This is a genomic window from Enterococcus sp. E4-223 (assembly GCF_035727065.1).
GTDB classification, from domain to species: domain Bacteria; phylum Bacillota; class Bacilli; order Lactobacillales; family Enterococcaceae; genus Enterococcus_B; species Enterococcus_B faecium.
The window spans coordinates 57672-115342 of sequence record NZ_JAPMLH010000005.1 but is presented as its reverse complement, the minus strand read 5'-3'; the positions used below and the strand labels follow the sequence as shown (position 1 = coordinate 115342).

General features: G+C 39.5%; 51 protein-coding genes and 1 riboswitch (2 of these 52 cut by a window edge). Of the genes, 35 read left to right on the top strand and 16 right to left on the bottom strand.

Features of this window, described 5'->3' with window-relative positions; genetic code table 11:
- The 3 genes in view from mutS to OS139_RS08335 are tightly spaced (at most 21 nt apart) and all read left to right on the top strand, a layout consistent with a single transcriptional unit that may run on beyond the window.
- Positions 1–2005: the 3' portion of a DNA mismatch repair protein MutS gene (gene mutS / locus OS139_RS08345; RefSeq protein ID WP_002332004.1), read on the top strand. Its footprint begins 641 nt before the window's first position; the window shows 2005 of its 2646 coding nt (coding positions 642–2646); its start codon lies beyond the left edge, outside the window; the stop codon is at positions 2003–2005.
- 17 nt (positions 2006–2022) lie between these two features.
- The gene (gene mutL, locus OS139_RS08340) at positions 2023–4131 is read left to right on the top strand and encodes a DNA mismatch repair endonuclease MutL (RefSeq protein WP_002332003.1); all 2109 of its coding nucleotides are present in this window, start codon (positions 2023–2025) and stop codon (positions 4129–4131) included.
- Positions 4132–4152: 21 nt separating this feature from the next.
- On the top strand, positions 4153–4713 hold the full coding sequence (locus OS139_RS08335; RefSeq protein WP_002332002.1) for a Maf family protein: 561 nt from the start codon (positions 4153–4155) through the stop codon (positions 4711–4713).
- Between the two features lie 83 nt (positions 4714–4796).
- Here OS139_RS08335 and treP read toward each other — a convergent pair whose 3' ends face one another.
- On the bottom strand, positions 4797–6785 hold the full coding sequence (treP, locus tag OS139_RS08330) for a PTS system trehalose-specific EIIBC component (RefSeq protein ID WP_002332001.1): 1989 nt from the start codon (positions 6783–6785) through the stop codon (positions 4797–4799).
- Positions 6786–7007: 222 nt separating this feature from the next.
- On the opposite strand from treP, the gene treR reads away from it, so the two are divergent.
- From treR to OS139_RS08295, 7 genes are all read left to right on the top strand, one after another.
- Positions 7008–7721, top strand: a complete 714-nt coding sequence (gene treR / locus OS139_RS08325) for a trehalose operon repressor (RefSeq protein ID WP_002307362.1) — start codon at positions 7008–7010, stop codon at positions 7719–7721.
- A 76-nt stretch (positions 7722–7797) separates the two neighbouring features.
- The gene (gene msrB / locus OS139_RS08320; protein ID WP_002294252.1) at positions 7798–8244 is read left to right on the top strand and encodes a peptide-methionine (R)-S-oxide reductase MsrB; all 447 of its coding nucleotides are present in this window, start codon (positions 7798–7800) and stop codon (positions 8242–8244) included.
- A 169-nt stretch (positions 8245–8413) separates the two neighbouring features.
- Entirely contained in the window at positions 8414–9016 is a 603-nt protein-coding gene (gene ruvA / locus OS139_RS08315) for a Holliday junction branch migration protein RuvA (protein WP_002290528.1), read from the top strand.
- A gap of 12 nt (positions 9017–9028) precedes the next feature.
- Positions 9029–10030 carry a Holliday junction branch migration DNA helicase RuvB gene (ruvB, locus tag OS139_RS08310; protein WP_002289812.1) on the top strand — a complete coding sequence of 334 codons (1002 nt, stop codon included), beginning with the start codon at positions 9029–9031 and terminating at the stop codon, positions 10028–10030.
- Positions 10031–10058: 28 nt separating this feature from the next.
- Entirely contained in the window at positions 10059–10637 is a 579-nt protein-coding gene (locus OS139_RS08305) for a TetR/AcrR family transcriptional regulator (protein ID WP_002289813.1), read from the top strand.
- 51 nt (positions 10638–10688) lie between these two features.
- Positions 10689–11171 carry a low molecular weight protein-tyrosine-phosphatase gene (locus OS139_RS08300; protein WP_002332000.1) on the top strand — a complete coding sequence of 161 codons (483 nt, stop codon included), beginning with the start codon at positions 10689–10691 and terminating at the stop codon, positions 11169–11171.
- A 116-nt stretch (positions 11172–11287) separates the two neighbouring features.
- A complete protein-coding gene (locus tag OS139_RS08295; RefSeq protein WP_002289815.1) occupies positions 11288–11662 on the top strand; it encodes a hypothetical protein in 375 nt (124 codons plus the stop codon).
- Between the two features lie 978 nt (positions 11663–12640).
- On the opposite strand, the gene brnQ is transcribed toward OS139_RS08295, so the two are convergent.
- Positions 12641–13993 (bottom strand): branched-chain amino acid transport system II carrier protein, encoded by a 1353-nt coding sequence (gene brnQ / locus OS139_RS08290; protein ID WP_002307366.1) that lies wholly within the window; start codon positions 13991–13993, stop codon positions 12641–12643.
- Positions 13994–14139: 146 nt separating this feature from the next.
- Between brnQ and OS139_RS08285 the strand changes: the two genes are divergently transcribed.
- Entirely contained in the window at positions 14140–14730 is a 591-nt protein-coding gene (locus OS139_RS08285) for a TMEM175 family protein (RefSeq protein ID WP_002331999.1), read from the top strand.
- Between the two features lie 127 nt (positions 14731–14857).
- On the opposite strand, the gene OS139_RS08280 is transcribed toward OS139_RS08285, so the two are convergent.
- The 4 genes from OS139_RS08280 to OS139_RS08265 all read right to left on the bottom strand — a co-directional run bounded on the left by OS139_RS08280 (position 14858) and on the right by OS139_RS08265 (position 19583).
- On the bottom strand, positions 14858–16207 hold the full coding sequence (locus tag OS139_RS08280; RefSeq protein ID WP_002294242.1) for an amino acid permease: 1350 nt from the start codon (positions 16205–16207) through the stop codon (positions 14858–14860).
- A gap of 166 nt (positions 16208–16373) precedes the next feature.
- A complete protein-coding gene (locus OS139_RS08275; protein ID WP_002294240.1) occupies positions 16374–17114 on the bottom strand; it encodes an amino acid ABC transporter ATP-binding protein in 741 nt (246 codons plus the stop codon).
- A gap of 12 nt (positions 17115–17126) precedes the next feature.
- Entirely contained in the window at positions 17127–18719 is a 1593-nt protein-coding gene (locus OS139_RS08270; protein WP_002297081.1) for an ABC transporter permease subunit, read from the bottom strand.
- Positions 18720–18856: 137 nt separating this feature from the next.
- Positions 18857–19031: riboswitch (Lysine riboswitch) on the bottom strand.
- A gap of 255 nt (positions 19032–19286) precedes the next feature.
- The gene (locus OS139_RS08265) at positions 19287–19583 is read right to left on the bottom strand and encodes a hypothetical protein (RefSeq protein ID WP_002293448.1); all 297 of its coding nucleotides are present in this window, start codon (positions 19581–19583) and stop codon (positions 19287–19289) included.
- A 175-nt stretch (positions 19584–19758) separates the two neighbouring features.
- Here OS139_RS08265 and OS139_RS08260 point away from each other — a divergent pair, with 175 nt between their 5' ends.
- The 3 genes from OS139_RS08260 to OS139_RS08250 are packed head-to-tail and all read left to right on the top strand — an operon-like array spanning position 19759 to position 21843.
- A complete protein-coding gene (locus tag OS139_RS08260; protein ID WP_002297083.1) occupies positions 19759–20484 on the top strand; it encodes an NAD-dependent protein deacylase in 726 nt (241 codons plus the stop codon).
- The gene (locus OS139_RS08255) at positions 20477–21319 is read left to right on the top strand and encodes a chorismate mutase (RefSeq protein ID WP_002294234.1); all 843 of its coding nucleotides are present in this window, start codon (positions 20477–20479) and stop codon (positions 21317–21319) included. Before OS139_RS08260 ends, OS139_RS08255 begins: the two co-directional genes overlap by 8 nt.
- 2 nt (positions 21320–21321) lie before the next feature.
- Positions 21322–21843, top strand: a complete 522-nt coding sequence (locus OS139_RS08250) for a transcription repressor NadR (protein ID WP_002294232.1) — start codon at positions 21322–21324, stop codon at positions 21841–21843.
- Between the two features lie 252 nt (positions 21844–22095).
- On the opposite strand, the gene def is transcribed toward OS139_RS08250, so the two are convergent.
- Entirely contained in the window at positions 22096–22659 is a 564-nt protein-coding gene (gene def / locus OS139_RS08245) for a peptide deformylase (protein ID WP_002289284.1), read from the bottom strand.
- Between the two features lie 250 nt (positions 22660–22909).
- Here def and rpsO point away from each other — a divergent pair, with 250 nt between their 5' ends.
- The 5 genes from rpsO to OS139_RS08220 all read left to right on the top strand — a co-directional run bounded on the left by rpsO (position 22910) and on the right by OS139_RS08220 (position 30059).
- Positions 22910–23179 (top strand): 30S ribosomal protein S15, encoded by a 270-nt coding sequence (gene rpsO / locus OS139_RS08240; protein ID WP_002289282.1) that lies wholly within the window; start codon positions 22910–22912, stop codon positions 23177–23179.
- A gap of 187 nt (positions 23180–23366) precedes the next feature.
- Positions 23367–25493 carry a polyribonucleotide nucleotidyltransferase gene (gene pnp, locus OS139_RS08235; protein WP_002307373.1) on the top strand — a complete coding sequence of 709 codons (2127 nt, stop codon included), beginning with the start codon at positions 23367–23369 and terminating at the stop codon, positions 25491–25493.
- Between the two features lie 509 nt (positions 25494–26002).
- Positions 26003–26269: a GlsB/YeaQ/YmgE family stress response membrane protein gene (locus OS139_RS08230; protein WP_002289280.1), complete on the top strand. Its 267-nt coding sequence runs from the start codon at positions 26003–26005 to the stop codon at positions 26267–26269.
- A 143-nt stretch (positions 26270–26412) separates the two neighbouring features.
- Positions 26413–28404 (top strand): KUP/HAK/KT family potassium transporter, encoded by a 1992-nt coding sequence (locus OS139_RS08225; RefSeq protein WP_002307375.1) that lies wholly within the window; start codon positions 26413–26415, stop codon positions 28402–28404.
- A gap of 353 nt (positions 28405–28757) precedes the next feature.
- Complete coding sequence (locus tag OS139_RS08220; RefSeq protein WP_002294228.1) at positions 28758–30059, top strand: hemolysin family protein; 1302 nt, start codon at positions 28758–28760, stop codon at positions 30057–30059.
- A gap of 129 nt (positions 30060–30188) precedes the next feature.
- Here the strand turns inward: OS139_RS08220 and OS139_RS08215 are convergent, their stop codons facing one another.
- From OS139_RS08215 to OS139_RS08205, 3 genes are all read right to left on the bottom strand, one after another.
- Positions 30189–31559, bottom strand: coding sequence for an MATE family efflux transporter (locus OS139_RS08215; protein WP_002289277.1), 1371 nt, complete (start codon positions 31557–31559; stop codon positions 30189–30191).
- A gap of 181 nt (positions 31560–31740) precedes the next feature.
- The gene (locus tag OS139_RS08210; protein WP_002289744.1) at positions 31741–32064 is read right to left on the bottom strand and encodes a DUF960 domain-containing protein; all 324 of its coding nucleotides are present in this window, start codon (positions 32062–32064) and stop codon (positions 31741–31743) included.
- A 326-nt stretch (positions 32065–32390) separates the two neighbouring features.
- The gene (locus OS139_RS08205; RefSeq protein WP_002299254.1) at positions 32391–32999 is read right to left on the bottom strand and encodes a 50S ribosomal protein L25/general stress protein Ctc; all 609 of its coding nucleotides are present in this window, start codon (positions 32997–32999) and stop codon (positions 32391–32393) included.
- Positions 33000–33328: 329 nt separating this feature from the next.
- Between OS139_RS08205 and OS139_RS08200 the strand changes: the two genes are divergently transcribed.
- The 7 genes from OS139_RS08200 (at position 33329) to OS139_RS08170 (ending at position 39226) form a co-directional block, all read left to right on the top strand.
- The gene (locus OS139_RS08200; protein WP_002325204.1) at positions 33329–34045 is read left to right on the top strand and encodes a 16S rRNA pseudouridine(516) synthase; all 717 of its coding nucleotides are present in this window, start codon (positions 33329–33331) and stop codon (positions 34043–34045) included.
- A gap of 12 nt (positions 34046–34057) precedes the next feature.
- On the top strand, positions 34058–34753 hold the full coding sequence (locus OS139_RS08195; protein WP_002317068.1) for a YjjG family noncanonical pyrimidine nucleotidase: 696 nt from the start codon (positions 34058–34060) through the stop codon (positions 34751–34753).
- Positions 34754–34836: 83 nt separating this feature from the next.
- Entirely contained in the window at positions 34837–35466 is a 630-nt protein-coding gene (gene udk / locus OS139_RS08190) for a uridine kinase (RefSeq protein WP_002289751.1), read from the top strand.
- A 501-nt stretch (positions 35467–35967) separates the two neighbouring features.
- The gene (locus OS139_RS08185) at positions 35968–36570 is read left to right on the top strand and encodes a TVP38/TMEM64 family protein (protein ID WP_002294220.1); all 603 of its coding nucleotides are present in this window, start codon (positions 35968–35970) and stop codon (positions 36568–36570) included.
- Positions 36571–36591: 21 nt separating this feature from the next.
- Positions 36592–37080: a GNAT family N-acetyltransferase gene (locus OS139_RS08180; protein WP_002307382.1), complete on the top strand. Its 489-nt coding sequence runs from the start codon at positions 36592–36594 to the stop codon at positions 37078–37080.
- A gap of 321 nt (positions 37081–37401) precedes the next feature.
- The gene (locus OS139_RS08175) at positions 37402–38775 is read left to right on the top strand and encodes a hypothetical protein (protein WP_002331998.1); all 1374 of its coding nucleotides are present in this window, start codon (positions 37402–37404) and stop codon (positions 38773–38775) included.
- The gene (locus OS139_RS08170) at positions 38759–39226 is read left to right on the top strand and encodes a YaiI/YqxD family protein (RefSeq protein WP_002307386.1); all 468 of its coding nucleotides are present in this window, start codon (positions 38759–38761) and stop codon (positions 39224–39226) included. The genes OS139_RS08175 and OS139_RS08170 overlap by 17 nt, the downstream gene beginning before the upstream one ends.
- Before the next feature lie 248 nt (positions 39227–39474).
- Here OS139_RS08170 and OS139_RS08165 read toward each other — a convergent pair whose 3' ends face one another.
- Positions 39475–41220 (bottom strand): ABC1 kinase family protein, encoded by a 1746-nt coding sequence (locus OS139_RS08165; RefSeq protein WP_002331997.1) that lies wholly within the window; start codon positions 41218–41220, stop codon positions 39475–39477.
- Between the two features lie 195 nt (positions 41221–41415).
- Between OS139_RS08165 and OS139_RS08160 the strand changes: the two genes are divergently transcribed.
- The 6 genes from OS139_RS08160 to OS139_RS08135 all read left to right on the top strand — a co-directional run bounded on the left by OS139_RS08160 (position 41416) and on the right by OS139_RS08135 (position 47822).
- Positions 41416–42492, top strand: coding sequence for a D-alanine--D-alanine ligase (locus tag OS139_RS08160; RefSeq protein ID WP_002307390.1), 1077 nt, complete (start codon positions 41416–41418; stop codon positions 42490–42492).
- 154 nt (positions 42493–42646) lie between these two features.
- Positions 42647–43999: a UDP-N-acetylmuramoyl-tripeptide--D-alanyl-D-alanine ligase gene (locus OS139_RS08155; RefSeq protein WP_002317074.1), complete on the top strand. Its 1353-nt coding sequence runs from the start codon at positions 42647–42649 to the stop codon at positions 43997–43999.
- A 321-nt stretch (positions 44000–44320) separates the two neighbouring features.
- Positions 44321–45832, top strand: coding sequence for a degradosome RNA helicase CshA (cshA, locus tag OS139_RS08150; protein WP_002294211.1), 1512 nt, complete (start codon positions 44321–44323; stop codon positions 45830–45832).
- Positions 45833–45961: 129 nt separating this feature from the next.
- A complete protein-coding gene (gene acpS, locus OS139_RS08145) occupies positions 45962–46312 on the top strand; it encodes a holo-ACP synthase (protein ID WP_002331996.1) in 351 nt (116 codons plus the stop codon).
- Positions 46313–46327: 15 nt separating this feature from the next.
- A complete protein-coding gene (alr, locus tag OS139_RS08140) occupies positions 46328–47449 on the top strand; it encodes an alanine racemase (RefSeq protein ID WP_002296555.1) in 1122 nt (373 codons plus the stop codon).
- A 10-nt stretch (positions 47450–47459) separates the two neighbouring features.
- Complete coding sequence (locus OS139_RS08135) at positions 47460–47822, top strand: type II toxin-antitoxin system PemK/MazF family toxin (protein ID WP_002289874.1); 363 nt, start codon at positions 47460–47462, stop codon at positions 47820–47822.
- Positions 47823–47997: 175 nt separating this feature from the next.
- Here OS139_RS08135 and rpsN read toward each other — a convergent pair whose 3' ends face one another.
- Entirely contained in the window at positions 47998–48267 is a 270-nt protein-coding gene (gene rpsN, locus OS139_RS08130) for a 30S ribosomal protein S14 (RefSeq protein ID WP_002293413.1), read from the bottom strand.
- Between the two features lie 189 nt (positions 48268–48456).
- Between rpsN and OS139_RS08125 the strand changes: the two genes are divergently transcribed.
- The 3 genes from OS139_RS08125 (at position 48457) to OS139_RS08115 (ending at position 54835) form a co-directional block, all read left to right on the top strand.
- A complete protein-coding gene (locus OS139_RS08125) occupies positions 48457–49404 on the top strand; it encodes an NADP-dependent oxidoreductase (RefSeq protein WP_002294206.1) in 948 nt (315 codons plus the stop codon).
- Between the two features lie 305 nt (positions 49405–49709).
- Positions 49710–52415 (top strand): YhgE/Pip domain-containing protein, encoded by a 2706-nt coding sequence (locus tag OS139_RS08120; RefSeq protein ID WP_002331995.1) that lies wholly within the window; start codon positions 49710–49712, stop codon positions 52413–52415.
- Positions 52416–53011: 596 nt separating this feature from the next.
- Complete coding sequence (locus OS139_RS08115) at positions 53012–54835, top strand: APC family permease (protein WP_002294202.1); 1824 nt, start codon at positions 53012–53014, stop codon at positions 54833–54835.
- Positions 54836–54931: 96 nt separating this feature from the next.
- Here OS139_RS08115 and OS139_RS08110 read toward each other — a convergent pair whose 3' ends face one another.
- The 4 genes in view from OS139_RS08110 to OS139_RS08095 are tightly spaced (at most 3 nt apart) and all read right to left on the bottom strand, a layout consistent with a single transcriptional unit that may run on beyond the window.
- Positions 54932–55609: an ABC transporter permease gene (locus tag OS139_RS08110; RefSeq protein WP_002329722.1), complete on the bottom strand. Its 678-nt coding sequence runs from the start codon at positions 55607–55609 to the stop codon at positions 54932–54934.
- Positions 55606–56523, bottom strand: coding sequence for an osmoprotectant ABC transporter substrate-binding protein (locus tag OS139_RS08105; RefSeq protein WP_002294193.1), 918 nt, complete (start codon positions 56521–56523; stop codon positions 55606–55608). Before OS139_RS08105 ends, OS139_RS08110 begins: the two co-directional genes overlap by 4 nt.
- Positions 56520–57161 carry an ABC transporter permease gene (locus OS139_RS08100; protein WP_002293405.1) on the bottom strand — a complete coding sequence of 214 codons (642 nt, stop codon included), beginning with the start codon at positions 57159–57161 and terminating at the stop codon, positions 56520–56522. Before OS139_RS08100 ends, OS139_RS08105 begins: the two co-directional genes overlap by 4 nt.
- A gap of 3 nt (positions 57162–57164) precedes the next feature.
- On the bottom strand, positions 57165–57671 hold the 3' end of the coding sequence (locus tag OS139_RS08095; RefSeq protein ID WP_002294192.1) for a betaine/proline/choline family ABC transporter ATP-binding protein. 669 nt of this gene lie beyond the right edge of the window; 507 of the gene's 1176 nt are visible here — the last part of the coding sequence; its start codon lies beyond the right edge, outside the window; its stop codon occupies positions 57165–57167.

The window sequence follows — 57671 nt, the reverse complement described above, 5'->3', positions numbered from 1 at the left end:
CGAACTAGTCGATCCGCTGGAAAAAGAAGCAACCGGCAAACTATTGACTTATTTATCGGTGACACAAAAGCGGAGTTTAGCTCATATCCAAAAAGCAGTAGAATACCAACCAGATCATTTTTTGAAAATGGATTATTATTCAAAATTCAACCTAGAATTAAGCCAATCTATTCGGACTGGGAAAAAGCAAGGCACTCTTCTATGGTTGTTAGATGAAACAAAAACAGCAATGGGTGGCCGTTTACTAAAACAATGGCTAGACCGTCCGCTTATCCAGGCAAAACAAATTAAAGCAAGACAAGAAATGGTCGCTTCTTTGCTAGACAGCTATTTTGAACGTATCGATTTGCAGTCAGCATTAACGAAAGTCTATGATCTGGAACGCCTAGCAGGTCGAGTAGCTTTCGGTAATGTCAATGGGCGAGACTTGATCCAGCTGAAAACTTCTTTAGAACAAGTGCCAATGATCAGAGGGTTGATTGAAGGAATCGATCAAGGTCAATGGCAAAGTCTGCTTTCAGAAATGCAGCCGATGGACCATCTCGTCCAATTGATCGACCAAGCTATCCAAGATGATCCGCCGTTACAAATAACGGAAGGAAACATCATCAAAGATGGATTCAATGAGCAGCTCGATATGTACCGTTCTGCTATGAGAAACGGAAAGAAATGGTTGGCAGAACTTGAAGCAAAAGAGCGTCAAGAAACAGGAATCAAGAACTTAAAAATCGGATTTAACCGCGTTTTCGGTTATTATATAGAAATTACAAAAGCAAATCTTGGAAATGCAGAATTGGAGAAGTATGAACGAAAACAAACTTTAGCAAATGCAGAGCGTTTCATCACACCAGAACTAAAAAAATTGGAGACACAAATACTCGAAGCAGAAGAAAAATCTGTTGATTTAGAATATCAGTTGTTTTTAGCTGTGAGAGAAGAAGTCAAAAAGGCTATCCAGCCGCTACAAGTACTTGCAAAAGCAATCAGTGCAGCAGATGTGCTACAAAGTTTTGCAACGATCAGCGAACGCTATCAGTATGTTCGGCCAGAACTTGTCAGTGACAAGCATCAGCTTCTGATCAAAGACGGACGACATCCTGTAGTAGAAAAAGTATTAGGACATCAGGAATATATCCCTAACAGCGTAGAAATGGCAGAAGACGAAATGATCTTGCTGATTACAGGACCGAATATGTCTGGTAAAAGTACGTATATGCGACAGTTGGCATTAACTGTTCTGATGGCGCAAATGGGCTGTTTCGTTCCGGCAAAACAAGCAGTTTTACCTATTTTTGATCGGATTTTTACCCGAATCGGTGCAAGTGACGACTTAATCGCTGGACAAAGTACTTTTATGGTAGAAATGATGGAAGCCAATCAAGCCCTACGTTATGCTACGCCAAACAGTTTGATTTTGTTTGACGAACTCGGGCGAGGAACAGCAACATATGACGGAATGGCATTGGCCCAAGCAATCATCGAGTATATCCATCGTCATGTACAAGCAAAAACACTCTTTTCTACCCATTATCATGAACTGACGGTACTTGAGAAAGAACTTCCGCAGCTTAAAAATGTCCATGTTGGAGCCGTTGAAAAAGACGGAGAAGTTGTCTTCTTGCATAAAATGATGGATGGACCTGCGGATAAAAGCTACGGCATACATGTGGCAAAGATCGCAGGATTGCCTTCCAATCTACTAGAACGAGCAGCAGATATCCTGCATACGCTAGAAAATGGCGATAACGGACACCATACTGTTCCAGCTGAAGTAGAAGAGAAAACTAAAACAGCCAAACAGGAGCAAATAAAACCACCTGCAGAAAAAGTAAATCAAGACCATATACAAGACCGTGTAAAAGAAGAAAACCAACAGCTTTCTTTATTCAGTGAATTATCCGAAAATGAAACAGAAGTCATTGAATCACTGAAGCAAATAAATTTACTAGAAATGACGCCAATGGATGCACTAAACACATTATATGAATTACAAAAACAACTGTAGGAAGAAGGCGGATATCGATGGCCAAAATCCAAGAATTATCTGAACGTTTAGCTAATCAGATCGCTGCGGGAGAAGTAGTGGAGCGACCAGCTTCCGTTGTGAAAGAATTAGTGGAAAATGCAATTGACGCCGGCAGTACTCAGATTGATATCTTAGTTGAAGAAGCGGGACTGCGGACGATCCAAGTGATTGATAACGGAGAAGGCATTTTGGCAGACGACGTAGAGAATGCCTTCAAGAGGCATGCGACAAGTAAGATCCATAATCGCGACGATCTTTTCCGCATACGAACGCTGGGCTTTCGAGGGGAAGCTTTGCCAAGTATTGCCTCGGTTTCTGAAATGACTCTGGAAACGGCAAATCAGGAAGAAAAACAAGGCACCTATCTGTCGCTGAAAGGCGGAGAAGTTATTGAGCATCGACCAGCACCACTGCGTCAAGGAACGAAGATTACCGTCAGCAATCTGTTTTTCAATACGCCAGCCCGCTTGAAATACGTGAAAACACTGCACACAGAATTAGCGAACATCGGGGACATCGTCAATCGACTGGCATTGAGTCATCCATCGATTGCTTTTCGTTTAGTACATGATGGAAACAAAATGCTGGCAACTGCTGGAAATGGCGATCTGAAACAAACAATTGCGGGAATCTACGGATTATCTACCGCAAAAAAAATGCTGAAAATCGAAGGAAAAGATCTAGATTTTGAGTTATTTGGCTATATTTCATTGCCTGAGGTGACTCGTGCCAGTAGGAACTACTTATCGACGATCATCAATGGACGTTTTATCAAGAACTTTTCCTTGAATAAAGCAATCGTTGCAGGTTATGGGTCAAAATTAATGGTCGGTCGTTTCCCTATTGCTGTATTGGAAATCAAAATGGACCCGCTTTTAGTAGATGTAAATGTTCATCCGACGAAGCAGGAAGTCCGGCTATCGAAGGAAAAAGAACTAACAGAGCTAATTAGTAACGCCATTCAAAAAGCATTGTCTCAAGAAAATCTGATTCCAAGTGCAGCGGATAATCTACGGTTTAAGAAAAAAGTACCCGATCAGCCTAAAACAGAACAAATCGAAATCGATTTGTCCTACGCTTTTGAAGAAGAAAAACCTAAAAAGCCAAGTAGTTTGAATTTTGATCGAGAGACAGGAACCTTTTTCGTAGAAGAACCAAAAAACACATTTGTTGACAGAATTGTTGATAAGTCTGTGGAAAATGTTGAAAACTATTCTGGTTTTTCTGAAGAAAACACCACTTATCCAGAAAAAACAGCGAAAACGGTGGATAAGTTTGGTGAAAATGTTGATAACTTTGTAGAAAAAACAGTGGAAAAATCTGAAAAGAAAGAATTTCCCATTGTGGATAACATGGAGAAAACAAATGAAGAACAAGCAGATAAATCCGTAGAAGAGGATGAAAAGATTTACGAGGAAGAATTGGCGCTCCATCCTGAATTTGATTTCACTCAAGGAAACGACAAAACATTAGAACAAGCGATCAAGAAACTAGAAACGGAAAAACCAGTTCAACGTTTTCCTCAATTGGAATATTTTGGACAGATGCACGGAACGTATCTTTTTGCCCAAAGTAGCGATGGGTTGTACATCATTGATCAGCATGCTGCCCAAGAGCGCATTAAGTATGAATATTTCCGGGAAAAAATTGGGGAAGTATCTGATGATCTGCAAGAATTGCTTGTTCCATTTGTGTTAGACTATCCAAACAGTGATGCTTTGAAATTAAAAGAGCAAAAACACTTGCTAGAAGATGCAGGGATTTATTTAGAAGAATTTGGTCAAAACAGCTTTATTGTACGGGCCCATCCTACTTGGTATCCCAATGGAGAAGAAGAATCGATTATTCGGGAGATGATCGATATGCTGCTGACAACTGGAAATGTGAGTGTAAAAAAATTCCGTGAAGCAACAGCAATCATGATGAGTTGCAAACGATCGATTAAAGCCAACCATTATTTGAATGAAGCACAAGCACGTGTGCTGCTGAAGGATCTGGCACGATGCGAAAATCCTTTCAATTGTCCCCATGGCCGTCCAGTATTGATTCACTTTACCAATTCGGATATGGAAAGGATGTTCAAACGAATCCAAGACCCGCATTAAGTCAAAGAGAAGAGGGAAAACATGAAGATTGTATTAGCATCCCAATCACCAAGAAGAAAAGAGTTATTGGCTCATATCGTTTCAGAATTCGAGATTGAACCTGCTGATATCGATGAAACGCCATTTCCAGACGAACAGCCCGTCGATTATGTTCGTAGAATGGCTGAAGAAAAAGCACGAACTGTCTGGGAACAAGTTGAAAAAGAAGACCATTTAGTGATTGCCAGTGACACGACTGTTGTTCTCAATCAAGAGATCATGGGTAAACCAGAAGATCTGGCTGAGGCTGAATTCATGCTGAAAAAACTAAGCGGGGAAACACATACTGTATATACAGCTGTTGTTTTAAAAACAAAGGAACGAGAAGAACGGATACTAGCAGAAGCACATGTCACTTTTTATCCTTTGACAGACGAAGAGATCAAACGCTACTTGGAGACGGGGGATTATGCGGATAAGGCAGGGGCATACGGCATCCAAAATGCTGCGAGTGTATTCGTCAAAGAAATTTATGGAGATTATTACAGTATCGTAGGATTTCCGATTGGTGCTGTCAATCAGGCACTGAAAACATTCATTTAAACAAAAAAGCGGACTATCTGATTTTCGATTGAAAATCCATGATAGCCCGTTTTTTTATTGAAAAGATTACTTATCTACTCTGACTAAGATTTTACTTCAGCTTTACCGACTGCTTCGCCCGGGCGAACAAGTCCTGATTGGTCAAGAGAAAGTCCTGCAACTTTTTCATTATTGGTCAAAGCAACAATAATGTCAGTTTTCTTGCCAGCTTGTTCTATTTCTGGCAAATCCATTTCAGCAATCAGGGTCTCTGGTGTGACAAGGTCTCCTTCTTTCACGAATACATTGAAAGGAACACCCTTTAGTTCAACAGTATCTAATCCCATGTGAACAAGTACTTCCAGCCCCTCATTAGAAAGAATACCAATGGCATGTTTTGTTTCAAAGACACTCGTCACTTTACCGTTTACTGGTGCATAGACTTTGCCGTTTGACGGTTCGACAGCATAACCGTCACCCATCATTTTTTGTGAGAAAACTGGGTCATTTACTTCAGTTATTTCCTTGATGGCCCCTGCAGCGACTGCGAATAATGTTTCTTTTGTTGCAACTGCCGTACCAGTTGCTGAAACAGGTTCGAAAGACTGTGGCGTTGCTGTTGCGCCATTTGCTGTTTGAAGTTGTACATCAGCAGCATTTTCAGGAACAGCAGGATCAATCTTATTCAAAATTCCCTGACGTCTAAAGATGATCGTCAAGCCAAATGGAATGATGACAGCAATGATCATTGCGATGATGAAAGGTACCCATGTTTCTGCTTGGATAGCTAGTATTCCTGGCAAACCACCTACTCCGATCGCGTTAGCTCGAACACCCATCAAGTTAGCAAACATGCCAGCTAATCCAGAGCCGACCATTGCAGCGACGAAAGGAAAGACGTATTTCAAATTGATTCCGAACATAGCAGGTTCAGTTACGCCTAAGTAACAAGAAATCATTGCTGGAATCGAGATTTGTTCTTCTTTTTTATTCCCACGATGTAAGAAGATGATGGCTAAGACTGCAGAGCCTTGGGCGATATTTGATAAAGCAATCATCGGCCATAAATTCGTTGATCCGAAATCTGCAATCAGCTGCATATCGATGGCATTGGTCATATGGTGGAGACCAGTAATCACTAAAGGAGCATACAGGAATCCGAATACGGCACTAAACAACCAGCTGATAGAAGACGTCAATCCAGTATTTACGATATTTGAGATCCAGCTTCCGACTGTCCAGCCGATAGGACCTAAAATAACGTGTGCAGCTAAAACAGTTGGTAACAATGAAAACAATGGAACAAAAATCATCGAGATCGACTGAGGGATATATTTGCGGAAGAAGATTTCTAGATACGCTAACATAAACCCTGCCAGCATGGCTGGAATAACTTGCGCTTGATAACCAATCATCTGGACTTGAGCAAAACCAAAATCCCAAAATGGAATATCTGCTGCGGCTGTGGAAGCTACACTATAAGCATTTAATAATTGCGGAGAAACTAACGTAATTCCTAAAACGATTCCTAATATTTGTGTAGTACCCATCTTTTTTGCAATACTCCAAGTGATACCTACTGGAAGAAAATGGAAAATTGCTTCACCCGGTAACCACAAAAAGGCATTGACACCATTCCAAAACTTCGAGTGTTCAACGATTGTTCCACCAAGACTTTCAAACTGGATACCTTCAAGTACATTTCTGAATCCAAGGATCAATCCACCGACAATGATTGCAGGAATCAGTGGTGTAAAGATTTCTGCTAAAACGGCAATAGCACGTTGAACGGGATGAAGGTTTTGTTTTGCAGCTGCTTTTCCTTGTTCTTTGGAAACCCCTTCAACTCCAGATACTGCAACGAAGTCGTTATAAAAAGTAGAAACATCGTTTCCTATGATGACTTGGAACTGTCCTGCATTCGTGAACATCCCTTTTACGCTAGGTATATCTTCGATCGCTTTTTCGTCCGCTTTTCCTGGATCATTCAGGACAAAACGCATACGAGTCGCACAATGACTAACTGCAGCAATATTTTCTTTTCCGCCGATATCATGTAACAGCTTCTCGGCATCTGCTTGATATTTTGCCATATCAATAAACCCCTTTCTCTTAACTTGTCTATGCAAGTTGTTTCTTCATTTACTATACTTTTTTTCGGAGAGAATTGCAAGCGTTTTATTAAAAAGTACGAGAGAAAATGATATCGTTTTAAAAAGCTTAAAATAAGCTTTTCTTAAAAATAGGAACATTGAAATACAAAAAGAGCTGTAGTATAGTGAAGAAATGATGGAAGAACGAGTGAGGGAAAAAACATGAATAAGTTCAATGAAATTTTTTTAGATTTGGAACAGAAAATTTTAGCGAAAGAATATCCTCCGCATTCGCTTTTACCCAGTGAGAACCAATTGATCAAAATTTATGGTGTTTCACGAGAAACAATTAGAAAAGCGCTGAATCTTTTGACTACGGAAGGTTATATTCAAAAAAAACAAGGAAAAGGTTCGATCGTACTGGATCGGAATCGCTTCGACTTTCCTATTTCTGGATTGACTAGCTATAAAGAGCTACAGGAGACCCAACGTATTCCAAGTGAAACGATCATCCATACGTTAGAAGAAACAGAAGTGACAAAAGCATTGAACGAGATCACTGGCTGGGAGATCGGTGCGCCTGTTTGGCATTTGATACGCGAAAGAAAAATCAATGGCGAAGTAGTTATATTAGACACCGATTATCTATTAAAGGAAATCGTTCCTATTTTAACTCCAGCACAAGCACAAGGATCGATCTATGAATATTTTGAAAATGAGCTTTCTTTGACGATTGCTTACGCGCAAAAGGAGATCACAGTAGAAGAAGTAACGGAAATCATGAAAACAGCGATGGATCTTCACGATGACATTTATGCAGTAGTAGTCAGAAGCCTCGTTCATCTGGAAGATACCCGCTGTTTCGAGTATTCTGAGTCGGTTCACCGATTAGATAAATTCCGTTTCGTTGAGTTTGCCCGACGCCGAAAAGTGTAAATAGTTCAAAAGAAAGCAAATTGTTGGCATCTGTCCACTTTGGCGCTATGATAGGATCACAAAGGGGGCATTTTTAATGGATAAACCAATAAGACCAGAAAAAGAAGAACTGAAAGAAAAGTTATCACCCATGGCTTATGCAGTCACACAAGAAAATGCAACAGAACGACCATTTAGCGGGAAATATGATGATTTTTACGAAAAGGGGATCTATGTAGATATCGTCAGCGGTGAACCGTTATTCAGCTCTGCAGAAAAATATGATGCAGGTTGTGGCTGGCCATCATTCAGCAAACCAATAACGAAAAGACAAGTGCGCGAAAAAGCCGATTTTTCTCATGGCATGCATCGAATAGAAGTTCGAAGCAAAGAAGCAGATTCTCATCTCGGACATGTGTTTACCGATGGACCAGTAGATCAAGGTGGTCTACGTTACTGCATCAATTCTGCCTCACTGAAATTCATTCCATATGAAAAGATGGATGAATTAGGTTATGGGGAATTCAAATCACTTGTAGAATAATGGAAATACACAAAGAGCGGTACAATACGGGGATTTACTCGATCGTCCGCTCTTTTTTTATTCAAGCGATTGCTATTTGAAAGAAACGCTCCCCAGACTCCTTTTTTCACAAGGTGAAATGTGCTACAATAAAGGGAACGTATGTGTGCAAAAGAAAGAGGACTAGAATATGTATGAATATCTGACAGGTGTGGTTACCTTTATCAACCCCTATTACATAGTAGTAGAAACCAATGGTATCGGCTACCAGATCGCACTAGGAAATCCTTACCGCTACAGTAGCAAACTAAATCAAAAAATAAAAATTTATGTCCATCAGGTGATACGTGAAGATGCGCATCTTCTGTATGGATTTGATTCGCTAGAAGAAAAGCAACTGTTTTTGCGATTAGTAAGTGTTTCAGGAATCGGTCCGAAAAGTGCCCTTGCAATCATGGCAAGCGAAGACCACTCCGGTTTGATTCAAGCAGTAGAATCCAGTGATGTCACTTATTTGACGAAATTTCCAGGAGTAGGGAAAAAGACAGCACAACAAATGATCTTGGATCTAAAAGGAAAATTCGGTGAGCTGAGTATCGATACACCTTTTAGTCTATTTGATGAAGCAAACACAAAAGACGCTACAGCTCTATCTGAAGCAATGGAAGCTCTCTCGGCTCTTGGTTACAGTGATCGAGAAATCAAACGTGTAGAAAAACAATTAAAAGAAGTCGATAATCAGACAACGGATGAGTATCTACGCCAAGCACTCAAGCTAATGATGAAAAAATAAGGAGGAGACCAAATGACAGATGAATACTTGTTATCACCAGAATCTGGCGAAAATGAACTGAGTTTGGAAAAATCTCTTCGACCACAGCTGCTTTCTCAATATATCGGACAGAGAAAAGTCAAACAAGAACTTCAGATTTACATCGAAGCTGCCAGAAATCGGGAAGAACCTTTAGATCATGTTCTGTTGTACGGGCCTCCTGGATTAGGAAAAACGACGATGGCCATGGTCATTGCTAATGAGATGACCGTAAATATTCGTACGACGAGTGGCCCTGCTATCGAACGTCCGGGTGACTTAGTAGCAATCTTGAATGAACTGGAAGCAGGGGATGTCCTGTTTATCGATGAGATCCATCGATTACCTAGAGTGGTAGAAGAGATGCTTTATTCAGCTATGGAAGATTTCTATGTAGATATCATGGTAGGACAAGGGCCAACCGCACATCCGGTTCATTTCCCTCTTCCTCCCTTTACTTTGATTGGCGCGACGACACGGGCAGGTATGCTTTCTGCACCTTTACGAGATCGATTTGGCATCATTTCTCATATGGAATATTATGACGAACAGGATCTGCAGGAGATCGTTTTACGTTCTTCGGATATTTTTCAAACAGAGATCATTGAAGAAGGGGCATTGGAAATTGCTCGCCGATCACGAGGAACGCCTAGAATTGCTAATCGCTTGCTCAAACGGGTTCGTGATTTTGCGCAAGTCCAAGGAGACGGGAAAATCGATCGCCCTATAGCGGATCAGGCACTTACTTTGCTGCAGGTCGATCAGGCTGGATTGGATTATGTTGACCAGAAATTGTTGCGAACAATGATCGAGTTATATGGCGGCGGACCAGTAGGGTTAAGTACGCTTTCAGTAAACATAGGAGAAGAGCGTGAGACGGTAGAAGATATGTATGAACCGTATCTGATCCAAAAAGGATTTTTAAAGCGTACACCTAGAGGGCGAATTGCTACTGCTTATGCCTATGAACATTTTGGTTACGACTATCATATATGATTTTTGCTTTTAGATTGGAGGAAAATGAATGAGTGATACAACACGTACGAAACAATTGATCAAAAACGTATTGATTGATTTGTGCCAAACGCAATCTTTTCGAAAAATCAGCGTCCAAAAAATCGCAAATGAAGCAAAAATCAATCGACAAACATTTTATTATCATTTTACAGATAAATACGATTTGCTTCGTTGGGTCTATTGTGAGGATGCATTGCATTATTTAGATCCACAATGTCTTTCACTTGATAATTGGGAAGAGCAAGCATTGAAAATGCTGAAAGCAATTGCTGAGAAGAAAGAATTTTATGCAAATACTGTGCTTTCTGACCCAGAAATTTTACAAAAAGAGTTTTCTCAACTGATCCAAAAATCATTTATCAAGATTTTTGAACAAATGGATGAAGAAAGACAACTTTCTGCAAGAGACAAACTATTTTATGCTCGTTTTTTTTCTTACGGTTGCAGTGGTGTATTAGTCAATTGGATCACGAATGAATATGAAGAAACACCGATGGAAATCGCTATGCAGCTTTTCCGTTTAGCCAAGGATACGGAATTATATTCTTATCGTCTTTATGCAAAAGAAGAGTTGGAAGAACAGTAATAGAAAAATTTTTTGTTGGAAAAGCAATAATCGCTAAAAGGAGATGGGGAAATGACAAAAATTTTATTTGTTTGTTTGGGAAATATTTGCCGTTCACCGATGGCAGAAGGCTTGCTGAGAAAACGAATAGCAATAGAAGGAAGGGAAGCAGAATTTTTTGTGGATTCTGCTGCTACAAGCACGTATGAAGTTGGAAAGACACCGCGCCCTGGAACGAAAAAAATATTAAACCAAGAAAAAGTAGATATGACGAATATGGTTGCTCGGCAAATCACACCCCACGATTTTGAAACTTTTGATTGGATCATTGGTATGGATCAAGAAAATGTAGAAGAACTGAAACGAAGAGCACCACGCTCAGCGCAGGGGAAAATCCATTTGTTTTTAAGTAGCATTCCTGGAAAAGAAAAAGAAAATGTTCCCGACCCATACTATACCAATAACTTTGATGAGACATATCACTTGATCACAGAAGGCCTGAATCATTGGTGGAATATTTGGATTGACGAAAATAAAATAACGAACAATTTGTAAAGTTAACGCTTTCTTTTTAAGGCGATGTTAGAGCATTTCCTTGTTTTTTTGTAAAATGTTAGGTAAAATAAAATTAATTAAGTAACACTTTCTTAGCTAAAGGAGGAGTGCTTTCGATGAACGAAGAGACAGTATCGCCAATGAAGAAGCTTACGAAGTTAGTTACTCATACTTCGTATCAACTTTTTGATTCTTTTGTAAATGACACTGAAGAACATGCTAAGAATGTACGATTGCAAGGAAAGTTTATTCTTGAGCTGCAAAAAGCTGCTACTGAACATAGTCTAGTTATCTTACAAGTAAGAGCAAATCGTTTGAGTAGCAAGTATGAAACGATCTCAGGCTGGGTGGCGACAAAAACGGTCGAAAAAGACCGAGTGATGATCCGCCTACAAAACGAAGAGCAGCAGATCCGGATGGTTCCTGTAGAACAAATTGAAAAAATAACAATCCTTTCACCAGCAGGGGAACAGGAACGATTATCAAAATAATTTATACCAGATAGAAAAGCACGTATGAGCTTGTACCATCAATCATTACTAATCAAAAATAACCGAATGCTTTAAGCTGATATCAGTAAAACGGAACGTTTTAGGATGAGTATCACAGCATGACAGCATTGGGTTGATTAGTTGAATCGATTGGATGGTACAAGTTTTTTTGATAAAAAAAGGTCCTGCTAGCCGGGGAGCTAGCAGGATAAGGAGTTAAAAATGAAAAAGTGTTGTTAGGGTTGTTTGTTGGTATGCTTATATAATAGTCACTAGTTGTGAATATTTTGTGACGAAAGTTTTCGAAAGTTGTTAAGTTTTTTTGCGAAAACTATTTTTATATCATATATATGTCTAAAATCTATATTATAAAAGAAATGTTGTTCGATCAGCTACTCTTCGGTATTAGTTCAAAACAAAACGGCAAAGTATATGGAGCTACTTTGCCGTTTTGTTTCTCTAATACTCAGGTCAGTTTATAGACGCTCAATAAACGGTGTTCAAAAGCCAGTTTCTCGGTATTAAGTCAAATTTATGCAAAAATGTGAGAAGCCATTTTCACAAAATATTTCTTAATACTTGAAACTAAGCGGCTTTTTCACGACCTCTCAATAAACGGTGTTCAAAAGTCAGTTTCTCGGTATTAAGTCAAGTTTATGCAAAAATGTGAGAAGCCATTTTCACAAAATATTTCTTAATACTTGAAACTAAGCAGCTTTTTCACGACCTCTCAATAAACGGTGTTCAAAAGTCAGTTTCTCGGTATTAAGTCAAATTTATGCAAAAATGTGAGAAGCCATTTTCACAAAATATTTCTTAATACTCGAAACTAAGCGGCTTTTTCACGACCTCTCAATAAACAGTGTTCAAGAGACAGCCTATCGGCAATAAGGCACAATTTTGTAAAATATGAGAAGCTATTTTTCAAAATTACTTTTTATTGCTCAAGGCTGAACGTCTCTTTCACAACCTCTTTTATCAATCTGCTACTTCTTCTTTCTTAGCGAAACTCCAAATCAGTCCGATAACAAAACCGATAACTGCTGGTACGATCCACCCCATCCCCAATTTGAAAAACGGCAAGTAGCTTTCCGCAACATGTAAAAGATTTTGAACAATAGGTGTTTGTTTGATAGTTTCTGGGCAAGCGTTCAACCCATCAAAAATCGAAGCAATCAATGTAAAATAAGTAGTCATTCGATAAACAGCCGTACGCTGCTTAAACAAAGGACCAACTAACACTAGTAAAATCAGTGTCATTGCTAATGGATAGATGAACATCAAAACAGGCAACGAAAATTGAATGATATTCGTCAAGCCTACGTTTGCCGCTAAACAAGGAAGGATACTAGCAAGTGCAACAAAGAATGCGTAATTTCTTTGCGGAAACAAATCTGTGAATGTTTCTGCAAAAGCTGTAATCAAACCAATACCGGTCTTCAAACAAGCTAATATAACGATAAATGCTAATAAGATACTGCCATAAGTACCTAAATAATGATCAGCAATCTGAGCCAGCGTGATCCCGCCATTTTCACTTAGAGCAAAGCTACCTAAGCTCATAGCACCTAAATAAGCGAGCAAAGTATAAATGATTCCCATCAATATAATGCTGATCGCACCAGATTTGATCGTGTCTTTAGCGATTTCAGCAGGTTTTGTTACACCCATGTTTTGGATTGTTGTGACAATGATGATCCCAAATGCTAAAGCAGCAAGCGCATCTAATGTGTTATATCCTTGAGTAAACCCTGTGAAAAAAGCATGCTCTTGATAATTTGGCTGAATAGGCGCTTGATTTACAGAACCTAGTGGATTCAAAAAAGCAAGGAGAAGCAAAGCACCTAATAAAACCAAAAATGCAGGATTCAGGAACTTTCCAACATAATCTAATATCTTTGTCGGTTTTCTTGAAAACCACCAAGCCAGCACAAAAAATACAATACTGAAAATTGCTAGATATAGCGTCTGTCTGCTAGGATCGATAAATGGTGCTAAACCAATCTCGAAAGATGTGGTTGCAAGGCGAGGTAAAGCAAAAAACGGTCCGATAACTAAGTAAAGCAAGATGGTAAAAACCATCGCATATGTTTGATTTATCCGTTTTGCTAATTCATATACACCTGAGCTTTTCGATACACCAATGGCAATCACCCCTAAGAAGGGAAGACCGATACCGGTAACCAAGAAACCTAGATTCGCCCAAAAGGTAGCAGCGCCTGCTTCTTGACCCAAATGAACGGGAAAGATAAGATTTCCAGCACCAAAAAATAGACCGAAAAGCATGGAGCCTATAAAAAGATAGTCTTTAAATGATAATTTTTTTGTCATACATAACTCCTTTACGGTTTTTTTAAAAGTAACAAAATTTCGAAAAATATGCAACAATTTTCAGAAAATTTCCTATATAAAACGGTGGTTATTTAATAACGTAAGTGATAAAATAAAAGCGCTGAATCATCTGAGGAGGAATCATCGTGACAAAGACGAGATTAGAAGCATTTACTGATGGAGTGGTAGCCATTGTTTTGACAGTTCTTGTATTAGAGATCAAGATCCCTAATCCATCTAGCTTTCATTCTTTATGGGTCATCCGAAATACATTATTAGCTTATACCATCAGCTTTATATTTGTTGCGGTGATCTGGGTGAACCATCATCGTATATTTCAGATGGCAGAACGAATTAATTACCGAGTGGTCTGGTCGAATATCTTTTGGCTCTTCTGGCTGACTTTATGTCCTTCTGTTACTAGTTGGGTCGGGCGTAACCCTGAAGCTTTTTGGCCTGAGATGGCTTATGTCTTAGTATACATGATGTGGAGTTTTTCTTTTGGTATCTTGATGAGGCAAATCATGAAAGCAAATAAACCAGATTCCCATGTCGTGAGAGTTTTGTCAAAGGACCGTCGAAGTCTTATCTCCATGATGATTAACTTATGCTTGATTGCCGGTGTCTTTTTTGTACCGTTGATCGGGTTATTCGGACGTTTTTTTGTATCTGGTATTTGGATTTTTTCCTATAAAAAAGCAGATGCCTATTATCAGCGGTTGTTTCCGGGGAAATAGAAAAGAGGCTGGGACTGAAGCGTTTAACTCCAAGAAATAAGCCGAAATTTCACAAAAATTTAAGAAGCAATTTTCGTAAATTCCTTCTTATTTCTCGAAGCTGACCACTTCTGTCACAACTACTTTCTTACTTCTTACGTTCATATTTCATATGATAGATCAGTAATAGAAGCAAGAACCACACCGGTGTTAGTAATAAAGCGATTCTCGTATCTTTTCCTAGGAACAAGACGACACACACAAAGGCCATGTAAAGAAATACCAGATAATTACTAAATGGGTACAACGGCATTTTAAATGAATGAGCTTTTTTGCCGAGGATACTTTTACGATATTTCATGTGCGTGTAGACAAGCATACTCCAGATAAACAAGAAACAAGTAGTGGCAATACTGCTTACTAGTGTGAATACTTCACTAGGCATCACATAATTCAAGATAACAGAAATGAAAATGACGATAGTAGAAAATGTCAAAGCATTCCCTGGCACATGATGTGTTGTTAACTTTTTGAATTTTTTAGGGGCACTGCCTTCTTGCGCTAAAGAACGAAGCATACGTCCTGTACTATATATTGCACTGTTGCAGGCAGAAGCTGCTGCACTTAATACGACTAAATTGATCAAGGAAGCAGCAATCGTGATCCCAATTTCCGAAAATACTTCTACAAATGGACTGTTATCTGGATTCAAGCTGTTCCATGGATAGATTGCCATAATGACAAAAAGAGATCCTAAGTAAAATAAGATGATCCTGATAGGAATATTATTGATAGCTTCCGGCAACACTTTTTCAGGATTTTCTGTTTCTCCAGCGACTAATCCAACTAATTCTATCCCAGCAAAAGCAAAGGTTACCATTTGGAAAGCTAAGATAAATCCTTTTGCACCAGTTGGAAAGAATCCGCCATGAGACCATAGATTCGTGATACTGGCTGTGCCAATATCTGTCGTATAGTGGGTGAGGATCATATAAGCTCCTACGAGGATAAAGGCAATGATCGCTACAACTTTGATCAATGCAAACCAAAACTCTAACTCACCAAACAATGAGACAGCCACCATATTCAAGCAAAGAAGAAGACCTAATGCAATCAGTTCAGGAAGCCACTGAGGAACACCAGGCGCCCAGTAGCGTACATACATTCCGATGGCTGTTAAATCGGCCATTGCAATCGATACCCAGCAGAACCAATACGTCCAGCCAGTGATGAAAGCCGCTTTTTTGCCAAGATATTCTGCAACAAAATCCAGAAAAGAATGGTTATTGGTGTTTGATAACAGAAGTTCGCCTAACGCACGCATAATGAAAAAACAGATGCATCCAGTAATAAGATAGGCGAGCAATATCGAAGGGCCAGCTAGCTGGATAGACTTTCCGGAACCTAAAAACAACCCCGTTCCAATCGCTCCGCCAATAGAAATCAGTTGGACGTGTCTATTTTTCAGTCCACGCTGCAGTTCTTGCTCTTCATTCATTTTTAAATCATCCTAACTAAAAAAGTTTAATTACTTCCATATTAAGAGAGTTTTCTGAAAAACACAACTAAGATTCCAAAATTTTCAGAAATTTACCTTTTATGAGTAATTCATAAAAAAGAACTGCGGTAAACACCGCAGCTCTTTGTCCCAATCAGCTATTGATCTAAGCATTTAAAATACGTGAAAGGAATTCTTTTGTACGTTCTTCTTTCGGATGGACAAAGATATCTTCTGGTGTACCTTCTTCTGCAATCACACCTTTATCCATAAAAATGACACGGTCAGATACATCTTTTGCAAATTCCATCTCATGCGTCACGATAAGCATTGTCAAGCCAGTATGTGCTAAGTCTTTGATCGTATTAAGCACTTCACCAACCATTTCAGGGTCTAACGCCGAAGTAGGTTCGTCGAATAGCAATACATCTGGATTCATTGATAATGCCCGAGCAATTGCGACACGCTGTTTCTGTCCACCAGATAATTGTGCTGGTTTAGCTTCGATATAACGATCCATACCAACTTTTTCCAGATTTTCAATTGCTACTTTTTTAGCAGTTTCTTTATCTCGTTTCAGGACAGTTGTTTGACCAGACATACAGTTTTCCAAGACGTTCATATTGTTGAACAGGTTGAAGGATTGGAAAACCATACCTAGATTCGTTCGATATTTAGGTAAATTATATTTAGGAGCTAATACATTTTCTCCATTATAAATGATCTCGCCGCCTGTTGGTTTTTCCAGTAAATTGATACAGCGCAAGAAAGTAGATTTACCAGAACCGGAAGAACCGATGATCGTCACAACTTCACCTTTATTGACTGTTACGCTGATATCTTTCAATACTTCATTTTCACCGAAGCTTTTTCTTAGATGTTTGATTTCAATAATTTTTTCATTCATGATTCTTCCTCCTTATTCCTGCAAATTTGAATTGTCGATTTCTTCAAGCTTGGTATAAGCTGAAGGACCATCGATTTTCTTTTCTACCGCCCGCAGGATTCTGGTGATCGTAAAGGTCATGACTAAGTAGATGATCCCGACGATCGTAAATGTTTGGAAGAATTGGAAATTCGCACCGGAAGCAGAGTTTCCTTGGAAGAACAAATCAGCTACGCCGATTACACTTAAAACTGCTGTATCTTTGATATTGATAACAAACTCATTTCCTGTTGCTGGCAAGATATTCCGTAAAACTTGTGGAATAACAACTTTTCTCATCGTTTGGCCATGGGTCATACCAATGGCTTGCGCAGCTTCGAACTGCCCTTCATCTACTGCAAAAATCCCCCCACGAACGATCTCTGTCATGTAAGCTCCAGTATTGAGAGAGACAATAAACAAAGCGGCAATCGTTCGGTTCAATGAAATGCCAAAAGCGAGTGCCAGACCGTAGAAGATGACCATTGCTTGCACCATCATCGGTGTCCCGCGGAATACTTCGACATAGATAGAAAGAAGTGCATTTCCGATTTTTTGGAAGAAGCGAGTCAGTGCATTTCCTGATTCAGGTACCGAACGGAAGACACCAATCAGTAATCCAAGTGTAGTACCGACAACTGTCCCGATCAATGCGATGAACAAGGTAAGTCCAGCACCTCGTAAGAACATATTGCCGTATTGTTTCCAAATCGTAGTGAAATCAGAAATGATGCCAGGTTTTTCTTCACTATCAGTTGCAGCAGGCTGATCTTTGACTGCTTGATCCATAATTTTGGTTCGTTCATCGTTAGAGATGCCAGAAAGAATCTGGTTTACTTTTTGGATATCCGGGTCGCCTTTACGCATACCAACAGAAATCTGAACATCTTCCGGGTTTGTCTGGAAGCCATCTGCACCGCTGAATTCAAGCATTTCCAAGTCTTTGTTCACACTAGTTGCCGTTACACCTTCCGGACGTTCGCTGACATAACCATCGATCATTCCAGAAGCTAAAGCTGTTCTCATTGCTGAGAAATTATCCATTGCTTGTTGTTTCTGCACATCTGGTATCTGATCGATCACAGTATAGTGGAATGTATTTAACTGAGCAGTGATCTTTGCTCCAGAAAGATCTGCTAAACTTTTTGCTTTTGCATATTTGCTATCTTTTTGAACTACTACTACTAATTGTGATTCGTAATAAGGATCGGTAAAATCAATTTCTTTTCGTCGTTCAGCAGTAGGGCTCATTCCGGCGATGATCGCGTCGATCTTGCCTGATTGAAGGGCAGGAGCCAGACCATCCCATTTCGTTTGGACGATGACTAATTTTTTCCCTAAACCATCTGCTACTTTTTTAGCGATTTGAACATCATAACCGCCGGCGTAACTATTTTGGCCTTGAATTGGCAAGGCATTATTCTCATCTGTTTGTTGAGACCAGTTGAAGGGTGCATACCCAGCCTCCATACCTACGCGAAACTCATCGCTCGGTGTTTTTTCATCTGCATTTGCCAGAGATCCCACACTGAATAGTGAGAAGACAAAAGCAAATAGTACGGCAACTGAAACCATATTTTTTTTCATTTTTTTCTTCCTTTCTGATTATATGATACACGAGCGGTCTAGATGAAATGCGGTAAAGCTTTATCTGAAAAAATAAAAAGCGACCGATTTATAGATATAAAAAGGCCGCTAAAATTCCATAAGGTGATAAACCTCTCACAAAACATAGCGCAACTTAGCATCACTGCTAAGACAGTCCGCAAGCTCTTAACTTGCGTCCCAACATACACTCCAAGCAAAAAAGTGCACATTTCGGCGATCCTCCCTATTCCTGCTTCTCCATGTTTGCTTCACTCCACAGGGTTAATGATTCTCGCGACCTCTACCTCATTGATTGAGGCATCTCGTATTCAGTTATTTATACAAAAAAAGTTTACGATACTCGAGAGGCTTTGTCAATCTATAACTGCTGTTTTTTGAAAAAATACTGATAAATATAGAAATCTTTACTTTTACCGAAAAAACAATCAAAATGTGAATCATCTATCCATTGCAAACGATAGTATAATTATACACAAAAATGTATGTAATACAATAAAAAAAGAACTAGAACAGAAAATTTCCTGTGTCCAGTTCCATCTCGATCATTTAAGCTGCCGCTTTCTTTGGCTCACGTCCTAGGATCGCTTGCAAAAGAACAACGACGCCATAAATGGCTAATATTAGATAAATCAAACTTGAGTATTGGGTGATTCCCCAGCCCCATGTTCGATATACGGCTAATGTAATGGCTAAAACAATTGCGGCAATCACGTTGAATAAAGCAAAAGCCCAAAGATTTCCATTTTCTTTGCGTACAAGATAAAAAACAGAGAAATAAACGCTTAACGCTAACCAGGCGATACAAGCCAGAATAACGCCCCAATAAATAAAGAATGGTAACATATCGATTCACCTCACTTTTATACAGCAGTATTGTAACACGTTTTCATTCTTTTGTCAGTGAACATTGTGATAAATTGCTCAAATGCCCATAACACTTTTTTATTCCCATTTTTCTGACTTTTCAACAATAAATTTGTTCGAGTATGGGCTATAATGGAAAGTGAGGTGACAAAACATGAAACAATTAACAGTAGACGAAGCAGCAAAAGAGATATTAGCTTATCAGCAAATTACATTTTTGACCGGTGCAGGGGTATCCACACCTTCTGGAGTGCCAGACTATCGATCTTTGTCAGGAATCTACCACGGGATGGAGCAGCCGGAATACTTGCTGAGTCATCAAGCAATGGTGAATGAACCGGATAAATTCTATCAATTTGTCAAAAAGATTTATCATCCTGAAGCAAAACCCAATATCATTCATTTGGAAATAGCACATCTAGCGAAAGAAAAAAATGTTTGGGTTGTTTCCCAAAACATCGACGGTTTGCACGCAAAGGCTAAAAGCCCGCAACTCGTCAATTTTCATGGGAGTCTGTATCAATGTCATTGTCGAAAATGTCAACAAACGGTAGACTGGAAAGAATATCTTCACAGCGACAAACATCAAGCATGCGGAGGACAAATACGCCCAGACATCGTGTTATATGGTGAAGGGTTTCAAGATGGAGTCATGGAGCAGGCGGCTTATGCCGTCAGCCAAGCAGAGCTGATCGTCATTGTTGGAACGAGTTTTCAAGTTCATCCGTTTTGTGATCTGGTACAGTTTCGCCAGCCGTCAGCCAAAATCTTAGTAATCAATCAAACGCCTGTTTATTTAGCGGAGCCTTATACGTTTATTCAAGAAGACGGAGCGGTTGTTTTCAAAAAAATACAAGAATTAGGAGCAGATTATGACTGAATTCAAAACCGAAAAAGAAAAAATGATTGCAGGCGAGCTTTATTTTGCCAATGATCCTGAGCTGGTTGCCGACCGTATGTTTGCAAGAAGTCAAAGCCAAATCATCAACCAAGCAGAATCAGCGGAACTGCGATCCCAATTGTTGAAAGAGACTTTTGGCCGTACAGGGAAAAAAATCTATATGGAGCCAGTTATCAATTTTGATTACGGATATAATATATTTGTTGGGGAGAATTTTTATGCAAATTTCAATTGTACATTTTTAGATGTCAGCACGATTGAAATCGGTGATAACTGCATGTTCGCTCCGAATGTCCAGCTTTACACGGCGACGCATCCACTACATCCAGTGAAACGTAACAGCGGTCTGGAGTACGCAAAACCCATTAAAATCGGTAATAATGTTTGGTTAGGCGGAGGAGTTATCGTCACGCCGGGTGTCACTCTAGGGGACAACGTAGTAGTCGGCGCAGGTTCGGTTGTGACCAAATCTTTTCCCGACAATGTAGTGATTGCAGGAAATCCTGCTCGTATCATCAAGACAGTAGAGGAAGAACTAACAGAAGAGTCTCTTGAAACATTACGTCATAAGATCGATATGATCGATCGAGAGTTGGTTGCTTTATTAGAAAAAAGAATGGATACGGTAACTAAAATAGGACAAGTGAAAAAAGAAGAAAACCAAGCAGTTTATGATGCAAAAAGAGAGCAGCAAGTATTGGATAAAGTTGTTAGTCTGCTGAAAAATAAGGGATATAAGGAAACAATAACAGACACGTATGTTGATTTGATGAAACACTCGCGCGAATACCAAAACAAAATGAAGGAGGAATAAGTGTGATCGAAGGAGAGACACGGCGAAAACAAATCATGCAAACCTTGGCAAATACAGAAAAACCAGTGAGTGCTAGCAAGTTTGCGAAAACTTTTGGAGTCAGCCGCCAGATCATTGTAGGCGATATTGCTTTACTACGAGCTGCAGGTAAAAGTATCGTGGCAACAGCAAGAGGTTATATCCTCGAAACAGAAGAAACCAATACTGGGCACATCAGTAAAATCGCTGTCCAGCATGGAAAAGATCAAACAGAAGAAGAACTGAGACTAATCGTTGAAAATGGTGGAGAAATCATTGATGTAATTGTGGAACATCCCCTTTACGGTGAGTTAGCAGGAACTTTGCACATCAAAACGCCACAAGATATCGATTCCTTTATGAGACGTTATCAAAAAAGTAATGCTACTTTGTTATCCGAATTAACAGGCGGCATCCATCTGCATACGATCCGCTACCCAGAAAAGCATATGCTGAAAAACATCAAACAAAAACTAGCTGAAGCAGGAATTCTCTACGAAGGATAACATCGTAGCTGCTACTTTTTATCCTAGAAACTATTCTATCATCTCTGAGATAAACACCCATATGGAAGAAATAAGAAAAAATAAGAAAAGATGCGTATCCAATACACAGAATTTTTTGGAATTGTGATTTCTAGATGTCTATCTAAATTTCGATTAGTGGAGAAACATAAAAAAGGGAAGTGCAGCTTTTGAGCACTCCCCTTTTTTATAAAGCTTTCTTGTAGCATAGTATCGAAGGAACCTGCCAATTCTCTACTCGATTACCAATACGCCTTCTTTTAGTGCAAATGGATTTTGATCGTTGATGTGGTCATAGAACATCACACCGTTGATATGGTCGATTTCATGTTGAACGACGATCGATTCATAATTCTTCAAACGAATCTTGTGTTTTTCACCATTCATATCATAATAAGACACAGTGATTTTGGCATGGCGAACAACATATCCTGGTACTTCTCGATCAACAGATAAACAGCCTTCACCTTCCCCTAAACAAGCATCTTGAACAGAATGGCTCAAAATTTTAGGATTATACATAACAGTACTTAGAGAAGGTCCATCTGCCTCTGGGTCAGGACTTGGTACGTGAACAGCAATGATTCTTTTAGAAATATCTAATTGAGGAGCAGCTAAGCCAACACCGCCTCGTAAGTGTAGTTCTTCAGCTTTGATTGGATCTTGGCTGTTTTTTAAGAACTCAAGCATCTCTTTTCCTAAAGAGATATCTTCTTCGCTTAATGGAAGAGAAACTTCTTTTGCAACTTCGCGTAAGGTCGGATTTCCTTCACGAATGATATCATCCATTGTAATCATGGAATATGTACCCCTTTCTTAAAAGACTGTGTTTCAAGTCTATTTTCGCATTATAGTTTACCACAAAAATGGAAAAGTAGTAGTAAGATTGTTTGAAAACTACCTTTTCTTAATGATTAACTACTTGATTTTCAACCCGGTTTCAGGTAAAGTATAGCTGTGTGCTCTAGGCACATGACCTGCCACTTGGTTAAGCGAATCACCAACGTTTTACTCAGTCGCAGGGGAATAATCGAAAGAGGTGAAAGAAATGGCAATTTCAAAAGAACGCAAGAATGAAATCATCAACGAATACGCTCGCCATGAAGGGGATACTGGTTCTCCAGAAGTACAAATCGCTGTATTAACTGAAGAAATCAACCACTTGAATGAACATGCACGCGTGCACAAAAAAGACCATCATTCATACCGCGGCCTAATGAAAAAAGTTGGTCACCGCCGTAACTTGTTAGCTTACTTACGTAAAACTGACGTTCAACGTTACCGCGAATTGATCAAACGTTTAGGCTTGCGTCGTTAATTTTAGTCAAAAAGAGTGGGATTCACATGAATCTCACTTTTTTTACTCGTATATCAATTAAGTAAAATTCCGTGATCAAGCTAGATGGACTCCTACTAACCAAATGAAAGCTGCTCAAAAGACGGCTTTCGGCAGTTTTCATTTGTTTAGTAGCGTCTTGCTTTCACGAGAAGGAAAAGGAGAAGTTATGTCAGAAAAACAAGTATTCAAAACGACATGGGGCGGCCGTCCCTTACAAATCGAAGTCGGTCAGCTAGCAAAACAAGCAAACGGAGCCGTTTTAGTCCGTTATGGAGATACAGTAGTCTTAAGTGCAGCTGTGGCCTCTAAAGAAGCAAAAGATACAGACTTTTTCCCATTAACGATCAATTATGAAGAAAAAATGTATGCAGCAGGGAAAATCCCTGGAGGTTTCATCAAACGAGAAGGCCGTCCAAGTACGGAAGCAACATTGACTGCCCGTTTGATCGACCGTCCAATTCGCCCGATGTTTGCAGAAGGATTCCGTAATGAAGTCCAAGTAACGAACATCGTGATGAGTGTAGAAACAGACTGCTCGCCAGCTATGGCAGCAATGCTAGGTTCTTCTTTAGCACTATCAATCTCAGATATCCCATTTGACGGCCCAATCGCAGGCGTAGAAGTTGGTCGTGTAAATGGCGAGTACGTCTTGAATCCAACAGTAGAACAAGCAGAACAAACAGATATCGAATTGACTGTTGCCGGAACGAAACAAGCCATCAATATGGTTGAAAGCGGCGCGAAAGAAGTTTCAGAAAAAGACATGCTTGGTGCATTGCTGTTTGGTTTTGACGCTATCAAAGAGTTAGTTGCTTTCCAAGAAGAAATCGTTCAAGCAGTAGGGAAAGAAAAAATGGAAGTGACTTTACTGCAAGTTGATGAAGTATTGAAAAAAGAAATCTTTGATGCTTCTTACGCTACAATGAAAGCAGCAGTAATGACTGAAGAAAAACTTGCTCGCGAAGATAATATCGAGCAAGTGAAGATCGATATCCGCGAAGCTTATGCTGAGAAATTTGCAGGTCATGAAGATGAAGATCACTTGTTGAAAGAAGTTAAACAAATCACAGAAGATCTTGAAAAAGATGTCGTACGTGAATTGATCACCATCGATAAGATCCGTCCTGACGGGCGTAAATTGGATGAAATCCGTCCATTGTCATCAGAGGTCAGCTTATTGCCACGTGTACATGGATCAGGTTTGTTCACACGAGGACAAACACAAGCTTTATCAGCTTGTACACTCGCACCTCTAGGAGAGCACCAAATCATTGATGGTTTAGGGGTGGAAGTCAGCAAACGATTCATCCACCACTACAATTTCCCTCAATTTTCTGTTGGTTCTACAGGACGTGCAGGCTCTCCAGGGCGTCGGGAAATCGGACATGGCGCATTAGGTGAACGTGCGTTAGCACAAGTAATCCCTTCAGAAGAAGAATTTCCTTATACGATCCGTTTAGTAGCAGAAGTATTGGAATCAAATGGTTCTTCTTCCCAAGCAAGTATCTGTGCTGGCACATTAGCATTGATGGATGCAGGTGTACCAATCAAAGCACCAGTCGCCGGTATTGCGATGGGACTTGTTTCTGATGGTGAAAACTATACGATCCTAACTGATATCCAAGGGCTGGAAGATCATCTTGGCGATATGGACTTTAAAGTTGCCGGTACAAAAGATGGTATCACTGCTTTACAGATGGATATCAAGATTCAAGGAATCACAGAACAAATCCTAACTGAAGCATTAACTCAAGCAAAACAAGCACGTATGGAAATCTTAGAAGAATTGACTTCAACGATTGCTGCTCCACGTGAAGAATTAAGCCAATATGCACCAAAAATCGAAATGATCCAGATCGAACCTGCTAAAATCAAAGATGTTATCGGTAAAGGCGGCGATACGATCAACGGAATCATCGATGAAACTGGTGTGAAAATCGATATCGATCAAGACGGAAAAGTAAGTATTGCTTCAGCTGATGCAGAAATGATCAAAAAAGCTATCAAGATCATCGAAGATTTGACCAAAGAAGTCAAAGTTGGTGAAGTTTATCTAGGGAAAGTTGTCCGTATCGAAAAATTCGGTGCATTCGTCAACTTGATCAAAGGAAAAGATGGACTTGTCCATATTTCCCAATTAGCAAACGATCGTGTCAATAAAGTCGAAGATGTTGTTAAACTAGGTGATGAGATCCTTGTGAAAGTAACTGAAATCGATAAACAAGGACGCGTAAATCTGTCAAGAAAAGCAATGTTGAACGAAGATGGTTCAACGAAAAATGAAGAAAAATAATTTAATTCATAGGAATAATGTACTTGTGATCGTGAAGGTGACAGGGGGACAATAATTATTCGAAAAAAGGGGACTGTGACAAAAGCCGTGTCACAGTCCTTTTTTTGCGAATAAACGGCGTTCAAAAGCTTGCATCTGCGGTAATAAGTTCAGCCAAGTTAAAAACATTAGGAGCTGTTTTTACTTGGCTGTTCTTATTACTTGATGCAGAACAGCTTTTTTACAACCTCTCCAATAAACGATGTTCAATCAGCTGTCCCTCGATATTAGCTCAAAAAACGGCAAAATATGAGGAACTATTTTTCCGTTTGTTTCTCTAATACTCAGGTCAAACCGCTGATTTCACAACCTCTGATTCACGGTGTTCCAGAAGCAGCTTCTACGGAAATAAGCTGAACACTTTTGTTACAACTTCTTTTTTTCTGGAGTTTCTTGGCGCATATTTTTGGAGTCCTTCTGAATAAAGCGTAAAATAAAAGTGAGAAATATGGATAAAGGAGGGAAAGGAGATGCTGAATTTTTTATGGTCGTTATTTATCGGCGGTATATTAGGTTTGATAGCTGGCGCAATTTTAGGAAAGGAAGTCCCGGGAGGCGTATCTGGAAATATCATTATCGGTTTTTTAGGTAGTTGGCTCGGCGAATTTTTACTAGGACCACTGGGACCGGAACTCGGCGGTTTTTATTTGATACCAGCATTATTGGGTGCAATTTTTTGCCTTGCTCTTTATTCATTTGTGGCAAGACGTATCAGAGAACGTCCAAAGAAAGAATAATTTTATTCAAATAAGTTGACACTTCAGTGTGTTACTTGGATAATTAGAAGCAATTTAGGAAAGCTGGTGTCATGGATAAGAATATCATCTATCATTCAAGCTTACCTAAAGGATATCCATATAACAAGAAATGAGGGAAAAACGTGGCAACAACGCACAATACCAAAAAGATATCAATGGCTGGCCTGCTTGTAGCGATGGGAGTCGTCTACGGAGACATCGGGACAAGTCCGCTTTACGTTATGAAATCGATTGTTGAAGATAATGGCGGATTGTCAGGAATCAATCCTGATTTTGTTATCGGATCAGTCTCATTGATTTTTTGGACATTGACTCTACTGACAACAATCAAATATGTCGTGATTGCATTGAATGCAGATAACCATGGTGAAGGTGGAATTTTCTCACTCTACACACTTGTCCGAAAAGGTGGGAAATATTTGATCATTCCTGCAATGATCGGAGGAGCTGCCTTACTAGCAGATGGGGTATTGACCCCTGCTGTGACGGTAACGACTGCGATTGAAGGCTTGCGAGGAATTCCGCAGTTTTTTGACCGGTTCGGTAATAACCAGAACGTGATCGTCATTATCACTTTAGTTATTATTTTTGTTTTATTCATGGTCCAACGCTTTGGTACAGATATTGTCGGAAAAGCATTCGGACCAATCATGTTCGCTTGGTTTACTTTTTTAGGCGTAATGGGATTAATGAACTTCAGTCAAGACTGGACAGTTATCCGTGCACTGAATCCTTATTATGCTATCCAGCTGCTTTTTAGTGCAGATAACAAATTAGGCTTGTTCATTCTTGGAAATATTTTCCTGGCTACGACAGGTGCAGAGGCGCTTTATTCCGATCTTGGACATGTCGGCAAACGAAATATTCGTCTGAGCTGGCCTTACGTCAAAATTTGTTTGGTTATCAATTATTTTGGGCAGGCTGCGTGGTTGTTGAATGTTTATCAAAACCCTGAAGCGCAGCAAATCAAGAACCTGAATCCATTCTTCCAAATGATGCCTCAAAGTTGGATCGTGATCGGCGTTGCTTTTGCAACAGTCGCTGCAGTCATTGCTTCGCAAGCATTGATTACAGGTTCGTTTACGCTAGTTTCAGAAGCAATCAAGTTGAAACTGCTGCCTCGGTTAAAGATCATGTATCCTGGGAACAGTATTGGGCAAATGTATATCCCAGCAGTCAATCTGATTTTATGGATCGCCTGTTCTCTAGTGGTTGTCGCATTCCGAACGTCTCATCATATGGAAGCTGCTTACGGTCTATCGATCACTGTGACGATGTTGATGACAACAGCACTGCTTTACTTTTATCTTATCCAAAATGGGCATTCTCGTTGGCTTGCATATTTAGTTACCTTTTTCTTCGGTGCGATAGAAGTCGTTTTCTTTATCTCAAGTGTTGTCAAATTCTTCCGAGGCGGTTTTGTAGCCGTTCTGATTGGTTTGATCATCTTAGTCGTGATGTTTATTTGGGAACAAGGGAACATTATTCGCGAATCGTCAACCGAGGATGTGTCTTTGAGAGATTATATCCCGCAGCTTAGAGAATTACGTGATGATACTTCTTTACCAATCTATCAGACAAATGTGGTCTTCTTGGTTCCTGATATGGCTGAAGATAAAGTTGGCCGACAGTTCATCTATTCGATTTTAGATAAACGGCCTAAAAGAGCACGAGTCTATTGGTTTGTTCATGTGGAAGTAACGGATGAGCCATATACGAAAGAATATCAAGTAGATATGATGGACACTGATTTTATTGTCCAAGTGAATCTGTTCTTAGGTTTCAGGGTTCAACAGGAAATCAACGTATATGTTCGCCAAGTCATCCATGATTTGATGAAACAAGGCCGTTTGCCAAAACAGCCACAAAGATACTCTCTGACACCAGGGCGAGAAGTTGGTGATTTCCAATTTGTCCTGATTGATGAAGTAGTTTCCAATGTGACAACTCTAGGAAAATGGCAACGTCAAATCATGCAGGCAAAACTGGCAATCAAAAAAATCGCTACCTCGCCAGAAACATGGTTTGGGCTAGAGTACAGCGAAGTAAAACATGAAACTGTTCCGCTTATCATTGGAAATACTCGGAAAACATGGTTGAAAGAGCGGTTGTGAAAGTAGCGCTTTGACCTGAACTAATGTCGAATGTCAGCTACTTGAACACCGTTTATCAGAGATCATGAAAAAGCTGTACTGCAACAAGCAGTAAGAACGAGCAGATAAAAACAGCTTCTCATGTTTTTCATCTGTTTGGGCTTAATGCCGCAGATGCAAGCTTTTGAATACCGTTTTTATCAGAGGTCATGAAAAAGCTGTTTAGCAACAAGTAACGCAATGATTTTGAAGTGATAAGGAGATGTGGCTGAAAAATGCCGCATCTCCTTTTTTATTCCTAAATATGAATACGCATTATTTTCAATCTTTTTGTAGAAAAAGGGTACAATAGAAAAAGAGAGAGGCGGGAGAATATGGTTATCAATTTCATTATTTTATTTTTGATGATTGCAATTACTTCATTTTTTGTAGCAAGTGAATTTGCTTTAGTGAAAATCAGACGATCAAGATTGGAACAACTAGAAAAGGAAAATGTAAAGAACGCCAAGCTAGCTCTTCATGTTACACACCATTTAGATAACTATTTATCAGCTAGTCAATTAGGAATTACGCTAACCGGTTTGATCATCGGGTGGGTCGGTGAAGGATCTGTCGCGGCTTTACTAGAACCAGTGATCGGTAAACTACCTTTTAGTTCGGCTATTAGCAGTACAATCTCTGTGGCGCTGGGATTTATTTTAGTTACGTATATCGATGTGGTTATTGGCGAACTGCTTCCTAAGAGCTATAGTATCGTCAATACGGAGAAGGTCGTCTTGTTCGTAGTTAAACCACTTCATTATTTTTATAAAGTAATGTTTCCTTTTATTTGGGTATTGAATCATTCAGCTGCAGGGCTAGGGAAGCTATTAGGTGTGCGTCTCGTATCTGAAGGAGAAGAGACATTGTCTCAAGAAGAGCTGACATTAGTCGCATTGAATTCTTATGAAAAAGGAGAGTTGACCAAAGAAGAATATCATTATTTGGAAAACGTGTTTGAATTTGATGATACCTTGGCAAAAGATATACAAGTAGACCGTACGTCCATGCAAGTATTCGAAGCTTCAGAAACCGTCAAAGAAGCGATAAAAGCTTCGATTGAACAAGGACATACTCGCTATCCGGTTATCTTAGAATCAAAAGACAATGTTTTAGGTTATGTCACCTTGCCAGATTTGATCAAGCAATCTTATAAAGATGACCAGCTGACAGTAGAACAGTTGATTGAAGAGCCGATCGTAACAACTGAAACGATCCCTATAAAAAAATTATTGACGATCATGCGAAAAAAGGGAAAGCATATTGCTATCTTAAAAGATGAATACGGAGGGACAAGCGGCTTAGTGACGATTGAAGATATTTTGGAAGAAATTGTCGGGGAAATCCGAGATGAGACAGATTTGGACGAAGCATTGATAGCGGAACAGTCAGATGGCTCTTATATCATCTCCGGCAAACTAACATTAGATGATTTCCAGCGTTATTTTCATGTAGAGATTCCAGAGTTTGAAGAAACGAATTTTACTACACTTGCGGGCTTTGCTTCTAGCCGATATAAAGAAATAAAAGCAGGAACAATCATTGAGATTGCATCATTCCGTTTCACGGTATTAGAATACCAGCATGCACATATCGATTATTTCAAAGTAGAGTCCACGGAAAGAAAAACAGAATAAAAGAAAAAAGGCTGTGACATTTTTTGTCACAGCCTTTTTGTTATCTAAAAAACCTGTTTTCGGTAAACGAAGAAGATATTTTCAATAAAAGTTTTCATTTTTAGCCGCAACGATTTCTTTTAATCAAGGCTATCTTGCTTCTGCATGTTCTAATGTGAAATGTTCCTCTTCACCCATGTGTTTCAATTGTTTCATCGAACGCATATAAGAGTAAAGCAACACGGCAACAGAACCGATCCAAGCTAAAGGAGAAGCTGCTGCTGCTCCTGGGTATCCCCACATTCCTGTAAGAACGATAGCTGCAAAAGAACGCATAAGCAATTCCATCATACCGGCGATCGTAGGGATCTTGCTTTGTCCAAGCCCTTGAAGTGTGTAGCGTAAAATGAACAGGACTGCTAAGATCCAGTAAAGAGACCCATTGATATTGAAGTAGGTTTGTGCTAATTCAAATACACGTGTTTCTGATGGGCTAACAAACAATTGAACAAAGAAATGACCGAAGAAAATGACGATAGCACCTGCTAAGAGACTAAATCCGACACTCATCAATAAAGTTTGACGTACCCCTTGCAAGATTCGGCCATATTCTTTCGCACCATAGTTTTGTGCAGTGAAAGTTGCCATTGCAATACCAAATGACATCATCGGCTGATTTGCAAATTGGTCGATACGACCAGCAGCGGCTTGAGCAGCTACGACATCTGTCCCTAGACTATTTAGTGCTGCTTGTAACACGATAGCACCAACAGCGATGATCGAAGATTGAAACGCCATTGGCAAAGCAGCGTTTAGGTGTACAGCAAACTCTTCTTTTTCAAATTTGAAATCTTTTTTGCGTAACTGTAACAAAGGCATTTTTTTCTTGATATACACTAGACACAGTACGCTGGAAGAAACTTGTGCGATTACTGTAGCAATAGCTGCACCTTCTACACCCATGCCAAAATAGATAATAAAGATCAAATCAAGTACGACGTTGATGATGACCGCAATGATCAGAAAGAATAGTGGTGTGCGGCTGTCACCAAGTGCGCGAATGACATTAGAAAGCAAATTGAAACTGACTGATGCAAAGATCCCTAATAAAATAATTGAAATAAATGTTTGTGCTTGATCAAGTATTTCAGGAGGAGTTTGCATCAATTGAAGCATCGGACGAATAAACAGGAGACTTAGGACAGTTAAAATCACAGTGACGACAAGACTAATGACAACACTAGCAGCAAAACTTTTCTTCAGACCCCGATAATCTTTTGCACCGTAACGTTGTGCGGTAATAATGGCTAAACCAGCTGTTAAACCTTGGGCAAAGCCAATGATCAAAAATGTCAGGCTTCCAGTTGCACCAACCGCTGCCAGCGCATTTTTACCTAGCGTCTGACCCACGATGATCATATCGATCATATTGTAGAACTGCTGAAAAACATTTCCGATCAGTAAAGGAACAGTGAACATCAAAATCAGTTTAGCGGGGCTTCCTTTTGTTAAATCGCGCATCTTTTAAACTCCTTATATCTTTAAAATTTAGTTAGTAGTATATAGCGTTTATCCTGAGAATACCAATTAGAAATCAATGATAATTTATGAAACTCCATAAAAAGAAGCCAAGAATTGAGTCAAAGAATCAACAACTTGGCCTGGTCTGTAAAATAAGGGACATCCACGTTTATCTATCACCTTAATATTGTCTAATCTCACTTGGTAAAAGGATCGTTTCTCTCGTACCGTCATCATAGGCGTATACTTGAGCAGGAAATTGGTTCGAATAGGCAAACGGCAAATCAATATCCATTTCCACATTGCTTCCTGCTTGAGAAAAATGCATCGTCACTTTTCCACGATTTTCGATCAAATCAAAGGTTAATATATTTTCTAATGGAATGACTCCCTTAAGATCTAGGTCAATAATAAACCATATACTGTCAATCAATTCATCTGGCAAACTTGATACTACACCAACTGAAGCGTAACGGTTGCGGCTGCTATCAAAACTTTCAAACATCTGTTTAACCTCCTTCGAATCAACGAATGTTTTTATTTTTATAATCAATCATAGGATAAACTAGAAATACTTACTTTAACGAGGGTTCATTCTAATAAAGAATCAGGAAAAATGCAACAATAATTGAATACTTTTTTTCAAAGTATAAATTTTTATAAAGGTACGATAAAAGTATGCGAGGAAAAGCTTGGTAAATTAGGATTTTTCGTTTGCAAAGCTATTTGTAAAAGTGGAAGCCTCATATGAAAATAAACGATTAGAAAGAAAAAAAGGCGTGTTAAAAGCTGCTGACCCGCCGCTTCTAACACCACCTGATTGTTTCAGTATTATTCTTCTGTTGAACCGATTACTTCTGGTTCGCCACCTTCACCTGTGCTTTCTTCTTCTTCACTTTGAGCGACTACAGCAGCGATTTGCTCTTCACTGTCGGTCACGAATTTGTAATCGTCGTTTTTTGGAAGATCGGCTACTGTAATAGAATCACCTAATTCCAAGTTTGTCACGTCAACTTCAATTCGTTCAGGCAATTTGTCTGGTGTAGCAGATACGACTACTGTATACAAGTTTTGAGCTAACACTCCACCAGATTTAGCACCCACTGATTCGCCAACAAGAACGACTTCTGTTTCGACTTCTGTTTCTTCCGACATGTTTACAGATAGAAATTCTGCATGTTCGAAATGATTGGTAAAAGTGTTCGTTTGGATCTTGTGAACCAATGTATTGACTTTTTGTCCATCGATGTCCATCGTGATGACTGTGTTCGCTCCATGCTCACGCAACAATTTGCTTAGTGTCAAACCATCGAATGAGATAGGGGTACTTTCTACTTTATACCCATAAACAACAGCTGGAACTTTCCCTTCGTGACGAAGTTTGTTTCTTAATGAACGGGGACGTACTTCTCTTTTACTTACTTCTAATGATACTGACATAACCAAAATTCCTCCTTAAAATGTGACTGTCTGCTTTGGTAACGGACAGATTTTATTTAAGTGAATTCTAAAGGCTAATCTCGTGCACATCATCGAAGGCAGGGCGCTTAAAAAAGCGCAAAAGGAGAGATGCGCGCATCTCCCCTTAGAAAGTCAGGATTCAACTTTTCTCCACCAGGTCATTACGCTGTGTATGAGAAATCCAATTCACTTTACTATTTAACCGTAACGTGAACTGTTAATTAAGTCAAGGAATAACTATGATGATGTATTTGCAAGCAAGAATATTCAAGGTATAATTAATTAGTAGTAATAAGAAAGGAAACAGCATGCGTTTAGATAAATTAATAGAAGAAAAATTAGAAACGACACGCAAGGAAATGAAGCGGCTGTTTGCTTTGAAGCAAGTGATGATAGATGGCACAGTCGAATTTCGACAAAATCGAAATGTAGATAGTTTACTGCATCAAATCGAAGTAGCAGGTGAACACTTAGAAACAAATGAGTCCTATTATCTTCTCAATAAACCTGAAAAAGCTGTTACAGCTGTATCAGATCCAGAAAAGACGACAGTAATCGATCTGATTGCAAGTGCCGATCGTTTCCAACCATTATATCCAGTGGGAAGACTAGATAGAGATACAACAGGACTATTGCTGATCACTTCGAATGGACAATTGGGATATGAAATGCTACTTCCAGAAAAAAAGGTTTCAAAGACTTATCAAGTAGTTGTGAACGAAAGGGTGACATCAGCAGACGTAACAGCATTTGAAAATGGAATCGTATTCGCTGATGGGTATCAATGTAAGCCGGCTGATTTAAAAATACTCAAAGCAGACAAGCACCAAAGTACGGTTTTATTGACGATCCAAGAAGGAAAATTCCATCAAGTCAAAAAGATGTTCTTAGCCCAAGGAAAGAAAGTGACCGCATTGAAACGGCTAAGCATGGGACCATTGGAATTAGATGAACAGCTAGGAGTAGGCGAGTATCGATCGTTGACATTAGCAGAGATGAAAAAGTTAAGTATTTATTTTAAATAGGAGGTCAAAAAGATGAAATATAAAACTTTATTGTTCGATGTAGATGATACATTGTTAGATTTTCAATTAACTGAAGCCAATGCTTTAAGTGCTTTGTTTGCAGAACAAGGAATCACATTGACACCAGAAATCGAAACCAGCTATAAGGCTTTGAATCATCATTTATGGCAGGAGTTTGAAAAAGGCAGACTATCACGAGAAGAAATAATAGGCAGTCGTTTTGGGTTACTTTTCCAGCAATTTGGGAAAACAGTAGATAGTGATCAAATGGAAAAACGCTACCGCCACTACTTGAACCAAGGTCATGATCTTGTTCCAGGAAGTCTAGAAATCCTGAAAAAGGTCCATCCGCATGCTGAACTTTATATTGTGACGAACGGTGTGTCGCACACGCAACATCGGCGATTAACAGATGCAGGAATGCTTGATTACTTCAAGGATATCTTTGTCTCAGAAGCTGTCGGAGCGCAAAAGCCGATGAAAGAATTTTTTGATCATGTCTTTTCCCACATTCCTAATTTTGATAAAAAGCAAACTGTGATCATTGGTGATTCTTTGACTTCTGATATCAAAGGAGGAAATATGGCAGGGATCGATACGATTTGGTTCAATAGAAATAAATTACCAGAAATCGAAGAAATCCAGCCTACTTATCGAATCGATTCATTAGAGGAACTTTATTCATTATTGGAAATTGAAAAGGATTAATTTTCAGAAAAATATAGCATTTTCGTGTTTTTTCGCTATAATAGATTAGAATGAAAAAACGGATACGAAAGAGGTTTTAGTCAATGACAAAAAGCAAGCCAATTATCATTGGTGTGACGGGTGGATCCGGAAGCGGAAAGACAAGTGTCAGCCGTGCGATTTTCAACAACTTCCCGGACCATTCCATCATGATGCTTGAACAAGATTCTTATTACAAGGATCAGAGCCATTTGAGTTTTGAAGAACGATTGAACACAAATTACGATCACCCATTTGCCTTTGATAATGATCTGCTGATTCAGCATGTAGGCGACTTACTGAACTATAAAGCCATTGAAAAACCCGTGTATGACTATGTAGCGCATACAAGAAGTCAGGCAACGATCATTCAGGAACCAAAAGAAGTGATCATTCTAGAAGGAATCCTGATTTTAGAAGACGAACGTCTGCGTGACTTGATGGATATCAAAGTATACGTAGATACAGATGATGACATTCGTATCATTCGTCGTATCAAACGGGATATGGAAGAACGGGGACGCACATTGGACTCCGTGATCGAACAATATTTGACAGTTGTTAAACCGATGTATCATCAATTTATCGAACCAACGAAGCGCTATGCGGATATCATTGTTCCAGAAGGCGGAGAAAACCACGTTGCTATTGATTTGATTACAACAAAAGTAGCTAGTTTCTTAAACCATAAATAGTGCGCAGCGAAACAGTTGAACGGACTGCGACCGTTTGAAAAGCAAGGATTCTGCTTTTTGAACAGTCACCAGCCAACTGTTTTTTTATTTATAACAAGAGGTTGTGAAAACAGCATCTTGACCTGAGTATTAAAAGAAGAAACGGAAAATAGCTGTTTATATTTTACCGTTTTTTGAGCTAATACCGAAGGTCAGCTGATTGAGCACCGTGAAGTAGAGGTTGTAAAAAAGCTGTCTTTGCATTAAGCGATAAGAGCATCCAAATAAAACAGCTCCTCACGTTTTTCGTTGGGTTGGGCTTATTATCGTAGATGCAAGCTTTTGAACACCGTTTAACGAGAGGTTGTAACAGAAGTGGTCAGATCCAATAAATAAGAAGAAACTTACAAAATTATTTCTCGAATTTGTGTGAGATTTCGTCTTATTTTTTTGAAGAAGCTCTTTTGTCGCACCCCCTAAGGAGGCAGTTTTAATAAATGAAAAAAGATGTGGGGAATATAGATGTCTAAAAAAGGATCAGTTTTACAAAAATGTCTTCAGATCATGCCCATTATTGGTCTGTTTTTTTTCTTTGTGTTGATTCTTTATGCTTATCATCATGGGATTTTTCGATCGAGCACATCTTTGCAAGCGTTTATCCAGCAATTTGGCAAGTATGCAGTGATGATATTTGTTCTGCTGCAAGTGATCCAAGTGATCATTCCTATTTTGCCGGGAGGGATCTCCTCAGTAGCGGGCATGCTGATGTTTGGCAATGGATTTGGGCTTTTATATAGTTGTATTGGCCTAGTGATTGGGGAAGCAATCGGATTTTTACTTGTCCGTTACTATGGCGTAGCCTTTGTCCAGCTTATTTTATCGCCAAAAAAGTATCAGAAATTTGATGAATTGCTGACAAGAAAAACGAAAGATATCAAAAAAGTACTAGTCGTTACCTTGCTGCTTCCCTTTGCGCCAGACGACTTGATCTGTCTAGTAGCTGGTTTGACGAAATTATCTTTTAGGGAATTTATGCAGATTGTGATTTTCTTGAAACCATGGTCGGTAGGTGTGTATAGCATGATCATGCTCTTTTTATTCCATCAAGCGCAAGGTCATTTATAATGTAAAAAAGGACGTGGGTGTATGGAAAAAATAAAAGTAACAGAAAATGAACTGGATGAGCTGATGGCAGTCATACAAGAAGTATGGCCGGAAGCTTTTGTACCGATCATTGGTCAAAAACAAGTGGATTACATGCTGAAAACTTATCAGTCAAAAAAACAGATTCAAAAAGAACTGACAGAAGGTGTGTCCTACTTTTTATTAAAAAGCGAAGAAAAGACTGTCGGTTACACTGCTTATGAAGAGATAAAAGGTAAAATCTATTTAAGTAAATTATATTTGCTGAATAAAGCCCGTGGCCAAGGATTGACTTCTTCGGTTTTTCGCTGGTATGAAGAACTTGCTGCGCAAACAAAGGAAAGAGAGATCTTTTTGCGAGTGAACCAGGGAAATCATCAAGCAATCGAGGTTTATAAGCATGAAGGATTTGAGATTACAGAAGAACTTATTTCAGATATCGGTCAAGGATTTCAAATGGTCGATTATAAAATGAAAAAAGCTCTCGCATAAACATAGGAACTGTGTTAAAGTAAATTTATGCGACGGGTCGAGAAGGACTCTGGTTTACAGAGCTCCTAATTGATTTTGGAGGCACAGGATAATTGATTTCTATCTTTATCACCTGCCGGATGCAGGGGTGTCGGGCAAGACTTTTGTGGAGAAGGGCTTGTCTGCTTGAGTAATCAAGTACCGTAAAAATGCAGAAAGAAGCTTATGCTTCTTTCTGCATTTTTTTTACAAGAATATATTCTGTAAAATTGGTTTATTTCCCCTTTAATGCTAAAATCGAAGAGCAGATTAGTTATAAGACTGTTTAAGGGAGCCATTGTCATGTTCGAAAAACTCAAACGATTTGGGCGTAATTTTACACAAACAACGCCCTTTATCTTAAGTAACACGGTTATTTTTATTCCTTATCTTTTATTTTTGGGACTAACAGACTCGCATAATTGGCTGACGATTTTGCCATTTACGCTGTTTTATGCCTTTCGGATGACTGGACTATTTTTAGTCAACAGTCTACGATTTGGTCTAGATAGTTACACGTTGCTGATGATCGCTCTGCTGATTGGTGGTGCTGGTTCATTGCTTGGAATATTAGGCGTATTTTATTTTCCTTTATTTTATTTTTCAAGTGTTTTGCTAGGGCTGAGTGCAGCATGGCTTGTACCTGCTAATACCACGGTCAATTTTCACGAAAAGACGCAAGGTTTTATCAATATGGATGGGAAAAAGTACTTATTTGCAGCTATCTGGCTATTTCTCCTGTATCAAGCGATTGAGTTGCCTGCACCGACTCAGATTGCAGCAAGCTTTACTATTTATACACTTTTTTACGTTATGGCCTACCATACGGTTAGTCATTATCCGCGTTACGAACTTGATTTCAAAGACATCAAAAGAAATCTGGTAGCTACGCGAGAGCTTGTTTTATTTTTGATATTCTTTGGCTTATTGTTTCTTTTGAGAAATGCCCGATTGTTATTCGATGAAAGGCTTTTTGATCTTGCTATTTATGGTTTCTTGCTGCTGTTCATCTTGTTCGTGTTTGTTTTAGGACACCAGAAGAAGGAATGGAAGTTGCCAAGCTGGCTAAATCTGTTTACTTTTCTAAATGGAATGCTAGGGAATTTCCTTTTTTTGTTTAGCAGTTTTTATGTTGGCATACTGTACGGATTAGAAAAACTTTCGATTTTTATGTATTTGCCTTATGCAGCAGGATTGATTGCAGCAAAAATAGTCGGACCATGGATTTTGAAACGTTTATCATGGTCTCCATTGGCTATGCAATTGCTTGGACTGAGTTCTTCTTTATTGGTCCTCTTGATTCCAAATGGTTTTGCGATAGGTGTCTTTCTGCTTAGTTTCTGGCACGTAGTAACAGGCAGCTGGCTAAATAAGGAATATTATCAAACTGATGCAGCTATTCCAATGGATCGCCGGATCGTTGTCAAGTATACTACTCAAAATAAAGGGAGTGTGATCCACCAGTTTTTATTGATGACGCTTTTGTTTATTTTAGCAAAAGAAATGGGAGAGCCAATCCATCTATTATTGATCACGCTGAACCATGAATCAGTGCCGATAGAAAGTGTACAACTGCTTATCTTGGCAAAATGGATCAATGTTGGTCTCTTACTGAGCGGATTAGTAACTGTTTATCATTTATGGAAGAAGGCGAAAAAGAATGAGGCTATTCATTGATGGAGATGGTTCTCCAGTAAAAGAAGATGTCATAAAATTAGGAGAATCCTATGGTCTCGACGTGATTATCGTAACCAGTGTGGACCATTATACGACCAAAGAATACGCTAATCATGTCCAAATCGTCTACGTAGACCGCGGAGCTGATAGTGCGGATTATAAAATCGTCGGTATGGTTAAGAAGAATGACTTTTTGATCACGCAAGATTATGGTTTAGCTTCACTTGTATTGCCGAAGGGTGTGCGAGTGTTCCATCACTCTGGAAAAGAATTTGACGAAGCGAATATCGGCACGCTTCTAGAACAACGTTATCATAGTGGAAAGTTAAGAAAAGCTGGCATAAGGACAAAGGGTCCAAAACCCTTTACGGAGAAAGATCATATGTCTTTTCGTCAAGCGTTAAAAAAGGCAATTGACCAAGGTTTACCAAGTACAGAAGATAGTAGGTAACGAAGGTATTTTATTTATGCTTGAATACATCAAAAAGGGAACAGGGAAACAGGATAAATGTGTTCCATGTTCCTTTTTGATTGTTCTTATTACTGGGTGCAGAACAGCTTTTTCACATTTTTTATTCTCGGTGCTTCAGAAGTAGCTTCTTCGAAAAATAAGCCGAATTTTCACAAAAATTTGAGAAACAATTTATGCAAAATCCCTTCTTATTTCTTGAAGCTGATTCTTTCTGTCACAACCTTTTTCTACTTTTTCCTCTTCTTATACATTTGGATCAATGCATCGATTGCCAAAAAAATAATGACGAATGCGGCAATAGCATACGTAAATATCCCTAATAAGGAAACGACCTCTGCGTTTTCTACAGGTGCTGCTTGGACAAGCAGGGAGGACCCTACGATCAATGCAGCTAAAATCATACCGAAAACAAGCCGATTGATCATACTTTCGATCCTGCTCAATAATTTGTCTTGCTTTTTCAATTCCAAATTGACTTTTCCTTGTCCCGAAGTCCACATTTCTAATAGATGGTGGAGCTGTTGAGGGATCTTAGGCGCAGCCTTCATCCCTTCCAATAAGTCTAATCCGCTTTGTTTCAATGTATCTTCTACATCCAGATGAGTGAGAAAATAATGTTGGGCAAAAGGCGAAGCGACTTCCATGAGGGAAACTTCAGGGTCAAGGACGCGGATCACCCCTTCTAATGTCCCAAATGCTTTCAGCAAAAGCGTGATATCACGATCGAACTGCAGATTATTTTGATGACAAATCGTCACGACGTGTGTGAATACTTCTTGCAAGTTGATTTCATCAATAGGAGAATCATAATACTGTTCAAGAAAACTTGTCAGTTCTTGGTGGAACCGACTTTCATCAAACGAGCCTTCTTGCTGACAAAGTCGAAGGACCGCTTTTTCGATTCGATAAGCATCTTTTGTATACAGCGCTAAAACGGCTTGTGTGAGTTTTTGCCTAAGTCCTGCAGAAAGATGCCCCATCATACCAAAATCGATGTAGTTGACGGTATATGGCGCAACAGGGTCTTCTGTAGAAGTAGAGGCTCGAAAAGTAAAGGAACCGAACTCTTTTTCATGGACTGTTTCAGTTTTTTGGCTAGCTCGTGTCTGTTCTTCTTTTGTTAGTACATGGAATAGCAGATTCCCTGGATGAGGATCAGCATGGAAAAAACCATCATCAAATACCTGTTTCATAAAGTTCTCAACTAAAAGCTTTGCAACTTCTTGTTTCAGCTGCTTGTTTTGAATTCCAGTGATAAAAGTTTCAGTTTTGTTTTCGGCGTTCATTAAATGATTCAAGTTTTTACCAGACATTTCTTCCATCACGATCACTTTTTTCGAACAAAAAGCGTCATAAATCTTGGGGCTGCGGATCTCTTTCCAGCCATTGTTCTTTTGATAGAATTGTTCGCCATTTTGACTTTCTTTTAAGAAGTCCATTTCATTGATCAAGGAACGTTTTACTTCTTGGAGTACCCCTTTTAGATCAACTACGCTAGTTTCAGGAATGTATTTGATCAAAGGGATTGCTCGTTCAAATAGTTGAAGATCAAGTCGAATCTCTTCGGCGATGTTAGGGTGTTGGATCTTAACGACGACCGAGTCACCGTTCTTCAGCTTGGCACGATGAGCCTGCCCCATAGAAGCAGAGGCAAAAGGCGATTTGGAAAAATCATCGAATATATCTGATAATGAAAGAGAAAGTTCTGTTTCGATCGTCTTTTTGACCGTTGAAAATGTGTCGCTAGGTACACTATCTTGTAATGTTTTGAATGTTTGAGTGAAGGCAGAAGAAAGCAAATCTTCTCGAACAGAAAGCATCTGTCCTATCTTGATGAAGGTGGGGCCTAGTTCTTCAAAGGCTTTTTTTACCTGTTCGGGATTTTTTTGCTGTACAAAGTTTGGCACTACATTGTAATTGATGAACACTCGAATGATTTCTGCCAAGCGGCTACGTGGATTTGTTTGCGCCATCATCATCCCTCCTTTTCTTTATCATAACTTTTTATAAAAAACGGGACAAATAATCTAGCTGACAAAAAATAAATGACGTTTGTTCTTTTAGGAACCAACTCGTTTTTTTATAAATAAGTTATTCGTTTATTTTTGTTTTGTGCTAAAATATGAGAGTAAATCACTGAACGATTTAGAATACAGGAGGACAATCTTTTGAAGATTACTTTACTATATGGCGGACGCAGCGCAGAGCATGAAGTGTCCATTCTTTCCGCATTTTCAGTTTTAAATGCCATTTATTATAATTATTACCAAGTTCAACTCATATTTATTACAAAAGAAGGACAATGGGTCAAAGGTCCATTACTAACAGAAAAACCTGCCAGCAAAGATGTCTTGCATCTTTCATGGGACCCAAGTGGACAGACAGAGGAAGGCTTTACAGGAAAAGTGATCAATCCGGGCGAAATCAAAGAAGAAGGAGCCATCGTTTTTCCAGTTTTACATGGGCCAAACGGGGAGGATGGAACGATCCAAGGCTTCTTAGAGACATTGAATATGCCTTATGTCGGCGCAGGCGTATTGACCAGTGCATGTGCCATGGATAAAATCATGACCAAGTATATTTTACAAGCTGCTGGTGTGCCGCAAGTTCCTTATGTACCAGTACTTAAGAATCAATGGAAAGAAAATCCTAAAAAAGTATTTGATCAATGTGAAGGTTCTTTGCTTTATCCGATGTTTGTCAAACCGGCGAATATGGGTTCTAGTGTCGGCATTACAAAAGCAGAAAACCGAGAAGAGCTGCAAAATGCTTTAGCAACAGCCTATCAGTATGATTCTCGAGCAATCGTTGAACAAGGAATTGAAGCGCGCGAAATCGAAGTTGCTGTATTAGGAAATGAAGACGTTCGGACGACTTTGCCTGGTGAAGTCGTAAAAGACGTAGCATTCTATGATTATGAAGCAAAATATATCAATAATAAAATCGAAATGCAGATTCCAGCCGAAGTGCCAGAAGAAGTTTATCAAAAAGCACAAGAGTACGCGAAGTTAGCTTACACGATGTTAGGCGGAAGCGGATTGAGCCGGTGTGATTTCTTTTTGACAAATAAAAATGAATTATTCCTGAATGAATTAAACTCTATGCCAGGATTTACGGAGTTCAGTATGTACCCACTTTTATGGGAAAACATGGGCTTGAAATACGGCGATCTGATTGAAGAACTGATCCAGTTAGGAATGAATCGATACCATCAGCGTCAATCTTTTTTTGAAAAAAATGAATAAAGAAAAAATAAAGGAAGAAGCTGGAGTGAACGCGTAGCCGCGTTCATTCTAGCTTCTAAATACGAATAGAGAAATTTACTTGGAAGTGAGAGTCATACGGACCCGCCGTTTAGACCAAACGCTTTTTTCACAACCTTTTTTAGGAGAGATCTCAATGAATCTAACAATACAAGAAATTGCACAAGCCGTGGGCAGCGAATGCTCTGCACTAACAAAGATTACCAATGTCGAATTTGACAGCCGGAAGATAACCGAAGGAAGTTTATTCGTTCCTCTTGCTGGTACGCGAGATGGACATGAATTTATCCAGCAAGCGATCACAAACGGAGCATCTGCTTCATTTTGGAGCTTGCCTGTTGAACAAGCTCCAAAAGATTTTCCAGTTATTCCTGTAGCAGATCCTTTGAAAGCCATGCAGCAATTGGCAACCTATTACTTGGAAAAAGTAGGCGCAGAAGTCGTTGCAATTACAGGAAGCAATGGTAAAACCACCACGAAAGATCTAACCGCGTCTGTCTTGTCTGAAAAATACAAAACATATAAGACGCAAGGAAATTACAACAATAATATTGGTCTTCCTTACACGATTTTGCACATGCCCCAAGATACAGAAAAGATCGTTTTGGAAATGGGCATGGATCACGCCAATGAAATCACGGAACTTTCACTTATGGCTCAACCAAAAGCTGCAGCAATCACAATGATCGGTGAAGCACACATAGAAAATCTTGGGTCGCGAGAAGGAATCGCTAAAGCCAAAATGGAAATCACTGACGGACTTGTACCAGACGGATTACTCGTTGTGCCCGCAGATGAACCGTTGCTGACACCTTTAACGGCAACATTAGTACAAACAGTCACAACATTCGGTATTGGAAATGGCGATGTTCATGCGGAAGTGACAGCAAAAGGAAAAGCACAAACCGATTTTGTAGTAGAAGGAGAAACATTTACGATCCCGCTGCCTGGAAGTTATAATGTAACGAATGCTTTGATTGCGTATACGATCGGGCGCTTCTTTGGACTGTCCATACCTGAGATACGCCAAGGGCTCGCCCATGTTTCTATCACTCAAAACAGAACCGAATGGCTAACGGCAGGAAATGGTGCAGCTATTTTGAGCGATGTCTATAATGCAAATCCAACAGCCATGGGACTGGTATTAGATACTTTTAAAAATCTACCAACAAAAGGACGCAGAATCGCTGTGTTAGCAGATATGCTGGAATTAGGGAAAGAGTCTTTAAATATGCATGCGCAAATGAGTGAACATATCGATCCTGAGAAATTCGCCATGATTTTCCTTTATGGGGAACAAATGCATGCACTAAAAGAAGAATTGAACCAAAAATACCCCCAACTACCTGTGTTCTATTTTGAAAAAGAAAAGAATAAATTGATTGATGCTGTAAAACAAAATCTTGAAGCAACAGATAGTATTATGCTAAAAGGCAGCAACAGCATGGGCTTATTTGAAGTGGTAGAACAGCTTCAGCAAATGAAATAAAAATCTGTAAACTTGCAGAAAACGAAAAACTATGTTAGAATAACCTATTGCCGAAAGATGAAGAGAAATTGGACTGGTTTTGCCATAGAAACAACTTGTTGAAGCCAGATGTCATAATAATGATAAAGCTGAACGCGACCCGTTTGGCTTTTCTAATGCCTAAACTTCGCAAAGTGATTTTTCGGTGGTGCCACAGGGGCTAAGAATGGATAAAAACGTGCGTGGCCACTGTCAAAAAGAAACAATACACTTTGACCGAACAAATCGACGGGGTAGCAAAAAAGCTACATCCTCAGTTAACAACCATATAGGAGGATTCATTTGAAATTTAAAGAACTAGAATTATCACCAGAATTGTTGAAATCAGTCGAACGCGCTGGTTTTGAAGAAGCAACACCTATCCAATCAGAAACGATTCCACTAGCATTAGCTGGAAAAGACGTTATTGGACAAGCACAGACAGGTACAGGGAAAACAGCTGCATTTGGATTACCAATGTTAGAAAAAATCGATCCAGATCGTCACGAATTACAAGGTTTAGTTATCGCACCAACACGTGAATTAGCTATCCAAACACAAGAAGAATTATATCGTTTAGGGCGCGACAAAAAAGTACGTGTACAAGCCGTTTACGGCGGAGCAGATATTGGCCGTCAGATCCGTGGCTTGAAAGATCGTCCACATATCGTTGTGGGTACACCAGGACGTATGCTTGACCACATCAACCGCCACACATTGAAACTTGGAACCGTTCAAACATTAGTTTTGGATGAAGCAGATGAAATGTTGAATATGGGCTTCTTGGAAGATATCGAAAAAATCATTTCACAAGTTCCTGATCAAAGACAAACATTACTTTTCTCAGCAACGATGCCGCCAGCTATCAAGAATATTGGCGTTAAATTCATGAAAAATCCACATCATGTGAAGATCAAAGCGAAAGAAATGACAGCTGACTTGATCGATCAATACTATGTCCGCGCAAAAGAATACGAAAAATTCGATATCATGACTCGCTTGTTTGATGTTCAAACACCTGAACTAACAATCGTCTTCGGACGTACAAAACGCCGTGTAGACGAATTGGCACGCGGATTAGAAGCACGCGGTTACCGTGCAGAAGGAATCCATGGCGATTTGTCTCAACAAAAACGAATGAGCGTATTGCGTTCATTTAAGAGCGGTCATTTAGATATCCTTGTAGCGACAGACGTTGCTGCACGTGGATTAGATATTTCAGGTGTCACTCATGTGTACAACTATGATATCCCTCAAGATCCAGAAAGCTACGTTCACCGTATCGGACGTACAGGCCGTGCCGGAAAAGGCGGTATGTCTGTGACTTTCGTTACACCAAATGAAATGGACTACTTGCATGTGATTGAAAACTTGACGAAAAAACGGATGACGACTTTACGTCCACCAACCGAAAAAGAAGCATTCAAAGGTCAATTAGGTGCTGCAGTTGAACAAATCGAAACAAAACTTGCAGAAAATGGTCTAGATAAATACCTGCAAACAGCAGATAAATTATTAGAAGAATATTCTGCACAAGATTTAGTTGCACTTTTGCTAAAAACGACAGCAAAAGATCCAGCTGATGCAGTGCCAGTGAAGATCACACCAGAACGCCCATTGCCAATGCAGAAAAAAGGATACAATAAAAATGGCAAACGTGGTGGCGGAAACAACCGTAATCGTCGTGACGGCGGTAATTATCGTGGAAACAAATCAAAAGGCGGTTATAGCAAAAATAATAACAGCCAAAAAGATGGCGGTAAACGTCACAATGATAAAAAACGCGGATTTGTAATCCGTTCAAATAACGATTAAACATAAAATGAAAGTTTCTCTTTTTTAAGAGAAACTTTCATTTTTGTTATTTGTGGACTTATTTGTGTCAAAATGGTTATAATTTGGTAGAATGAGAGTGTTCTAAATTTATTGAAAAGAGAAAAGCATATGATAAAAGGAATTGGGATCGATGCAGTCGAACTTCCTAGGATCACTCGGCTGATCGAAGAAAAACCAAAATTCATTGCACGAATCTTGACCTCTGGTGAAATGAAACTATTCCAGTCCTTGCCTTTTCATCGCCAAGTAGAATTTTTAGGCGGGCGTTACGCTTGCAAAGAGGCTTTCTCTAAAGCTTGGGGAACTGGGATCGGAAAAGTTACCTTTCAAGATGTCGAGATTTTAAAAAATGAAAATGGTCAGCCTGTTGTGACGCGTTCACCTCATGAAGGCAATGTATGGGTCAGTATTACTCATACAAATGAAACAGCTTTTGCACAAATTATTTTGGAAGACTAGAAAGAAGGAAAAACGATGGTTGTCGCTTGGCACCGCCCAACGAAAGCAGTGATACATAAAAAAGCTATAACTGAAAATGTAGCAAATGAAGTTGCAAGACTTCCGCAAGGAAAAGAATTGTTTGCAGTAGTAAAAGCGAACGGATACGGTCATGGAGCTATTGAAACAGCTGAGGCAGCAGTTGCAGGTGGAGCTTCGGGCTTTTGTGTTTCAAATTTAGATGAAGGAGTCGAGTTGAGAGAAGCTGGATTTACTCAGCCCATCCTTATCTTGAATATGGTTCCTTACGACGCACTGACTGTAGCTGTTGCTCATGATTTATCAGTAACTGCAGGTACACGGGAATGGTTGCAAGCAGCAGCTGCTGTTTTAGAGAAAAGTAAGCTAGAGACGCCTCTTTCGATTCATCTAAAAGCAGACACTGGGATGGGTCGTATCGGATTTTGTACACCTGAAGAAGTAAAAGAGGCAGCTGCATTCATCAAAGAAAGTCGTGTATTAGAATGGGAAGGTTTATTTACCCATTTTTCTACAGCAGATCAGGCAGATGATACATATTGGAATCTGCAAAAAGAACGCTTTATAGAAGTGCTGAAAAAACTTCCCGAACTTCCTCGATATGTACATGTCAGCAATAGTGCAACGGCTTTATGGCATGATGAAACAATCGGCAATATGATTCGTTATGGAGTAGCAATGTACGGACTTAATCCCTCTGGGCACGCACTACCGGAAGTTTATCCATTGCAGCCAGCACTTGAGCTGGTTTCTGAATTGATTCAAGTCAAAAAACTCCCAGCAGGTGAAGGAATCGGCTATGGAGAAACATATATCACTCCTGAAGCAGAGTGGATCGGAACGATACCGATCGGTTATGCAGATGGCTGGCCACGAAAGATGCAGGGTTTTTCTCTATTGGTAGAAGGGAACTACTGTGAAACGATTGGGCGTGTATGTATGGATCAACTGATGATCCGATTGCCTCAAGAATTTCCTGTCGGAACAAAAGTGACGCTTATCGGCAAAAATGCAGACAAAGAAATCACTATGCAGGATATAGCAGATCAATTAGGTACGATCCACTATGAAGTGGCTTGCGGATTAGGACAGCGGATACCAAGAGAATATCAAGAATAAGGAGGATCCTATGGTAAAAAGAGGAGATATTTATTTTGCTGATCTTTCTCCAGTCGTGGGATCGGAGCAAGGCGGAACACGCCCAGTTTTGGTTATTCAAAATAATCTAGGTAACCATTTTAGCCCGACGATCATTGTTGCGGCCATAACGGCAAAAATGGCTAAACCTAAGCTTCCGACTCACATTGGGATCAAAGCTACTGGAACAGGAATAGAAAGAGACTCCGTTATCCTGTTGGAGCAGATCAGAACGATCGATAAATCAAGATTGAAAGAAAAGGTCTGCCATTTGGATCGACCCATTATGGCAGAAGTTGACCGAGCATTGAAAATTAGTGTGGGTATCGAAGCACTGACTCCTGTTACTAAATAAATATAGCGAAGTAACCATGCAGCCTTTACATATAAAAAAGGACCAGCTGTGCGTAAAAAAAGATACGTCTGCTTCTAGTACCAGCATTTCTGCTAGAAGAAGTGAACGTATCTTTTTTGATGATCCAAGGAGTGGTCCATGCGCCCTCCTCCTTTACATTACAGCCAGACTTGGATTACCAGCTGGCTTTTTTTACTCCTGGAATCAAACCTTTATGTGCTAATTCACGGAATTTTATACGGGACATCCCGAATTTACGCATGTATCCGCGAGGGCGTCCATCGATTAAATCACGATTTTTCAATCGTTCTGGACGAGCATCTAAAGGAAGTTTGCGCAAGCCTTCGTAATCTTTTTGCGCTTTTAATTCCTGGCGTAAAGCAGCATAGCGTTCAATCGTTTCTTGCTGTTTTTTTGCTTTGGCAATCTTTGATTTTTTAGCCATCAACAAATTCCTCCAATTATTTTTTATTAGCGTAAATCGTAATCTTTACGCTTTTAGATAAATAATTTAACACGTTTCGCGAAAAAAGACAATTATTTTGTTTTGAATCATGCGCCAAAACGAAAAGACATTTTTTTTGTCAAAATAAAGGCATAAACGTAAACTTAAAGAAAAAGGGAGATGGTGACCATGCGAAGATTTGCAATTAACGGTTACGGAGAAGCACAAGATGTTTTTGAAGAAATCGATGCTCATCCCAGAGAAGTCGGTTCTGGACATGTTCGTGTAGAAATAAAAGCATTCAGTGTGAATCCTTATGATGTTGCCTTGCGTTTAGGAGAAATGAAAGAGATACGAACATTGAAATTCCCTTATGTACCAGGTAATGATGGTGCTGGTATTGTGACAGAGATTGGTTCAGATGTCACAACTGTTCATGTAGGTGATCGAGTAGCTGTCCATGCAGTCGGCGGGACTTACGGAGAAGAAGTCGTGTTGCCATCAGCAAAAGTAGCAAAAATTCCAGATAAAATGAGTTGGGAAGAAGCAGCCGGAATGGTCACGCCAGGAATTACGGCTTATAATCTAATCAACCATTTGACGGAAATCCAGCCGACAGATACTGTAATGATACTAGGAGCATCAGGTGCGGTCGGGTCAAGTCTGATCCAGCTTCTCCATGAAAAGGGAATCCGAATCTTAACCAGTGCATCCAGTAAAAATGAGGAAAAGGTAAAAAAATTAGGAGCTTCAGCATTTGCTGCTTATGATAAAACAAATCCAGGTCTGCAATTTGCTGATCAGGCAGACCTTGTAATCGATGCGACGAAAGGAAGTATCAAAGGAGAAACCGGCATCCAGATCATGAAACCAGGCGGCAGGTATGTTGCATTAAATGACCTCCCAGATCTAGATTTGCGGCAAAAAAAGGAAGGCTTTTATGAATCGTTTGTTCCAAGAAAGGAATATCTAGATGCAGAAGCCTTTGCTGGCATAATCAAAGCCTACCAAAAAGGAGCCTTTCATGTTTTTATTTCAATGAATCTGTCTGCTTCACTTAAGCATGTCATCCAAGCACATCAGCTAGTTGAAGGACATCCTCCTGCTGGGAAAATCATCCTGTCATTCGAAAAATAAGAAATACAGGAATAAAAAACGAAAAAAGCTGAAACATTTTTGTGGGGGCAAAGACAAAAAATGTTTTAGCTTTTTTGCGTATACGTATAATAGATAAAAACTTTGGCATAAAATTATCTTTCCCTTTTATTTCATGATAAAGTAAAGGCTGTAATCCTTAATTATTTCTCAATATGTAAGAGATTACAATGAGACAATTGCCGTGATATGTCCAAAAATTCGACTTTTTTGAAAAAAGCCGATTGAAAAAAGTATGAAATACATGGTAAAGTAATTCAGCTGAAAAAAGAAGAAGGGGGAGAACTATGCAGTCAATCAAAAATACGCTTCGATTATATTTGCTTGACTGGAAACGGATTTTCAAAAACCCGATTGCAACACTTCTGATCATCGCGATCATGATCATCCCTTCGCTATATGCGTGGTTTAACATCAAAGCATTATGGGATCCATATGGAAATACTGGAGAGCTGCCAATTGCTGTTTACAGTGCAGACAAGCCAGCAGAGTTTCAAGGTAAAGAAGTGGCCATTGGGGAGCAAGTCATCGAATCGCTTCATAAAAATAAACAATTAGGATGGCAATTCGTTGATTCAAAAGAACAATTAGAAGACGGAGTCCGTTCCGGAAAGTATTACGCAGGTATTTACTTGCCAAAGGATTTCTCAGAAGATCTGCTGAGTTTTACTAGTGGTGATATCAAGAAACCAAAAATCGAATATACGGTAAATGAAAAAATCAATGCGATTGCACCGAAAATCACCGATAAAGGAGCAAGTTCGATCCAATCGCAAATCACAAATGAATTTATCAAAACAGCCAGTTCGACTTTATTGAAAGTATTCAATGAGATAGGTTACGACATCGATACGAACCTAGTAAGTATCAATAAAGTCAAAGATATGATTTTATCAACAGATGAAAATTTGGACACGATCGACGGCTACACAAAACAAGTCCTCGAATTACAAAGTCAACTACCTGAAATCAAGGAAAAACTGAATAAAGCAAATGAATTCGTGGATTACATCCCTAAAGTAGATGAGATGGGTGAAAAAGTCGTTGCATTGAATGACAAAATGCCTGAATTGAAAGACCAAGCAAAAATCATCCTTGATTTGCAAGAAAAAATCCCAGAGATCCAAAATGCCGGTAAACAACTAGCAGAGATCGACGGTGATTTTGCTTCGATCCAAGAGACAATGAACCAAGGAATCGATGAAGCAAAACAAGGCTTGACGATCATCCAACAAGTACAGGATATCTTGCCAGATGTGAAAAATTTAGAAAACCAGGCAAGTGATCTAGCAAACCAAACAAAATCAGGTGCCTCTCAGCTGAAAGAGGCGATACCAAGCATCACAAACAGCGTAGATGTCACATTGAAGTCAATTGGACAAGTGGCAACAACGACAGGTTCGTTAATAGATACTGTAAGAACAGCTATTGAAGATGGTAAGCTGACTGATGATGAAAAGAAAAACATCAGCAATGTATTGAACGGCTTTATTGACGGAATATCTCAACAACAAAATGCAATCGATAAACTGGTCGAGTTCCTGACTAAATTGCAAACAAGTGCTGGAAATACGAAATTGCAGCCAATTATTGATCAGCTAAATCAATTAAAACCCTTGCTAAGCAATCTGCAAAACCGCCTATCTGCTTTGAACACAGCTGTTCAAAATGAAGACACGAAGGCTATTGATGAATTGCTAGATCAAATTGATGCCGTTGTTAATAATATCAATGGCATCATTGCTGGTATCAATACAGGTCAAATCAGTTCCACTGTCACTTCTCTACTAGACCAAGTCATCGATACGATTGGGACTGCACAAGGCGCACTGAGCAAAGCGGACCAGATCGACTTTGATTCGCTTCTCAGCTCAACGAAAGCAACTGTAACGAATGCAGTGGCAATTTTAGAAAAATATCAAAAAGAAATGCCTGCAATTGGACAAGAAATCCATGATGCCAATACAATGCTGAATGGAAATATGGATACCATCGTCAATGGCATCAATGAAGGGGCAGACCTATACAACAATGAATTACCGATCCTTCAGCAAAAATTAGGATTGGCCGCTGATTTTATCCAAAATGATTGGCCAGCACTAAAAAATGAAATCACCGGTACATTGACAACAGTAAATGAAAAAATGCCAGAAGTCGAAACAGCTGTGAACGCTGCTGCGGACTTGATCAACAATGACTGGCCAAATATCAAAGCTGGTATCCAAAAAGCAGCAGACGCGATCCGAAAAGGCGAACAAGAAGTCGATCTAGGCGAAGTCATCAAATTATTGAAACTAGATGCAACAAAAGAAAGTGACTTCTTTACACAACCTGTTGAGCTACAAACCAATGCGCTTTATCCAATCGCAAATAACGGTTCAGCTAGCACCCCGTTTTATACTGCACTATGTCTGTGGGTCGGCGCTGTTCTTCTTTCAAGTGTTGCTACGACAGAATACTATTTAGGAAAGAAAGACCGAAACAACTTTACGAAACGAGAACAATTCGTTGCTCGTATGCTGACATTTTTGACAATGGCGATTGCGCAAAGCTTGATCGTTACATTAGGGAATATTTTCTTACTAGGAGTAGATGTCCAAAATCCGGTCTACAGCGTGTCATTTGCTGTCTTGATCGCCTTAGCGTTCATGATGATCGTCTATGTCTTGGCTGCATTATTCGATAATGTCGGTAAAGGGATCGCTATTATCATCTTAGTACTGTCGATCTCTGGCGGAGGCGGGAACTATCCGATCCAAGTCTCAGGGAAATTCTTCCAAATGATCAATCCGTTCTTGCCATTTACTCATGCGGTAAACTTGTTACGGGAATCTGCAGGAGGAATTTATTGGCCAAATGCTACGAAAGCAATCTGGATCATGATCGGTTTGTTTGTTGTCTTTGGAATCGTAGGAACGGCAATCTATCCGTTCATCGAAGAAAAAATGACGAAATTCAAAGAAGCGGCGCATGAGAGCCATATTTTTCATTAAAAAAAGAGGTTGTGAAATCAGCGTTTTGACCTGAGTATTAGAGAAAAAAATGGAAAAATAGTTCCTCATATTTTGCCGTTTTTTGAGCTAATGCCGAGGGTCAGCTGATTGAACACCGTGTACCAAGAGGTTGTAAAAAATCTGCTCTGCATCAAGTAATAAGAACGACCAAATAAAAATAGCTTCTTATGTTTTTAATTTGGTTGGGCTTATTACCGCAGATGCAAGCTTTTAAACACCGTTTATCAAGAGGTTGTGACAACTGCGCTATGCTTCGAGTAGTAAGAACGATGGGTAGAAAGCAACCTTACATCTCTCTTTCAAAAGTTAAGATATCAAAAAGGATAGAACTTGATTTTCTAAGTCAAGTTCTATCCTTTTATTATAGAATTCAAAGAAAAAGCCCATAAAAAAATGTTAGATTTTTGCTGTATTAAAGCGTTTGAAAAAGCGCTTGATATTTTTCTGTTTTTTTCCAATTATTTTCTTAAAGTTTATTGACTTTTAAGGTCAGTGAGCGTACTATAACATCTTGTTTACTATAAATTTTCGACTATAAAACTTGAAGTAAAATTGTGTGTAAAGGAGTTTAGAAATTGGATTACTTAAAAAGGTTGTTAGTAGGTAAGCCTTTAAAATCTGCTGAAAATGATGAGCACAAATTAACCCGATTTGCTGCTTTGGCATTATTGTCGTCTGATGCGTTATCATCTATTGCATATGGTACGGAACAAATCGTTGTCGTTTTAGTCGCTTTGTCTGCTGCAGCCATCTGGTATTCGCTACCCATTGCCGCTTTTGTTATTATTTTATTGATTTCATTAACGCTATCATATCGTCAAATCATCCATGCTTATCCTCATGGCGGGGGAGCATATGTCGTCAGCAGTGAGAATCTTGGAAAGAATGCTGGCTTGATTTCCGGTGGCTCTTTATTGATCGACTACATGTTGACAGTAGCAGTATCTGTCTCAGCAGGTGCTGAAGCGATCACATCAGCGGTGCCAGCACTCTACGGTCATCAAGTCGCTATTTCTGTGACAATCGTTTTGCTACTGATGATGCTGAATCTTCGTGGTCTGAGGGAATCTGCATCGTTCCTATTATTTCCGGTGTACACATTTATCCTTGTGATCTCGTTACTGATCGTTGTTGGTTTATATAATATCGTGACAGGTGCTGTGCCATTGCAAGCTACTGCACTTCCAGGAGCGGCTGTGCCGGGTGTTTCTATCGCTTTGATTTTACGAGCATTTTCTTCTGGTTCTTCCTCTTTAACTGGGGTGGAGGCGATTAGTAATGCTGTACCATTCTTTAAGAAGCCAAGAGCAAAAAATGCCGCTGCTACATTGACGATGATGGCATTGATCTTAGGTTTCTTCTTCGTGGGGATCACATTTATCAACTATTGGTATGGGATCGTTCCTGAAAAAGAAGTCACTGTTTTGTCTCAAATTGGTAAAGCTGTCTTTGGACATGGTATTTTGTATTACGTCCTTCAATTTGCTACAGCGCTGATTTTAGCAGTTGCTGCTAACACCGGTTTTTCTGCTTTTCCAGTTCTTGCATACAATCTGGCAAAAGATAAATTCATGCCTCACATGTATCAAGATCGTGGGGATCGACTAGGCTATTCCAATGGGATTATCACACTAGCGCTAGGTTCGATCGTATTGCTGTTTATTTTCCATGGCTCAACAGAACGCTTGATTCCGTTATACTCTATCGGCGTGTTCATTCCATTTGCTTTATCTCAAACAGGGATGGTCGTCAAATGGAAAAAAGAAGGAAAAAGATGGTTAAGCAAATCGATTGCCAATATTACAGGTGCGTTCATCTCATATGCAATCATTGCGATTTTGTTTGTCTATCGGTTAGGGGACATTTGGCCTTTTTTCATCATTATGCCAATCGTTATGTTCATTTTTTATAAGATCCATGATCATTATAAAAAAGTAGCAGAACAGCTTCGTTTAGAAAATGATGCAAAACTACATGATTATGACGGGAATACCGTTCTTGTATTAGTCGGGAATGTGACACGGGTAAATATCGGTGCGTTGAATTACGCACGTTCGATCGGTGATTATGTCGTTGCGATGCATGTTTCGCTAGACGAAGATGTCGAAAAAGAAAAAGAAATCGAAGCAGAATTTAAAAAGCATTTCCCAGATGTCCGTTTTTCAATCGTCCACTCTTCTTATCGCTCGATTGAAAATCCAATTATCCGTTATGTAGATATTGTAAGTAAAAATGCAGCGAAACAAAACTATACAACTACTGTGTTGATTCCTCAATTTGTACCAAACAGACGCTGGCAGAATATTCTCCATAACCAAACAAGTTTGCGGTTAAGATTGCGATTGTCTTGGCGTGAAAATATCGTTGTCAGCACCTATAGCTACCATTTGAAGAAATAAGTCCATCAAGAATCTGGGACACAAAGTAGTTTATTGAATATCATTTAAATAAAAAAGGTCGTAGCGCTCAGCGCCACGACCTTTTTTTGTCTTGATTCATTCTGTCTGCGATTTTTTTGAAGCAGGATCTAGCCGTCTTTCCAAAATACCTAAAAGCCAGTCCGTGATAATCGCCATTAATGCAGTTGGCAATGCACCTGCTAAAATAATCGATGTGCCATCTGTTGCATTGGTTCCTCGGATAATGATATCTCCAAGACCACCAGCACCGACGAATGCACCGATCGCGGTTATCCCGATGGCAACAACTAACGCGTTTCTTATGCCTGCCATGATAACAGAAACAGAGAGTGGTAACTCTACCATGAATAGTCGTTGTCTAGCAGTCATCCCCATGCCTTTGCCGACATCAAGGATGTTTTTGTCTACTTGGATCATCCCGGTATACGTATTCTTGATGATCGGTAAGAGGGAATACAAAAATACAGTAACAATCACGACATTGACTCCCAGGCCTAATCCAATGATTAAAATGGAGATCATGGCTAGAGAAGGGATCGTCTGGATGATATTCGCCAAACGAATCACCCAGTTTGCTAATTTACGTCTCCTAGAAATCATGATCCCAACCGGAATCCCGACAACTGCTGCAAAGAGGACACCATAGATAGAAATCAGGAAGTGACGGATAAATTGTGCAAAGATATAGGAGCCATTTTCCTGGAAATAATAGAAAAATTGTTGAAAGACATTCATTTTATCCAATTGCTTCACTTCCCTTCAAAATAGTGGTTTTCTTGTAAGAAACGTTGTGCTACTACTGATGGTTCCACTAGATTATTATCTGCTTCGTAGTTCAATTCCTGCATTTTTTCCGTACTGATGGTATGACCTAACTTATTTAAGGCTTCTTTTAAATGAGGCGTATCAGCTAATATCTTGTTGTCTACAACTGGAGCAGCATCATATGGTGGGAAGAATTGACGATCATCTTCCAACATGACTAGATCATAACTGGCGATCCGTCCATCCGTAGAGTAGCCAAGAACAATATCCATTTTTCCTGCTTCGACTGCGTCATAAACAAGTCCAATCTGCATAGGTAATATCGAATTGAAGGAGAAGCCATAAGTTTCTTGGAAGCCGTCATAACCGTCTCCTTTACGATTGATCCAAGAAGTATCTACACCAGCTACTAATTCATCCGCTACATTTTTCAGATCGCTGACTTTAGATAGATGGTATTTTTGTGCGGTGTCTTTTCGAACAAGAAAGACATACGTATTTTCAAAACCATAGGACGGGAACCACGTTTGATCGTATCTTTTCTCAAATTCATCTTTCACGGTAGCAAACGCTTTTTTCGGATCTTTTTCAGGAGGAAGGTTCAATGTAGTCGTTAAATCTGTTCCTGTGTAGCGAGCCGCTGAAATTGAAGCATCTCCGTTCATCATCGCTTGATGGTTGATAGTTGTGGTAGCCAGATTGTTGATGATTGCGGTATTTTTATCTGTATAATGTTCAACCATTCCGGCAACTAGGCTTGCTAAGATCTGTGCTTCTGAAGTGATTCCACCTGTGATCGAAATGGTGTCTTCATCTGTATTGCTGGCAAGACCAGGGAAAGAACAACTCGCAAGTATAAGAAGGGAGGAAAGTATCATGGTCATTTTTAATATACGTTTCATTCTTCATTCTCCTCTCTAAGTGCGATCGGTGTCAGCCGGTGTTCCAAGAGACCTAGAAGCCAATCAGCCAATAGTGCTAAAATTGTTACAGGGATCGTACCTGCCAAAATGAGATCTGGTTGGTAATTATTCAGTCCACTAAAAATCAAATCACCTAAACCACCAGCGCCGATATAAGAGGCAAGTGTAGCCCATGCAATCACGTAAACGGCAGCTAAACGGATACCAGCCATGATCGTTGGCATAGCAATGGGCAATTCAACGGAAAAAATGGATTGGAACTCAGTCATCCCCATGCCTTTTGCCACATCCCGATAATTCCAATCGACATTTTTCATCCCAATGTACGTATTACGTAAAATCGGCAATAATGAATAAATAAAGAGTGCGATAATCGCAGGTAATTTACCTACGCCAAATAGCGGGATCATCAATGCCAATAAAGCAAGAGAAGGGATTGTCTGCAAGGCACTGGTTAAGCCAATCACAATCGTGGCAGCTTTTGGAAAACGTGTCAGTAAGACACCAAGCGGTACAGCAATGATGATACCAATGATCAAAGCAAGTCCCGAAATATAAAGATGTTCAAAACCTTTTGAGAGAATTTCTGAACCGTGCTGATGAAAAAACTGCTGCATAGGTCAGACCTCCTTAGATTCTTCAGGAGTAGCTGACTCTGCAACATCAGTAGTTGCGGGATCTTCTCCCCAAATCACATCGTAGACGATATCCACTAATGATGCACGAGTCAGGATACCTACGACTTTGTTCTGTTCATCAACGACCGGCACGTATTTCAGCCCGCGTTTTAAAATGCGTTGCAAGGTATCACGAAGATAGGCGGATTCTTTTACGTAAAAAACATGTTTATTCAAAATGTCGCCGACACTGGATACTTTTCCTCGCTTTTTATTCAACGTTTCTACATCGATAAATCCTTTTAATACATTCGAATTATCGGTAACTAACAACGTATCTACACGTTTTTCCCTCATCAGTTTGATTGCTTCTTGTAATGATTTTTCCGGTGTAATCGTGATTGCTGTATTTAGCATAACTTCTCCGACTCTTGTCGCATTTGGCTTGGCTTGTAGTAGGCGATCTTCTCCAATCAACTCTTCTACGAAATCGTTTGCAGGATGACGTAA

What these genes read in the sequence shown, in the direction of transcription:
- mutL (WP_002332003.1), top strand. Translation starts at nt 2,023, where the DNA reads ATGGCCAAAATCCAAGAATTATCTGAACGTTTAGCTAATCAGATCGCT.
- OS139_RS08335 (WP_002332002.1), top strand. Translation starts at nt 4,153, where the DNA reads ATGAAGATTGTATTAGCATCCCAATCACCAAGAAGAAAAGAGTTATTG.
- treP (WP_002332001.1), bottom strand. Translation starts at nt 6,785, where the DNA reads ATGGCAAAATATCAAGCAGATGCCGAGAAGCTGTTACATGATATCGGC.
- treR (WP_002307362.1), top strand. Translation starts at nt 7,008, where the DNA reads ATGAATAAGTTCAATGAAATTTTTTTAGATTTGGAACAGAAAATTTTA.
- msrB (WP_002294252.1), top strand. Translation starts at nt 7,798, where the DNA reads ATGGATAAACCAATAAGACCAGAAAAAGAAGAACTGAAAGAAAAGTTA.
- ruvA (WP_002290528.1), top strand. Translation starts at nt 8,414, where the DNA reads ATGTATGAATATCTGACAGGTGTGGTTACCTTTATCAACCCCTATTAC.
- ruvB (WP_002289812.1), top strand. Translation starts at nt 9,029, where the DNA reads ATGACAGATGAATACTTGTTATCACCAGAATCTGGCGAAAATGAACTG.
- OS139_RS08305 (WP_002289813.1), top strand. Translation starts at nt 10,059, where the DNA reads ATGAGTGATACAACACGTACGAAACAATTGATCAAAAACGTATTGATT.
- OS139_RS08300 (WP_002332000.1), top strand. Translation starts at nt 10,689, where the DNA reads ATGACAAAAATTTTATTTGTTTGTTTGGGAAATATTTGCCGTTCACCG.
- OS139_RS08295 (WP_002289815.1), top strand. Translation starts at nt 11,288, where the DNA reads ATGAACGAAGAGACAGTATCGCCAATGAAGAAGCTTACGAAGTTAGTT.
- brnQ (WP_002307366.1), bottom strand. Translation starts at nt 13,993, where the DNA reads ATGACAAAAAAATTATCATTTAAAGACTATCTTTTTATAGGCTCCATG.
- OS139_RS08280 (WP_002294242.1), bottom strand. Translation starts at nt 16,207, where the DNA reads ATGAATGAAGAGCAAGAACTGCAGCGTGGACTGAAAAATAGACACGTC.
- OS139_RS08275 (WP_002294240.1), bottom strand. Translation starts at nt 17,114, where the DNA reads ATGAATGAAAAAATTATTGAAATCAAACATCTAAGAAAAAGCTTCGGT.
- OS139_RS08270 (WP_002297081.1), bottom strand. Translation starts at nt 18,719, where the DNA reads ATGAAAAAAAATATGGTTTCAGTTGCCGTACTATTTGCTTTTGTCTTC.
- OS139_RS08265 (WP_002293448.1), bottom strand. Translation starts at nt 19,583, where the DNA reads ATGTTACCATTCTTTATTTATTGGGGCGTTATTCTGGCTTGTATCGCC.
- OS139_RS08260 (WP_002297083.1), top strand. Translation starts at nt 19,759, where the DNA reads ATGAAACAATTAACAGTAGACGAAGCAGCAAAAGAGATATTAGCTTAT.
- OS139_RS08255 (WP_002294234.1), top strand. Translation starts at nt 20,477, where the DNA reads ATGACTGAATTCAAAACCGAAAAAGAAAAAATGATTGCAGGCGAGCTT.
- def (WP_002289284.1), bottom strand. Translation starts at nt 22,659, where the DNA reads ATGATTACAATGGATGATATCATTCGTGAAGGAAATCCGACCTTACGC.
- rpsO (WP_002289282.1), top strand. Translation starts at nt 22,910, where the DNA reads ATGGCAATTTCAAAAGAACGCAAGAATGAAATCATCAACGAATACGCT.
- pnp (WP_002307373.1), top strand. Translation starts at nt 23,367, where the DNA reads ATGTCAGAAAAACAAGTATTCAAAACGACATGGGGCGGCCGTCCCTTA.
- OS139_RS08230 (WP_002289280.1), top strand. Translation starts at nt 26,003, where the DNA reads ATGCTGAATTTTTTATGGTCGTTATTTATCGGCGGTATATTAGGTTTG.
- OS139_RS08220 (WP_002294228.1), top strand. Translation starts at nt 28,758, where the DNA reads ATGGTTATCAATTTCATTATTTTATTTTTGATGATTGCAATTACTTCA.
- OS139_RS08215 (WP_002289277.1), bottom strand. Translation starts at nt 31,559, where the DNA reads ATGCGCGATTTAACAAAAGGAAGCCCCGCTAAACTGATTTTGATGTTC.
- OS139_RS08210 (WP_002289744.1), bottom strand. Translation starts at nt 32,064, where the DNA reads ATGTTTGAAAGTTTTGATAGCAGCCGCAACCGTTACGCTTCAGTTGGT.
- OS139_RS08205 (WP_002299254.1), bottom strand. Translation starts at nt 32,999, where the DNA reads ATGTCAGTATCATTAGAAGTAAGTAAAAGAGAAGTACGTCCCCGTTCA.
- OS139_RS08200 (WP_002325204.1), top strand. Translation starts at nt 33,329, where the DNA reads ATGCGTTTAGATAAATTAATAGAAGAAAAATTAGAAACGACACGCAAG.
- OS139_RS08195 (WP_002317068.1), top strand. Translation starts at nt 34,058, where the DNA reads ATGAAATATAAAACTTTATTGTTCGATGTAGATGATACATTGTTAGAT.
- udk (WP_002289751.1), top strand. Translation starts at nt 34,837, where the DNA reads ATGACAAAAAGCAAGCCAATTATCATTGGTGTGACGGGTGGATCCGGA.
- OS139_RS08185 (WP_002294220.1), top strand. Translation starts at nt 35,968, where the DNA reads ATGTCTAAAAAAGGATCAGTTTTACAAAAATGTCTTCAGATCATGCCC.
- OS139_RS08180 (WP_002307382.1), top strand. Translation starts at nt 36,592, where the DNA reads ATGGAAAAAATAAAAGTAACAGAAAATGAACTGGATGAGCTGATGGCA.
- OS139_RS08175 (WP_002331998.1), top strand. Translation starts at nt 37,402, where the DNA reads ATGTTCGAAAAACTCAAACGATTTGGGCGTAATTTTACACAAACAACG.
- OS139_RS08170 (WP_002307386.1), top strand. Translation starts at nt 38,759, where the DNA reads ATGAGGCTATTCATTGATGGAGATGGTTCTCCAGTAAAAGAAGATGTC.
- OS139_RS08165 (WP_002331997.1), bottom strand. Translation starts at nt 41,220, where the DNA reads ATGGCGCAAACAAATCCACGTAGCCGCTTGGCAGAAATCATTCGAGTG.
- OS139_RS08155 (WP_002317074.1), top strand. Translation starts at nt 42,647, where the DNA reads ATGAATCTAACAATACAAGAAATTGCACAAGCCGTGGGCAGCGAATGC.
- acpS (WP_002331996.1), top strand. Translation starts at nt 45,962, where the DNA reads ATGATAAAAGGAATTGGGATCGATGCAGTCGAACTTCCTAGGATCACT.
- alr (WP_002296555.1), top strand. Translation starts at nt 46,328, where the DNA reads ATGGTTGTCGCTTGGCACCGCCCAACGAAAGCAGTGATACATAAAAAA.
- OS139_RS08135 (WP_002289874.1), top strand. Translation starts at nt 47,460, where the DNA reads ATGGTAAAAAGAGGAGATATTTATTTTGCTGATCTTTCTCCAGTCGTG.
- rpsN (WP_002293413.1), bottom strand. Translation starts at nt 48,267, where the DNA reads ATGGCTAAAAAATCAAAGATTGCCAAAGCAAAAAAACAGCAAGAAACG.
- OS139_RS08125 (WP_002294206.1), top strand. Translation starts at nt 48,457, where the DNA reads ATGCGAAGATTTGCAATTAACGGTTACGGAGAAGCACAAGATGTTTTT.
- OS139_RS08120 (WP_002331995.1), top strand. Translation starts at nt 49,710, where the DNA reads ATGCAGTCAATCAAAAATACGCTTCGATTATATTTGCTTGACTGGAAA.
- OS139_RS08105 (WP_002294193.1), bottom strand. Translation starts at nt 56,523, where the DNA reads ATGAAACGTATATTAAAAATGACCATGATACTTTCCTCCCTTCTTATA.
- OS139_RS08100 (WP_002293405.1), bottom strand. Translation starts at nt 57,161, where the DNA reads ATGCAGCAGTTTTTTCATCAGCACGGTTCAGAAATTCTCTCAAAAGGT.